Origin of the sequence: Methanobacterium sp. (assembly GCA_016222945.1) — an archaeon.
GTDB lineage: Archaea > Methanobacteriota > Methanobacteria > Methanobacteriales > Methanobacteriaceae > Methanobacterium_D.
The window spans coordinates 145,370-203,040 of the sequence record JACRPY010000003.1 but is presented as its reverse complement, the minus strand read 5'-3'; the positions used below and the strand labels follow the sequence as shown (position 1 = coordinate 203,040).

General features: G+C 33.7%; 63 protein-coding genes and 2 pseudogenes (2 of these 65 running past the window's edge). 28 read left to right on the top strand and 37 right to left on the bottom strand.

Annotated elements, in window-relative coordinates; all coding sequences use genetic code 11:
• Positions 1 to 607, top strand: the 3' portion of a protein-coding gene (locus HZC47_05660) for a hypothetical protein (protein MBI5680358.1). Its footprint begins 122 nt before the window's first position; the window shows 607 of its 729 coding nt (coding positions 123-729); its start codon lies beyond the left edge, outside the window; its stop codon occupies positions 605 to 607.
• Here HZC47_05660 and HZC47_05655 read toward each other — a convergent pair.
• Together HZC47_05655 and HZC47_05650 are read right to left on the bottom strand one after the other, a co-directional pair.
• A complete protein-coding gene (locus tag HZC47_05655) occupies positions 599 to 769 on the bottom strand; it encodes a hypothetical protein (protein MBI5680357.1) in 171 nt (56 codons plus the stop codon). The genes HZC47_05660 and HZC47_05655 overlap by 9 nt on opposite strands.
• A gap of 67 nt (positions 770 to 836) precedes the next feature.
• Positions 837 to 2,804, bottom strand: coding sequence for a hypothetical protein (locus HZC47_05650; protein MBI5680356.1), 1,968 nt, complete (start codon positions 2,802 to 2,804; stop codon positions 837 to 839).
• Positions 2,805 to 3,643: 839 nt separating this feature from the next.
• Between HZC47_05650 and HZC47_05645 the strand changes: the two genes are divergently transcribed.
• Positions 3,644 to 4,132: an adenosine-specific kinase gene (locus tag HZC47_05645; GenBank protein ID MBI5680355.1), complete on the top strand. Its 489-nt coding sequence runs from the start codon at positions 3,644 to 3,646 to the stop codon at positions 4,130 to 4,132.
• A gap of 123 nt (positions 4,133 to 4,255) precedes the next feature.
• Positions 4,256 to 4,594 carry a hypothetical protein gene (locus HZC47_05640; protein MBI5680354.1) on the top strand — a complete coding sequence of 113 codons (339 nt, stop codon included), beginning with the start codon at positions 4,256 to 4,258 and terminating at the stop codon, positions 4,592 to 4,594.
• A gap of 150 nt (positions 4,595 to 4,744) precedes the next feature.
• Here HZC47_05640 and afpA read toward each other — a convergent pair whose 3' ends face one another.
• Positions 4,745 to 5,308 carry an archaeoflavoprotein AfpA gene (gene afpA, locus HZC47_05635; protein MBI5680353.1) on the bottom strand — a complete coding sequence of 188 codons (564 nt, stop codon included), beginning with the start codon at positions 5,306 to 5,308 and terminating at the stop codon, positions 4,745 to 4,747.
• Between the two features lie 216 nt (positions 5,309 to 5,524).
• Here afpA and HZC47_05630 point away from each other — a divergent pair, with 216 nt between their 5' ends.
• Positions 5,525 to 5,701 carry a hypothetical protein gene (locus HZC47_05630; GenBank protein ID MBI5680352.1) on the top strand — a complete coding sequence of 59 codons (177 nt, stop codon included), beginning with the start codon at positions 5,525 to 5,527 and terminating at the stop codon, positions 5,699 to 5,701.
• A gap of 91 nt (positions 5,702 to 5,792) precedes the next feature.
• Here HZC47_05630 and glmM read toward each other — a convergent pair whose 3' ends face one another.
• On the bottom strand, positions 5,793 to 7,142 hold the full coding sequence (gene glmM / locus HZC47_05625) for a phosphoglucosamine mutase (GenBank protein ID MBI5680351.1): 1,350 nt from the start codon (positions 7,140 to 7,142) through the stop codon (positions 5,793 to 5,795).
• Between the two features lie 266 nt (positions 7,143 to 7,408).
• Here glmM and HZC47_05620 point away from each other — a divergent pair, with 266 nt between their 5' ends.
• Both HZC47_05620 and HZC47_05615 read left to right on the top strand, forming a co-directional pair.
• Entirely contained in the window at positions 7,409 to 8,089 is a 681-nt protein-coding gene (locus HZC47_05620; GenBank protein MBI5680350.1) for a glycosyltransferase family 2 protein, read from the top strand.
• 83 nt (positions 8,090 to 8,172) lie between these two features.
• Positions 8,173 to 9,180, top strand: a complete 1,008-nt coding sequence (locus HZC47_05615) for a UPF0104 family protein (GenBank protein MBI5680349.1) — start codon at positions 8,173 to 8,175, stop codon at positions 9,178 to 9,180.
• Positions 9,181 to 9,195: 15 nt separating this feature from the next.
• Here the strand turns inward: HZC47_05615 and HZC47_05610 are convergent, their stop codons facing one another.
• Both HZC47_05610 and HZC47_05605 read right to left on the bottom strand, forming a co-directional pair.
• A complete protein-coding gene (locus HZC47_05610; GenBank protein MBI5680348.1) occupies positions 9,196 to 9,588 on the bottom strand; it encodes a DNA-binding protein in 393 nt (130 codons plus the stop codon).
• A 128-nt stretch (positions 9,589 to 9,716) separates the two neighbouring features.
• On the bottom strand, positions 9,717 to 11,375 hold the full coding sequence (locus tag HZC47_05605) for an ATP-dependent DNA ligase (GenBank protein ID MBI5680347.1): 1,659 nt from the start codon (positions 11,373 to 11,375) through the stop codon (positions 9,717 to 9,719).
• 170 nt (positions 11,376 to 11,545) lie between these two features.
• On the opposite strand from HZC47_05605, the gene HZC47_05600 reads away from it, so the two are divergent.
• Positions 11,546 to 12,337, top strand: coding sequence for an Fpg/Nei family DNA glycosylase (locus HZC47_05600; protein ID MBI5680346.1), 792 nt, complete (start codon positions 11,546 to 11,548; stop codon positions 12,335 to 12,337).
• A 90-nt stretch (positions 12,338 to 12,427) separates the two neighbouring features.
• Positions 12,428 to 12,973 carry a uracil-DNA glycosylase gene (locus tag HZC47_05595; GenBank protein MBI5680345.1) on the top strand — a complete coding sequence of 182 codons (546 nt, stop codon included), beginning with the start codon at positions 12,428 to 12,430 and terminating at the stop codon, positions 12,971 to 12,973.
• A 95-nt stretch (positions 12,974 to 13,068) separates the two neighbouring features.
• Here the strand turns inward: HZC47_05595 and HZC47_05590 are convergent, their stop codons facing one another.
• Genes HZC47_05590 through thiC form a run of 3 tightly spaced genes read right to left on the bottom strand, consistent with a single transcriptional unit; the run spans position 13,069 to position 15,169 of the window.
• The gene (locus HZC47_05590) at positions 13,069 to 13,581 is read right to left on the bottom strand and encodes a ferredoxin:glutaredoxin reductase (protein ID MBI5680344.1); all 513 of its coding nucleotides are present in this window, start codon (positions 13,579 to 13,581) and stop codon (positions 13,069 to 13,071) included.
• The gene (locus HZC47_05585) at positions 13,578 to 13,856 is read right to left on the bottom strand and encodes a glutaredoxin family protein (protein MBI5680343.1); all 279 of its coding nucleotides are present in this window, start codon (positions 13,854 to 13,856) and stop codon (positions 13,578 to 13,580) included. Before HZC47_05585 ends, HZC47_05590 begins: the two co-directional genes overlap by 4 nt.
• Positions 13,857 to 13,894: 38 nt before the next feature.
• Positions 13,895 to 15,169, bottom strand: a complete 1,275-nt coding sequence (gene thiC / locus HZC47_05580; GenBank protein MBI5680342.1) for a phosphomethylpyrimidine synthase — start codon at positions 15,167 to 15,169, stop codon at positions 13,895 to 13,897.
• Positions 15,170 to 15,300: 131 nt separating this feature from the next.
• Here thiC and HZC47_05575 point away from each other — a divergent pair, with 131 nt between their 5' ends.
• Positions 15,301 to 15,678, top strand: coding sequence for a CBS domain-containing protein (locus HZC47_05575; GenBank protein ID MBI5680341.1), 378 nt, complete (start codon positions 15,301 to 15,303; stop codon positions 15,676 to 15,678).
• 1 nt (position 15,679) lies between these two features.
• Here the strand turns inward: HZC47_05575 and HZC47_05570 are convergent, their stop codons facing one another.
• Positions 15,680 to 16,510 (bottom strand): DUF2099 family protein, encoded by an 831-nt coding sequence (locus HZC47_05570; GenBank protein ID MBI5680340.1) that lies wholly within the window; start codon positions 16,508 to 16,510, stop codon positions 15,680 to 15,682.
• Positions 16,511 to 16,642: 132 nt separating this feature from the next.
• Between HZC47_05570 and gatD the strand changes: the two genes are divergently transcribed.
• The 4 genes from gatD (at position 16,643) to pscS (ending at position 22,032) form a co-directional block, all read left to right on the top strand.
• Positions 16,643 to 17,956 carry a Glu-tRNA(Gln) amidotransferase subunit GatD gene (gene gatD / locus HZC47_05565; GenBank protein ID MBI5680339.1) on the top strand — a complete coding sequence of 438 codons (1,314 nt, stop codon included), beginning with the start codon at positions 16,643 to 16,645 and terminating at the stop codon, positions 17,954 to 17,956.
• Between the two features lie 19 nt (positions 17,957 to 17,975).
• Positions 17,976 to 19,844 (top strand): Glu-tRNA(Gln) amidotransferase subunit GatE, encoded by a 1,869-nt coding sequence (gene gatE, locus HZC47_05560; GenBank protein MBI5680338.1) that lies wholly within the window; start codon positions 17,976 to 17,978, stop codon positions 19,842 to 19,844.
• Positions 19,845 to 19,934: 90 nt separating this feature from the next.
• Complete coding sequence (locus HZC47_05555) at positions 19,935 to 20,846, top strand: FAD-dependent oxidoreductase (protein ID MBI5680337.1); 912 nt, start codon at positions 19,935 to 19,937, stop codon at positions 20,844 to 20,846.
• Positions 20,847 to 20,892: 46 nt separating this feature from the next.
• Positions 20,893 to 22,032 carry an O-phospho-L-seryl-tRNA:Cys-tRNA synthase gene (pscS, locus tag HZC47_05550; GenBank protein ID MBI5680336.1) on the top strand — a complete coding sequence of 380 codons (1,140 nt, stop codon included), beginning with the start codon at positions 20,893 to 20,895 and terminating at the stop codon, positions 22,030 to 22,032.
• Positions 22,033 to 22,098: 66 nt separating this feature from the next.
• Here pscS and HZC47_05545 read toward each other — a convergent pair whose 3' ends face one another.
• From HZC47_05545 to HZC47_05495, 11 genes are all read right to left on the bottom strand, one after another.
• Positions 22,099 to 22,557, bottom strand: a complete 459-nt coding sequence (locus HZC47_05545) for a GNAT family N-acetyltransferase (GenBank protein MBI5680335.1) — start codon at positions 22,555 to 22,557, stop codon at positions 22,099 to 22,101.
• Between the two features lie 27 nt (positions 22,558 to 22,584).
• Entirely contained in the window at positions 22,585 to 23,565 is a 981-nt protein-coding gene (locus tag HZC47_05540; GenBank protein MBI5680334.1) for an SDR family oxidoreductase, read from the bottom strand.
• Positions 23,566 to 23,613: 48 nt separating this feature from the next.
• Positions 23,614 to 24,489: a hypothetical protein gene (locus HZC47_05535; protein ID MBI5680333.1), complete on the bottom strand. Its 876-nt coding sequence runs from the start codon at positions 24,487 to 24,489 to the stop codon at positions 23,614 to 23,616.
• A 95-nt stretch (positions 24,490 to 24,584) separates the two neighbouring features.
• A complete protein-coding gene (locus tag HZC47_05530; protein ID MBI5680332.1) occupies positions 24,585 to 25,049 on the bottom strand; it encodes a GyrI-like domain-containing protein in 465 nt (154 codons plus the stop codon).
• 91 nt (positions 25,050 to 25,140) lie between these two features.
• Positions 25,141 to 25,602, bottom strand: a complete 462-nt coding sequence (locus HZC47_05525) for a GyrI-like domain-containing protein (protein ID MBI5680331.1) — start codon at positions 25,600 to 25,602, stop codon at positions 25,141 to 25,143.
• A 171-nt stretch (positions 25,603 to 25,773) separates the two neighbouring features.
• A complete protein-coding gene (locus HZC47_05520; protein ID MBI5680330.1) occupies positions 25,774 to 26,697 on the bottom strand; it encodes a HEAT repeat domain-containing protein in 924 nt (307 codons plus the stop codon).
• Positions 26,698 to 26,910: 213 nt separating this feature from the next.
• Positions 26,911 to 27,174: a HEAT repeat domain-containing protein gene (locus HZC47_05515; protein MBI5680329.1), complete on the bottom strand. Its 264-nt coding sequence runs from the start codon at positions 27,172 to 27,174 to the stop codon at positions 26,911 to 26,913.
• Entirely contained in the window at positions 27,144 to 27,296 is a 153-nt protein-coding gene (locus HZC47_05510; protein ID MBI5680328.1) for a hypothetical protein, read from the bottom strand. The genes HZC47_05515 and HZC47_05510 overlap by 31 nt, the downstream gene beginning before the upstream one ends.
• A gap of 246 nt (positions 27,297 to 27,542) precedes the next feature.
• Positions 27,543 to 27,806, bottom strand: a complete 264-nt coding sequence (locus tag HZC47_05505) for a hypothetical protein (protein MBI5680327.1) — start codon at positions 27,804 to 27,806, stop codon at positions 27,543 to 27,545.
• Between the two features lie 288 nt (positions 27,807 to 28,094).
• Complete coding sequence (locus tag HZC47_05500) at positions 28,095 to 28,589, bottom strand: TIGR00288 family NYN domain-containing protein (GenBank protein MBI5680326.1); 495 nt, start codon at positions 28,587 to 28,589, stop codon at positions 28,095 to 28,097.
• A gap of 167 nt (positions 28,590 to 28,756) precedes the next feature.
• Positions 28,757 to 29,185 (bottom strand): MarR family transcriptional regulator, encoded by a 429-nt coding sequence (locus tag HZC47_05495; GenBank protein MBI5680325.1) that lies wholly within the window; start codon positions 29,183 to 29,185, stop codon positions 28,757 to 28,759.
• Between the two features lie 114 nt (positions 29,186 to 29,299).
• Between HZC47_05495 and HZC47_05490 the strand changes: the two genes are divergently transcribed.
• The 4 genes from HZC47_05490 (at position 29,300) to HZC47_05475 (ending at position 33,819) form a co-directional block, all read left to right on the top strand.
• Positions 29,300 to 30,601, top strand: coding sequence for an MFS transporter (locus tag HZC47_05490; protein MBI5680324.1), 1,302 nt, complete (start codon positions 29,300 to 29,302; stop codon positions 30,599 to 30,601).
• A gap of 110 nt (positions 30,602 to 30,711) precedes the next feature.
• A complete protein-coding gene (locus tag HZC47_05485) occupies positions 30,712 to 31,272 on the top strand; it encodes a TetR/AcrR family transcriptional regulator (GenBank protein MBI5680323.1) in 561 nt (186 codons plus the stop codon).
• A 69-nt stretch (positions 31,273 to 31,341) separates the two neighbouring features.
• Complete coding sequence (locus HZC47_05480) at positions 31,342 to 32,568, top strand: aldo/keto reductase (GenBank protein ID MBI5680322.1); 1,227 nt, start codon at positions 31,342 to 31,344, stop codon at positions 32,566 to 32,568.
• A gap of 9 nt (positions 32,569 to 32,577) precedes the next feature.
• Complete coding sequence (locus tag HZC47_05475) at positions 32,578 to 33,819, top strand: aldo/keto reductase (protein ID MBI5680321.1); 1,242 nt, start codon at positions 32,578 to 32,580, stop codon at positions 33,817 to 33,819.
• Between the two features lie 150 nt (positions 33,820 to 33,969).
• Here the strand turns inward: HZC47_05475 and HZC47_05470 are convergent, their stop codons facing one another.
• From HZC47_05470 to HZC47_05460, 3 genes are all read right to left on the bottom strand, one after another.
• Positions 33,970 to 35,244 carry a hypothetical protein gene (locus HZC47_05470; protein ID MBI5680320.1) on the bottom strand — a complete coding sequence of 425 codons (1,275 nt, stop codon included), beginning with the start codon at positions 35,242 to 35,244 and terminating at the stop codon, positions 33,970 to 33,972.
• A 96-nt stretch (positions 35,245 to 35,340) separates the two neighbouring features.
• Positions 35,341 to 35,829: an ROK family protein gene (locus HZC47_05465; GenBank protein MBI5680319.1), complete on the bottom strand. Its 489-nt coding sequence runs from the start codon at positions 35,827 to 35,829 to the stop codon at positions 35,341 to 35,343.
• Between the two features lie 49 nt (positions 35,830 to 35,878).
• Positions 35,879 to 36,355: a hypothetical protein gene (locus HZC47_05460; protein ID MBI5680318.1), complete on the bottom strand. Its 477-nt coding sequence runs from the start codon at positions 36,353 to 36,355 to the stop codon at positions 35,879 to 35,881.
• Positions 36,356 to 36,954: 599 nt separating this feature from the next.
• Here HZC47_05460 and HZC47_05455 point away from each other — a divergent pair.
• Positions 36,955 to 38,091: a hypothetical protein gene (locus HZC47_05455; protein MBI5680317.1), complete on the top strand. Its 1,137-nt coding sequence runs from the start codon at positions 36,955 to 36,957 to the stop codon at positions 38,089 to 38,091.
• Positions 38,092 to 38,124: 33 nt separating this feature from the next.
• Positions 38,125 to 38,403: a transcriptional regulator gene (locus HZC47_05450; protein ID MBI5680316.1), complete on the top strand. Its 279-nt coding sequence runs from the start codon at positions 38,125 to 38,127 to the stop codon at positions 38,401 to 38,403.
• A gap of 20 nt (positions 38,404 to 38,423) precedes the next feature.
• Here HZC47_05450 and HZC47_05445 read toward each other — a convergent pair whose 3' ends face one another.
• Entirely contained in the window at positions 38,424 to 38,690 is a 267-nt protein-coding gene (locus HZC47_05445) for a hypothetical protein (GenBank protein MBI5680315.1), read from the bottom strand.
• Between the two features lie 96 nt (positions 38,691 to 38,786).
• Here HZC47_05445 and HZC47_05440 point away from each other — a divergent pair, with 96 nt between their 5' ends.
• Entirely contained in the window at positions 38,787 to 39,473 is a 687-nt protein-coding gene (locus HZC47_05440; protein ID MBI5680314.1) for an L-2-amino-thiazoline-4-carboxylic acid hydrolase, read from the top strand.
• A gap of 209 nt (positions 39,474 to 39,682) precedes the next feature.
• Positions 39,683 to 39,976: a DUF3892 domain-containing protein gene (locus HZC47_05435; protein MBI5680313.1), complete on the top strand. Its 294-nt coding sequence runs from the start codon at positions 39,683 to 39,685 to the stop codon at positions 39,974 to 39,976.
• A 25-nt stretch (positions 39,977 to 40,001) separates the two neighbouring features.
• On the opposite strand, the gene HZC47_05430 is transcribed toward HZC47_05435, so the two are convergent.
• Positions 40,002 to 40,703 (bottom strand): methyltransferase domain-containing protein, encoded by a 702-nt coding sequence (locus HZC47_05430; GenBank protein ID MBI5680312.1) that lies wholly within the window; start codon positions 40,701 to 40,703, stop codon positions 40,002 to 40,004.
• Positions 40,704 to 40,993: 290 nt separating this feature from the next.
• Here HZC47_05430 and HZC47_05425 point away from each other — a divergent pair, with 290 nt between their 5' ends.
• On the top strand, positions 40,994 to 42,664 hold the full coding sequence (locus HZC47_05425) for a serine hydrolase (GenBank protein ID MBI5680311.1): 1,671 nt from the start codon (positions 40,994 to 40,996) through the stop codon (positions 42,662 to 42,664).
• Between the two features lie 155 nt (positions 42,665 to 42,819).
• Here the strand turns inward: HZC47_05425 and HZC47_05420 are convergent, their stop codons facing one another.
• The 5 genes and pseudogenes from HZC47_05420 to HZC47_05400 form a co-directional block, all read right to left on the bottom strand.
• Positions 42,820 to 43,665: a carotenoid biosynthesis protein gene (locus HZC47_05420; protein ID MBI5680310.1), complete on the bottom strand. Its 846-nt coding sequence runs from the start codon at positions 43,663 to 43,665 to the stop codon at positions 42,820 to 42,822.
• 72 nt (positions 43,666 to 43,737) lie between these two features.
• The gene (locus HZC47_05415) at positions 43,738 to 44,403 is read right to left on the bottom strand and encodes a DUF998 domain-containing protein (protein MBI5680309.1); all 666 of its coding nucleotides are present in this window, start codon (positions 44,401 to 44,403) and stop codon (positions 43,738 to 43,740) included.
• Positions 44,404 to 44,455: 52 nt separating this feature from the next.
• The gene (locus HZC47_05410; protein ID MBI5680308.1) at positions 44,456 to 45,154 is read right to left on the bottom strand and encodes an MBL fold metallo-hydrolase; all 699 of its coding nucleotides are present in this window, start codon (positions 45,152 to 45,154) and stop codon (positions 44,456 to 44,458) included.
• 39 nt (positions 45,155 to 45,193) lie between these two features.
• Positions 45,194 to 45,838 carry a hypothetical protein gene (locus HZC47_05405; GenBank protein ID MBI5680307.1) on the bottom strand — a complete coding sequence of 215 codons (645 nt, stop codon included), beginning with the start codon at positions 45,836 to 45,838 and terminating at the stop codon, positions 45,194 to 45,196.
• 43 nt (positions 45,839 to 45,881) lie between these two features.
• Positions 45,882 to 46,184 (bottom strand): annotated as a pseudogene (locus HZC47_05400) (helix-turn-helix transcriptional regulator).
• A gap of 496 nt (positions 46,185 to 46,680) precedes the next feature.
• Between HZC47_05400 and HZC47_05395 the strand changes: the two are divergent.
• A pseudogene (locus tag HZC47_05395) lies at positions 46,681 to 47,241 on the top strand (flavodoxin family protein).
• Positions 47,242 to 47,321: 80 nt separating this feature from the next.
• Here the strand turns inward: HZC47_05395 and HZC47_05390 are convergent.
• Positions 47,322 to 47,477, bottom strand: a complete 156-nt coding sequence (locus HZC47_05390) for a hypothetical protein (protein MBI5680306.1) — start codon at positions 47,475 to 47,477, stop codon at positions 47,322 to 47,324.
• A 90-nt stretch (positions 47,478 to 47,567) separates the two neighbouring features.
• Positions 47,568 to 48,644 carry a CPBP family intramembrane metalloprotease gene (locus tag HZC47_05385; protein MBI5680305.1) on the bottom strand — a complete coding sequence of 359 codons (1,077 nt, stop codon included), beginning with the start codon at positions 48,642 to 48,644 and terminating at the stop codon, positions 47,568 to 47,570.
• A gap of 89 nt (positions 48,645 to 48,733) precedes the next feature.
• Here HZC47_05385 and HZC47_05380 point away from each other — a divergent pair, with 89 nt between their 5' ends.
• The 4 genes from HZC47_05380 (at position 48,734) to HZC47_05365 (ending at position 50,826) form a co-directional block, all read left to right on the top strand.
• The gene (locus HZC47_05380) at positions 48,734 to 49,168 is read left to right on the top strand and encodes a MarR family transcriptional regulator (GenBank protein MBI5680304.1); all 435 of its coding nucleotides are present in this window, start codon (positions 48,734 to 48,736) and stop codon (positions 49,166 to 49,168) included.
• 118 nt (positions 49,169 to 49,286) lie between these two features.
• Entirely contained in the window at positions 49,287 to 49,565 is a 279-nt protein-coding gene (locus HZC47_05375; GenBank protein MBI5680303.1) for a hypothetical protein, read from the top strand.
• A gap of 292 nt (positions 49,566 to 49,857) precedes the next feature.
• The gene (locus tag HZC47_05370; protein MBI5680302.1) at positions 49,858 to 50,331 is read left to right on the top strand and encodes a PadR family transcriptional regulator; all 474 of its coding nucleotides are present in this window, start codon (positions 49,858 to 49,860) and stop codon (positions 50,329 to 50,331) included.
• Between the two features lie 162 nt (positions 50,332 to 50,493).
• On the top strand, positions 50,494 to 50,826 hold the full coding sequence (locus HZC47_05365) for a zinc ribbon domain-containing protein (GenBank protein ID MBI5680301.1): 333 nt from the start codon (positions 50,494 to 50,496) through the stop codon (positions 50,824 to 50,826).
• A gap of 60 nt (positions 50,827 to 50,886) precedes the next feature.
• Here HZC47_05365 and HZC47_05360 read toward each other — a convergent pair whose 3' ends face one another.
• The 3 genes from HZC47_05360 to HZC47_05350 are packed head-to-tail and all read right to left on the bottom strand — an operon-like array spanning position 50,887 to position 54,331.
• The gene (locus HZC47_05360) at positions 50,887 to 51,603 is read right to left on the bottom strand and encodes a restriction endonuclease (GenBank protein MBI5680300.1); all 717 of its coding nucleotides are present in this window, start codon (positions 51,601 to 51,603) and stop codon (positions 50,887 to 50,889) included.
• Positions 51,597 to 53,021: a cobalamin B12-binding domain-containing protein gene (locus HZC47_05355; GenBank protein ID MBI5680299.1), complete on the bottom strand. Its 1,425-nt coding sequence runs from the start codon at positions 53,019 to 53,021 to the stop codon at positions 51,597 to 51,599. Before HZC47_05355 ends, HZC47_05360 begins: the two co-directional genes overlap by 7 nt.
• Positions 53,022 to 53,035: 14 nt before the next feature.
• Positions 53,036 to 54,331: a DUF11 domain-containing protein gene (locus HZC47_05350; protein ID MBI5680298.1), complete on the bottom strand. Its 1,296-nt coding sequence runs from the start codon at positions 54,329 to 54,331 to the stop codon at positions 53,036 to 53,038.
• 166 nt (positions 54,332 to 54,497) lie between these two features.
• Between HZC47_05350 and HZC47_05345 the strand changes: the two genes are divergently transcribed.
• Positions 54,498 to 54,770: a hypothetical protein gene (locus HZC47_05345; GenBank protein ID MBI5680297.1), complete on the top strand. Its 273-nt coding sequence runs from the start codon at positions 54,498 to 54,500 to the stop codon at positions 54,768 to 54,770.
• A gap of 381 nt (positions 54,771 to 55,151) precedes the next feature.
• Here HZC47_05345 and HZC47_05340 read toward each other — a convergent pair whose 3' ends face one another.
• Positions 55,152 to 57,671, bottom strand: partial view of an Ig-like domain repeat protein gene (locus HZC47_05340; GenBank protein MBI5680296.1) — the 3' portion only. The gene runs 1,074 nt beyond the window's last position; only the last 2,520 of its 3,594 coding nucleotides appear in the window; its start codon lies off the right edge, out of view; the stop codon is at positions 55,152 to 55,154.

Genomic DNA, 57,671 nt, shown 5'->3' with positions numbered 1-57,671 from the left:
AATTTATGAGAAAGTATATGAAGCTACTAAACTAGAAAGTAAGGAGGTGGAACAACAGGAAACTTTGGATAATCTTCTAAAAGTGCCACAATACCAACACGCGACTAAAATCCTTAAAAAACCTCTTTTATATTTCCCCCCAATCACAGATCTTATAGAAGCTGGACATTTTTTAGGCATAATTAACATGATAGATTTAATAGCATACGCTTATAAACAAAATACGCTAACATCTGAAGATTTAAAAAAGAATTATGCACTTTTAGAACGTTTAATGTCTTCTTTAAATAACTTTGATACGGTTAAAGATTATGATGTGCCTGATGAGGAGTTTTACCAGGAATTAAGACAAATGAAATGGGATAAAAAAGGAAAAAGATTGTTTGGAAAATTGGAGGATGTTAGGGGAAAAATTATGGTGGATCGTGGTTGGGGGTCTGCTTCTTCCACTTTTCAAACTGGTGAGATGTTTATGTTAGGTTTTTTAGCGGCCTGTAATGCCGTAAACCATGAACGTAATGTAATGTTAACTGAAGATGTTATTATGGCTTATAAAACTTATTTTAAATTATTAAATACGGATATTAGTAAATTGGAGTTATACTAATATGAATTTTCGGGTGGTTTTAGGTTTTATATTAGCATTAATTGTTTTTATTATTGTTTTAGTAGTTATTGCTCCTTTTTTATTGTCTTTAGCCGGAAATCCATCTCCAAATGACATGAATTTTTTAATCATACGGGCACTTATCTTACTTATTAGTGTCACAGCTGCTTCTTTGGTTTACTACCTAATAAAAGAATAAAAAAAATAAAAAATAAATATATACGTCTTCCTAAAATGGTAATGAAGCATATATTCCTTTTAATGTGTATGTACCTGTGTTCCAGTTGTTTATTACGCCAAAAGTGTTCCTTGAACTTGTTGCATCTGCTGAGTACCATTGACCGTTCACCCAAACATTAGCCCAGACATGACCGTACCAGTTACCGCTTGTAAATTTACAATAACCATGTACATATCTTGCAGGAATTCCTGCAGCCCTTTCTAAAGCTATTAAAAGGTGTGAAGTGTCAACACAGTTTCCTGTCCTGGCATTCAATGTACCTACAGCACCGTATTTGGTGTTATAGTAGAATGAATAACCAAGGTTGTCTCTTACCCAGTTGAATATTTTCACTGCTTTGTCGTATTGGGATGTTAATCCTGCGGTTATTGATGCAGCCAATGATTGAATACTTGAACTGCCCACCTGACAATTAGACGTTTCTTGAAGATACTGCTGTAGTTCTGCTGGCACTGAATTTGAATCAGGATTTGTTATATATGAATCCACTGTAACGTAGTTAGGTAGTCTGCTGTTTGCACTGTAGAAGTTCAATATTTTGGAATATATATAAACCAAAGATTTATATCCTATATTTCCTAAAGAACTTGTTTGGTAATCTGGTGTTTTGCCACTGGCGTTTATTGATGTGTTTATTCTTTGAGCAATTTCTAAATATTCTGAAAGTCCTAAGTTTCCATTTATTGAATCTGTTGGGGAATTTGTGGGATATTCAACATTTTTGAATGTTACTGGCGCTGTTGATCCATTGTTTAACTGTAATAAACTGTTTGTCATTAGTTGTAAGAATTCTGGCATTGTTACTGATATTGTAGAGATTGTCACATATTCAGGTAGTCTTTTGTTGGTTTCAATGAATGTTTTAACGCTTGCTGCTGCAGCTTGGATTTCATTTAAAGTAAATGTAACTGAACTAGAGCTATCAGATTCTGCTGTTGTACTTAAACCGCTGATTAAACCATATCTGAAAAGCACATAGCCTGCAGATCCATTTCCTGTCGCTGTATTTATGTCATTTTGTAGTTCCTCTTGAGATATTGGTGTTACATTACTGTCTGAAACGTATGTTTGAAGCCCTGCTACAACCGGTTTTTTGTTTCCGTTGGTGTCAACTGCATGATCAACGATATATTTTGTTGTTGTACCGATCCATGCTGTATCTTGACCATAGTTTCCTTTATAAATCATTGGAACCAGGAAATCAAGATAATTTGCAAGCTGTCCATAGTCTTGTCCGTAGTATTGTGCGTTAGCTGCTCCTTCAGGCATTAATGCTGCAGAGACTGCTACTTTAGGTTTAACGCTGTATACTGCTTCTTTTACTTGTTGCACAAATGAAGTTATTGCTGCTGTTCCACCCTCATTTTTATAGGCCGCATTGTCTCCTACACCCGAATATCTAACGTAATCAAGGTGTATTCCGTCAATGTTATAGTTTGTAGTGAGGTTTTTAATGAAACTAATTAATTCATTGTTGAATGTTGTACTGTATCCGTATCTTGTTTCGCTTCGATAATTTGTTCTGTATTCATCTTTGTAAGCTATGTAGTAAGTCCAACCATACACTCTTTTGTATTTGGTCTTGTAAGTCCAGTAGTATCTCCATTTTTTCCCTGATTTGTACCGTTTTTTGACTTTTACTGTGTATGCTTTGTAGTACCAGCCTTTGTACCATTTTTGATAAGGCACTTTTACAACCTCGGTGTATGGAACTGAAACTTGGTAACTGTATTTTCCCTGTGGATCAACCCAATTTCCGGCAGCGTCTTTAAAACAAGTTATCCATGCATGGACACGTATTCCTTTACCATTAAGTAAGGGTAAAAGATAATTTAGAACGCTATCATAAGTTGGGTCTGTAAACCTGTTTGTTTTCACGAATATGTCTGTTATTCCGGATAGTATAAGGTTATCTATGTCAGATGAACTTAATTGTCCTGCGCTTGCAGAGGTCATCCATACTCCATGTATATTATCGTATGTTTCTCCAGCTGCTGCATCTGACGTTCCTGTTGAATTGGTACTGTTTGTTGTATTTTCACTGGTCGTCGTTGAATTTGCTGTATAATTTCCACTTTGTGGTGTGTATGTTGTTTGCTCTTCCAAAGTTATATTGGTAGTATTCTCAATCGGGGTGTCATTGGTGGCGTAAATACCACTTGAACTAAACATTACAATGCTAAATGCAATTAACACTGCTAAAAAAAATTTCTTCGTAATTTTACCGCCTCCGAATCCAAAAACAACACCTACTAGTTTTCATACTTTAAGATTATTATTTCTCAAATTTTGAAATCTTTTTTTAGTTTTTGGACAAGGTAATGTTCACTTATCCGAATTATATAAATGTTTTGTTTTAAATTTGGAAAATACGCCATTTTAAATCTTATTTTTTTATTTAAAACTCATTTAGAAGGTATTAAATGGGCTGATCAAAGTTTAAATCTATGGGTTTGTTTTTTTAATAAATAAGCTCAAATTAAAGCTATTTTAGCAAAAAAAGCATTTATAAATGGTATATCCTTTACTTTTTAAACCTTAAAATACAATTTCAGTGTACATGCGCTCTAAAATATGAAAAAAGAAATATTAAAATGGTTTTAAGTGGATAAACTCTTTTTATGGACTTATTCATGTTAAAAGTTCTCTTTTTAATGTTTTGTTTTCATGATAAACTGATTTGATGAAACAAATCAATGTTTAAATCTCTTCTATTGAGATAAATGCCTAATACTATTTCTTTTTAACCCAAAATATTAATTTAATAAGGCCAATAAAATAATAGGGGAATTATTATGGAATTTGAAACAAAAATTGTTAAATTAGAAGCTCCTGAGGATTGTAATCTCATATTGGGGCAAAGCCATTTCATAAAAACAGTTGAAGATTTACATGAGGCTATAATAAATACTGTGCCTGGCGCTGAATTTGGACTTGCATTTAGTGAAGCTTCTGGGCATTGTCTTGTGAGAAAATCAGGCAATGATGAATTTCTTACTGAAATCGCCGGTGAAAAAATGTTTGAAATTGGATGTGGGCATGCTTTTTTAATATTCATTAAGAATGCATTTCCAATTAACATTATTCAGCGTATAATAAACGTTCCAGAGGTTGTGAATTTATATTGTGCCACTGCAAATCCAGTTCAAATTATAATTGCTGAAACCGAACAGGGAAGAGGAATACTGGGTGTAATTGATGGATTTAAACCCGAAAGAATAGAAAGCGCAGATGATGCAGAATACAGAAGGAAAATGTTAAGGGATTTTGGATATAAATTTTAAGGCCGTTTCAAATTATTCCTTATTTTTTCTAAATTGGCAAATAAGGGGTTTTAACAGGATCTATAGAAAAAAGTTTATACTTTCATGTTCTAATTTATTAATATAACTAAGTGGGGGTATTCTATGGATGAGTCAACTGTTGTATTTATAAGAGATGTTGGGCAGAAATCGGAAAATAAGGCTCAAATAAAAGAAGATCATGTTAAATTTGTAAACAGAACAGGAGGAGTAGTTCAAATCAACTTTAAGGCTCCAAAAGATGAATTAACAGGTATATATGATTTTTTTTTAAGAGTGAATGATAATGAATCTTTAGGAATAAATATTGTAGGCTCTGGAGATCGGTGGAACCATTATTTTAGAGGAGTGTCTCCAATTGTGGAAGATGAAGATAGTCATAACTATAAATTCCACGTCACATTACAAATAAGGGACGCTGCCCCACAATCAAGGGTACGTTAAATACAGAAACTATTTTTTTTATTTTGCAGTGGAATGCTGTCAAATCTTCGATTTTTGAATGCTGTCAAAAACTATGTTTTTGACGCAGCAAAAAAACTATCGAAATCAGAGATTTCGATGCATCGAAAATTCTATAAATTTTCGAATGTTTCATTTTTTGGCATGCTTCTTGAAAACGTCGTAAATTTCTTCTGGAGTTTTTAATATATTAATATCCATATTTGCAAGTTTTTTAACATGTTCTACGTCTTCTTTTCTTATGGTTAGTTCTAAATCTCTGCCATCAGGTAGTTTTGTGACTGTAACTCCTTCTTCAAAGTCTGAAGGAAGTATATAGATGGGGGTCCCTGCTTTTTGACCCATAATAGCTGCATTGGGAAGTAAGGAGTCTGCTATTCTAAGTGAAATTTTAGCAACAGTATTGGAGGTTGCAGGAGCAATTAACATTAATTCAAACTGACCTAACTGTATTTGCCCCGCTAAAAATGGCGCATTAGCGTTAACTTCGACCCATGTCCTGTCAAACTCTACTTCTAACTCTTTAAATAATCCATAATATTTTAAAACTTGATCCCCTGCTTTAGAAACGTATATTCTTATATCAAACTCCTCTTTGTATTTTTCCCTGAGTTCTCGCATTATATTTACTGTTTCTACGATTTTATCGCCGCTACCAGTAATTCCCCATGCAATTTTCTTTTTTTTTACAGTCATAAATCATATTTTTGTTTTAAGAATTAATTAGTTTTTTGATTATTTTCAAACATTTAATCATAAACAAAAATATTTAAGTTTAATTTTAATAGTATAATAAAACATAAACTGATAAAGAAAATTAAATAGTTTGTAAAGTCTAAAAGGAACATTCATACTATTAAATTGAAAATGGAGCTTAAATACAATGTATTTTAAGATATAGGTTGTGATTACATGGAAAAAGATAACAAAAAGCTTATAGAAAACAAAGAAGAAAAACCTGAAAAAATAGAAGAGTGCTTTATATGCCATAAAAAATTCAACATCAATGCAGACGATGACAGTTATTATCGAAATGATAAATATCCCATATGTGCATTTTGTGCTGAATTTTATGGTTTTTACAGGTAAACAGATAGAAATTTAATATTTTTGCATAATACTAGTTAGAATTTATTTTAAAAACGAAAAAAAGTAGATAAAAGAAGTGAAATGGAACAACTTAGGAATTTAAATGCTTTAAAACCAGTGATATTCCCCATTCAGCCATATTTTTAGCTTCTTCTTTTGTTTTAGCTTCAGCAAAACATCTAAATATAGGTTCTGTCCCTGATGGTCTTATAATTGTCCATCCTTTATCTTTAATTATTTTAACACCGTCTGTGGTATCTACTTCAAATTCACGTGTTTCATCAGCAATTTTTGCCATTATTTCCTGTTTAAGATCATCAGGACATTCTATTTTCATTTTTTCAGAATAATAAACAGGTAATTTAGCTATAAGCTCAGAGAGAGGTTTTCCTTCTTTGGCCATAATCTCGATGATTTTAGCAGTAGACAGTGCAGCATCTCTTCCATAGACAAAATCAGGGAAAATAAGTCCACCGTTTTCTTCACCACCAAATAATCCATTTTTATCTTTTAATTCTCTTGCAACGATTAAATCTCCAACTTTTGTTGCTATAACTTCCCCATCATGTTCATTTGCTATATCATATATTGCAGAGGACGTGGCCACAGTAGTTACAATTAAACCGCCATTATTTTCCTTTAACATGTATTTTTCAACAAGGGCAAATGATTTATCACCAAATACGAAACTTCCATTCTCATCAATACAAATGGTACGGTCTGCATCCCCGTCATGAGCAAATCCAATATCTGCACCAGTTGCTTTTACAACTTCAATCAATTCTTTGAGATTGGGTTCAGTGGGTTCAGGGTCTCTACCAGGGAAAAACCCGTCAGGCTGACAGTTCATGGTAATAACTTCACATCCCAGCTCTCTTAATATATAAGGGGTGGTATAACAGGCTGCCCCACTTCCACAGTCTACAATTACCTTTAATTTTGCTTCTTTAATTGCATCTACATCAACTCGAGCTATTACCTCTCGAATGTATTCTTCAATTATTCCAGAGTTCTTTTCTACTTCTCCAATTTCATCCCATGACACTCTGTCTGGTTTATCATCAAAGAAAAGTTCTTCTATCTTTATTTCCATTTCATCAGGAGTTCCTATACCGTCAGAATCCACTAATTTTATTCCATTGTATTTTGGAGGATTGTGGGAAGCAGTTATAATCACACCGCCATCATAATAATTTCTAACGGCATATTGTACTGCAGGAGTTGGTAAAAATCCAAGATCCACAACATCACAACCAGAAGATAACAATCCAGATATTACAGCGTGTTTTATCATTTCTGTGGATGTTCTGGGGTCTCCTCCAACAGCAACTTTACCTTTTACAAGTGTTCCGTAGGATGCAGCAATTTTTGATGCAAATTCAGGGGTTAATTCTGTATTAGCAAGTCTTCTAACTCCAAATGTTCCAAATAGTCTTTTCATAATCTTCACCATATTATTATAAAAATTTAAAAACGTTAATTTGTATCCAATTTAAATTCTTTAATTTAATTATTGTATATTTTTAGATATTAATCAATTGTTAAAAACCACTAATTATAGCTTTTTATAGTGCATGTCCATGAATAAATAAATCACCTAAACTATTTGTATTATTAAGTTATAGGATGAATAATAGATAGATTAATCAGTTTCAAAAAAAATTATTATTCAATAATTAAATGAATCTTTAAAAACAGGACGTTAAAATGAGAATTATTACCATTATCCCTGCATATAATGAAGAAAAAGCTATTTTAGGCGTAATAAAGAAATCACTGGAATATTCAGATGTGCTAGTAGTGGATGATGGTTCAAAGGATGATACCTACAATTTGGCAAAAAAAACAGGTGCACAAGTAATAAAACATGATAAAAATAGGGGTAAAGGGGCTGCAATAAAAACAGGACTAAAAAAAGCCTTAAAAAAGAATTACGAAGCTTATATATTGCTTGATGGGGATGGACAACACGATCCTGACAATATACCTTCATTTATTTCTTCTATTAACGGGTTTGGACTTGTTATAGGCTCAAGATTTATAGAAGGCACTCCAAAAAACATGCCTCTAAGTAGAAGACTTTCAAATAGAATTACAACATCCCTTATCAAATATGTAACGGATTTTGAAATTACAGACAGCCAAAGTGGTTTTAGAGCAATATCTGCCGATGCTGCAGAGTATTTTATAAATATAAAACATGATGATTATGCTTATGAATCTGAAATGCTTTATGTAGCATCAAAAAGCAAAATTAAAGTTAAAGAAGTGGGTATTGATAGTATATATCAACTTGAAAAATCTCATATAACCAAAATACACGTTTTTAAGTATGTTTTTTTTATTATAAAACTTTTAATCCGGAAAACAACTAAAAGTGATAAATAAGCTTAAAATAACAGATAAAATAATTAGTTTTAATAACATATCTATAAAACAAATAATTTAATTCTGAATAAAGAGGAATCTAATTGAAACAATATTATGTATTTATTATCAGTATAGCCTTAATTATTTTACTTATATTATGGATAGGGCCTCAAAATATCATAAATTCATTTAAAACCGCAAATTGGAAATGGCTTTTAGTAGCAGTACTAATTCATCTTTTGGTTGTAGGTATAAGGTCATTAAGATGGGGTTTTATAATAAACAAACCCTTTGACTTTAAAGATAATTATATAGTAAAAACCATAGGGCTTTTTGCAGGGAATTTTTCTCCCATGCGAACAGCTGGAGAGGTTTTTAATGCTGTTGCAGGTAAAAGAATCAATAAAATAACATTACATGAAGGATTATCTGCAGGACTCACTGAACGATTCTTTGATCTGCTTATTGTGGGAATATTACTTGTTTTATCTGCATTATGGGTAGAAAACATCCGTTATTTAGCTATTTTAGGGGCAGGAATATCCTTAACCATAGTTCTATTGATTTATTTCCTAAATTGGAGAGAAGATACCAGTATTTGGATATACCACAAAATCCATCCGATTATCTGTAAATTACCCCTTAAAGGATATGTTCTGGATAATATGTACCTTAAATTTACAGAAGGACTAAAAGGAATGACTAAATACACAAATTCATTCACAACAAGCCGAAATATAAGTATTGTAATTATATTAGCATTTATATCATGGATTTTAGAATGTTTTAGGCTTTACATAGTGTTTTATGCTTTTAATGTTGAAATTAACTTTGTGTCTGTAATTATCATATTTCTCATTGCAAACTTCATAGGAGTGATATCTGCACTTCCAGGAGGGATGGGATCAATAGAAATATCTCTTACAGGATTATTCGTGCTTTTTGGAGTGCCAGATGCACTTGCAGGAAGTATAGCAATTGCAGATAGGCTGGTTTCATTTTGGGTTGTTAGCTTGCTTGGAATAATCTTTTCATCATATTATGCTAAGGATATACTGGGTGAAATTAAAAATTACTCATTAGATATGGGTATTTTAAAGGATAAATAATTAAAATTCCTTTTTTTATGCTATTATTTTTAGAGAATTACCATCTTTTAAAATAAGCTCCATATTTCCATTATATTCTTTAACAGTCCCTGTTAAACTCACGCGGTGATTTAAAAAGGATTGTGGCGTTAAATTATATTTTGCAAGGCTTAAAACTGTATCATCAAAGATTACAACTGTTGTTTTATCAGTATCATCAGCTATTTGCAAGAAATATGTTTCACTTTTTTGAGATTTATCAATGTTTGAAACAACACCTTCAATGGAGACTTCTTCATCCAACATGCCTTTATTTAAGTCTTTTATTTTGATTTCGTGTGGCATTACCTTGTCTGAGAGCAAAATCATTCCAGCTAAACCTAAAATTGTTGTTATTAACGCTATTCGTAGTATTTGATTATCTTCCATAGTATAATACTTCCAGTTAATTTAATAAAGTATTTTATTATTACTATATTTAAATGTTTATTATCAAGAAAGTGAGGGAAGTTTTATCAAAAAATAAATAAAGTTTTAGTTAAATAATAAAAAAAAGGTTAATTTCTCATTTTAAAAATGGATTCAACACGCTCTACAGTGTCAATATCATCAACACTCAAATCTTCTCTTATTCTTTTAACCACAGGGAATCTAAGGGAATAACCGCTTTCATACTCTGGACTTTTAACAATTTCACTGAATGCCACTTCAAGAATGATTTCAGCTTCTGATTTTACTTTTCTTCCCCTTTTTTCTGTAATTAAAGCTTCTACTTTATTTGAAAGCTCTAATAATGTGTCATCATCCAGTCCAGTTGCTGTATGAGCTATTGTATTTAAATTTCCATCCTCATCCTGTACCGCAACTAAGAATGAACCTATTAGATTGGCTCTCCGGCCCTTGCCATATGTTCCACCTGTAACTGCTAAATCAAGTGTTTCAGGTTCTGCTTTAAATTTAAGCATTTTTTTACCCCTTATTCCAGGCATATACGGTGCATAGGGGTCTTTTATCATTATTCCTTCATGTCCCTTTTCAATTGATAACTTAAAAAGGTCCTCTGCATATTCAATGTTTTCTGGTGTTACTTTAACCTGTGTACTCAGCCCGAATTTTCCTTTTTCTCTTTTAGAGATAGATTCAAGCACCTGGCGTCTTTCTTCAAAGGGTGCATCAATAAGAGATTTCTTATAATAAAGCACATCAAAAAGATAAAGAGTTAATGGCACTTCCAACCGTAAACGTTCAATTTCATATTTTCTACGCACTCTCTGGAGGATGTACTGGAATGAAATTGGTTTTCCTTCCTTTGTAGCGATTATTTCACCTTCAACAATAAAATCTTCATGAGGCAAATGTTTATCCACATATTCAACAATTTCTGGAACTGCATCTTTAATGTTATCCAGTCTTCTGGTGAAAACCTTGATTTCATCGCCAATTCTGTGAATTTGAACTCTAAAACCATCATATTTTATTTCACAAAGTGCCCATCCCATTTCAAGGACACTTTCTTTGATGTTTTTAGAAAGTTGGGCAAGCATTGGTTTTACAGGTTTTCCAGGGTTTAAAGTTAGTTTTTTAAGTCCTTCTTCTCCACTTTCTTTAGCTACCTCTGCAACAAGCCCTGGATCATTTGTAAGCATTAAAGCTCTTTCCACAACTTCTTTTTCAATATTAAAAGCTTTAGAAAGGGCATCTTTGATGGTTCCTTCACCTATACCTACTCTTAGTTCTTCAACAACAGTTCTTGATATGTATTTTGCTTCTTGGGGTGAAGCTGAACTTAAAAGCTCAGTTAAAATTCTCATCTTCTTTGTAACAGCATTTTTACCAGATACACTTGCCAGTTTCACCATATTATTGTAAACCTTGATTAAATCAAGTGGTCTTGTAAAAAGAGTTGTTTGAAACTTATTTCCAAAGAGGTATTCTGCTGCTAAGCCAATATCTCCTTTATCTCTCACGCTGTCTTCAACAGTCTCTGGACTTACTCCTACAACTAATGATATGGCTTTCATAATTAGTTTCAGGCCAATTCCTATTTCTTCTTCGCTCCATACTGGAAATACTTTGCCTAATGAGAGTAATGTTACAGTTGGAAGAAGTTCTGCAGGTATATTCTTTAAAAATTCTGCAAGAATGGCTGTTTTTTCAAGACGTTTCGTGGTGGAGGTTAATGCTTCATAGACATCTACAAGCTCTTTATATTTTATTTCACTTGGCATTTTATCACAGCGTAAAAATTAATGGGTAAAAATTTAGTAAATATGTTATACAATTGATTATTGTTTGAAATATATTTACTTATTTATGGGTTTTATATAGAATTTTTAAATTCATAAGTTTAAATATATGCTAAATACCATTTTAAATGAGGAATCTTATGCCCGAATTACCTGAAGTAGAATCATTTGGAAAATATCTGGATAAAACTTCCCTTAATAAAAAAATTGAAAGTGTCGATGTTAAAAGCCCTGAACTTCTTCAAAACATTGATATTAGTGCTTTAAAGGGAAATTTAGAGGGAAATAAGTTTCAGTTTACTAAAAGACATGGTAAATACCTTTTTGTATATTTGGACAATAAAAATTGCTTAATTTTACATTTTGGAATGACAGGAAACCTCAAATATTATAAAAAGTCTGAAGAAGAACCTTCTTATGGTAGATTTCTTGTAAATTTTGAAGATAAAAGCCACCTTGCATTTGTTGACCCTAGAAAATTTGGAAAAATAAATTTAATTTCCAAAATGGAAGATTTCATAAAAGAAAAGAAATTAGGACCAGATGCAGCCCGAATGGATTTTAAATCATTTATTGATATATTTAAAAAAAGAAAAGGCGCTATAAAACCTGCATTGATGAATCAACATATATTTGCTGGTATAGGTAACATTTATTCTGATGAAATACTGTTTCAGACATGTGTACATCCTAAAACACCTGTTAACAAGCTATCAGATGATAAATTAAAAGAAATTTTCATGGTTACAAAAGAAGTGCTTGAAACAGCAATTGACAGAAATTTAAAGCATGAAGAACTCCCTGATTCATATATAATTCCCAATAGAGTTAAAAATGGAAAATGCCCTAATTCTGATGTTAAGTTGGAAACATTAAAAGTTGGTGGGAGAACAGCTTATTTTTGTCCTGAATGCCAAAAAGAGATATTATAGGCACTTTATATGTTTTTTATGAATTTCAATTAATGAATTGAAATGTAAACACAAATTGACATATATGGGATTGATTAAAAAAATATTATTATGACTCTTGAAAATCTATGCAAAATTGCAGATGAATGCACTGAATGCCCTTTACATGAAAACAGGACTAATGGAGTTTTTGGGGAAGGACCTGCAGATTCCAGAATAATGCTTGTAGGGGAAGCGCCAGGAAGGATGGAAGATGAGACTGGAAGGCCATTTATTGGAAGTTCAGGTAAATTATTAAGTGAGATAATTGAAAGTGCAGGAATGGACCGATCTGAATTTTATATCACGTCTATTGTAAAATGCAGACCTCCTGAAAATAGAAAACCAAAAAAACCAGAATATAGTAAATGTATGGAGTTATATTTGCATAAACAGATAGAATTGATTAATCCAGATATTATTGGGCTTCTGGGTAACAGCGCTACCCATGCTTTAATTGGAAAATCAAGCATTAAACAGATTCATGGAAAGACGTATGAACGAGATGGAAGGAAATATATGGCTCTTTTTCATCCAGCAGCTGCTTTATACTCCCGTAAGCTTTTACCTCAATTAAAAGAGGATATGCTGGCATTAAAAATGTTTGTAGAACCTTAATTTATATTTAAATTCTTATTTTAAGCACTATTTGCAAAAATAATTTAATTAAATATTTTAAAAGAAGTTAAAAAAACGAAAAAAGAACAATTTTTTTATATAAATCTTTCAAAACGTTCTTTTCCCACTTTACAGATTGGGCACATCTCTGGAGGTTCTTTCCTTGCACATAAATACCCGCAAACCTTGCACCTGAATACTGGAAGGGGCAAGGAAGAAATCACACCTTTTACAGGTTCTGCTGCTATTTTTTCTCTTTCTTTAATTGGAGGTCTTCTTTCAGGTATTGATTGTAACTCTTTTTTACCTTCCAAAATATCTCCGGAGACATATAAGCCACAGTAACATGCATCATACTCATTTAAGTCAGGATCTCTATAATCACAGGGACATATGATGTCTAAATCTTTTTCTTTTTCTCCAGATGCAAGCCTGCAGGGGCATGCTCCGTATCCATATCGGTTTTCATTTATGATTATGCTTTTTAAAAGCTCTTTAGTAAATTCCACATCAGAATTTAAATGATATCCCCATGATTCAGCATCATTTTTTGTTTTCTGGTAAAATTTGTCCAGTTTTTCGCCGCTGATATCAATATCTTGACTCATTTCAACTTCCCCATTACATCTTCTTTTTTAAAGCCCACAATAACGTCCTTATTGTTGATTACAACTGTAGGGAATGAGAGCTGAGGATTATACTTTTCAACGTCTTTTATTATTTGGGATCGTTCATCACCCTTCAATAAATCAACATAAATATATCTAAATTCAATTCCAAGCTCTTCAAGAAGCATTCGAGTTTTTTTACACCATCCACAAGTACTTAAAGCATAAAGAACCACATCACCTTTATTTTCGCCTTTAACATGTTCCATACCCATAGAAATCACTCCTAATACTATTGTTTTTGATTATAATTCTAACTTAAATTATCTCTAACAATCCTTAAAGCGCAGAATTCACCGCACATAGTACACATATCTCCAGGCGTAGATTTGCTTTCACGATATTTTCGCGGTGTTTCATGGTCAAATGCCAGTTCAAACTGTTTATTCCAGTCAAAACATCTTCTGGCCTTTGCCATCTGCAGTTCACTTTTCCAAGCGCTCTTAATGCCTTTGGCGATATCTGCAGCTTGTGCAGCTATTTTGGATGCTACAACACCCTCTTTTACAGCTTCAATATCTGGAATGGAAAGGTGCTCTCTTGGAGTAACATAACAAAGGAAATCCGCGCCAGAAGAAGCAGCTATGGCTCCTCCAATTGCAGAAGTTATATGATCATAGCCTGGAGCAAGATCAGTTACAATTGGACCTAAAACATAAAATGGAGCTCCTTTACAAATTGTTTTTTGAATTTTCATATTTGCTTCAATTTGATCAAGGGGAACATGCCCTGGTCCTTCTACCATAACTTGAACACCAACATCACGCGCTCTTTCAACAAGCTGGCCTAATGTAATTAATTCCTGAATCTGAGGGACATCAGAAGCGTCTGCAAGACACCCTGGCCTTAAACCATCCCCTAAACTTAATGTTACATCATATTCATGAGCTATTTCAAGTAAATAATCATAATTTTTATAAAGTGGGTTTTCCTCTTCATTTTGAAGTATCCATGCAGCTAAAAAAGCCCCGCCACGACTCACAATGCCCATAATCCTCTGGGAATTTTTCAATTTTTCCACGGTGTCCCGGGTTATTCCAGAATGGATTGTCATAAAATCCACACCTTCTTTGGCTTGATTGATTATGGCTTTAAACATATCATCTTCATCCATGTTGATTACAGCACCTTTCTCTTGGGAAGCTCCTACGGCTGCCTCATAGATAGGTACAGTTCCAATGGGAACGTTGATTGCATCCATTATTTCTGATCTAACTTCTTTTAAATGGGGTCCTGTACTTAGGTCCATAACTGCATCAGCACCGTATTTAACAGCTATTTGGGCCTTATGAACTTCTGTCTCAATATTTTCTATTTCTGAAGATGATCCTACATTTGCATTAATTTTAGTGGTTAATCCTTTTCCAATACCTTTTGCAACAGTTTTACCGTTTATATTCTTTGGAATGGTTATATATCCTTTTGAAACTCTCTTTATGAGTTTTTGAATGTCTATATCTTCTTCTTTGGCCACAATTTCCATTTCATAGGTGATTTGGCCTTTTCTGGCTGATTCTAACTGAGTCACTTTTAATCCCTCGTTTAAAAAAATTTATCAAAATAATTTTATTGAACACATAAAATTGATAACATACTTTTTTTATCATTACTAATTTTCATTCTTTATGTTAATATATAACTTAAAACACAATAAATTCTATGATTAAAAAGCTGCATGCAAGGGATATTATGATAGAAGATGTTCAAATAACTTCTCCAAATGACCTTGTAGCTGCTGCTAAACTGAAAATGATGCGATGCAATGTTGGTGGGCTTCCTGTAGTTGATGAAGAAAGGCTTGTAGGTATTATAACTCACAGAGATGTTCTTTTAGCTGGAGGAGAGGCTTTAGGCCTTAAAGTAGATGATTTAATGAGCAAAGATTTGTATGTAGCTCAGAAAGACACTCCAATTCTTGAGATTACAAAAGTAATGGCAGATAAAGGTTACCAAAGAATTCCCGTTGTAGATGGAGGGAATCTTGTGGGTCTTATAACTCAAAGTTCCCTGATTCGTGCACTTGCAGGATTAGATTAATTTAAATTAAAGGATCAGGTATTTTAGCATTAGGTTTATCTTTTAAACCGCCAATTTTTTCAATTCTTCTTTTTAAAAAGATTTCGCCCTCTTCTGTAACACCATAGATGGGGATGGAAGCACCGGCCTTGAATACTTTTCTCTCATCACCTATTTCTCTTATATATTTAGATGCACAGCCCGTTATGACATCGGCGTTGTCAAATAATGCTTTTGAGTCTTCTTTTGACATTTCACTAACGTGAGCAGCAAATATGTAAATTTTAATGTCTTCATACTCCTTTTCAAGGTCTCTGAGCTTCTTGGCATCTTCAGGGGAGAGTATAGTGACTGCTATGTTTTTATAACCCATATCAATAGCTTTTAATGCTCCTTTAATTTGGTTAATTTCAGCATTTTCTGGATTAAGGACATTTTCAGCCTCTATGGTATTTATTATTTCAATAATTGGAGATGTACTTAAAAAAGCAGATATTCGACCAGCCATTCCCTGAACAAACTCAGGGTCGGTTATTATTGCGGTTCCACAGCCTTCACTTACAATTACTGCACAATCAATAATTTTTTCTTCAAGAAGTGTTCCCAAAGTCTCAGAAACTCCAAATGATAAAAAATCTTTCATACGCAGTTTTCTATGAGGTGTGCACATTCCAAAATCTTTAATTCTAAATTCTATATTTTCACGTGCTGATTCTGGAGTAATTTCTTTAATTCCTCTGTATTTATCAAAAAGAGGGCAATAATTAATTTTGGGTTCACCAACTTCCACTACTTTCCCCTTTTTTACAACAATCCTTGTTTTTCCAAGGGCTTCTATTACATGTTCATCCATATTTTCACCATAAACTGATCTAAAATTGATCTAATTTATAATATTCAAAGTTTAAGATAATATTTATTCATGGTTTAAATTTAATTAAGTACAATTTTTTTAAAGATTTTATAGTATAGTAAGAGTGATTTTATGAGTTACAGAGGAGAATCCCAAATATTTTTAGAATCAGCAGGTGTGTCCATTGGTGACAGTGTTAAAATAATTAAAAAGGATATTTGTTATGAAGGAATGATTTTAGACAGATCCGAAGAATCTGATGATAAACACATTGTATTAAAATTGGATAACGGATATAATATAGGTTTAGAAATACATGATACGAAATTAGAGCTTATAAAAAAGGGAGATAAACCAAAAATTGAGTTAAAACCTCTGGATATAGAAAAAGATCCCACTAAACAGGAAGTATCTATCATATCAACTGGGGGAACTGTGGCTTCAGTGATTGATTATAAAACAGGTGCTGTTCACCCTGCTTTTACTGCTGATGATCTTATCCGGGCAAATCCAGAAATTTTGGAACATGCCAACATCAAAGGAAATGCAGTTTTAAATATTTTAAGCGAAAATATGAAACCTGAATACTGGGTTAAATCTGCAAGGGCTGTAGCCGACGAAATAAATGATGGAGCTTATGGAGTTGTTGTTGCACATGGAACAGACACCATGCATTACACATCTGCAGCTTTAAGCTTTATACTGGATACTCCTGTGCCAGTAGTGCTTACAGGAGCCCAGAGAAGTTCAGACAGACCTTCATCAGATGCTTTTTTAAATCTTTTAAGTTCTGTAACTGCTGCTAAATCAGACATAGCAGAAGTCATGGTTTGTATGCACGCAACAGATAACGACTCATTTTGCAGTTTGCATAGAGGAACTAAAGTAAGAAAGATGCATTCAACAAGAAGAGACGCTTTCAGAAGTATAAATGTTTGTCCTATCGCAAAAGTTCAAAATGGCAATATTTCCATTTTAGATAAGGAAACAGAATATAAAAGGAGAACTGATGGTGAAGTCATTCTTAAAGATTCCATAGAACCTAATGTGGCGTTTATTAAAAGTTATCCTGGAATTTCAGGAGAATTAATTGATTATCATGTGGATAAGGAATATAAAGGAATTCTTTTAGAGGGTACTGGGCTGGGGCATTGTCCTGAAGATATTGTACCCTCAATTGAACGTGCAACAGAAAGCGGAATTCCAGTAGTTATGACTTCCCAGTGTCTTTATGGGGGAGTTAATATGCATGTTTACAGTACTGGAAGAAAACTTATATCTGCTGGTGTGATTTCTGCAGGAGATATGCTGCCTGAAACTGCTTATGTTAAGCTGGCATGGTCTTTGGGACAGACAGACAACTTAAATGAAGTTAGAAACATCATGCAGACAAGTATTGCAGGGGAACTTCAAGATAAACTTTCTTTAAAACATTTTTTAATATAATACGATTCACGGTGATTTAATGCTTGATTATGAAAAAATTGGACTTAAAATGGGGCTTGAAGTACATCAACAGCTTAATACTGATGAAAAACTGTTTTGTGCATGTGAATGTAACCTTACAGATAAAAAACCCGAATTTAAGATTTTAAGAAATTTAAGGCCCACACAAAGTGAGCTTGGAAAGATAGATAGAGCTGCTTTTGAAGAAGCAAAAAGAAAGTTAGGCTTTATTTATGAAGCATATAACAATGAAACATGTCTTGTTGAGGCAGATGAAGAACCTCCACATCCATTAAACATGGAAGCACTTGAATTATCCTTAATACTGGCAACACTCTTAAATATGCATGCGGTAGATGAATTCCATTTAATGAGAAAACAGGTGATAGATGGGAGTAATACTGGGGGCTTCCAAAGGACAGGACTGGTTGCAACAGAAGGATATCTTCAAACAGAATATGGAAAGGTCATAATTGAAAATTTATGTCTTGAAGAAGACGCTGCAAGAAGAATAGGCCACGAGAAAGGCAAAGTTACATTCAGATTAGATAGACTGGGAATTCCACTTGTAGAAATAACCACAGATCCTTCCATGAAACACCCTGAACAAGTGAGGGATGTTGCATACCAGATTGGACAAATACTTAGAAGTACTAAAGTTAAAAGAGGATTAGGAACAATACGCCAGGATTTAAATATATCAATTAGGGATGGGGCTAGAGTTGAGATAAAAGGTGTTCAAGACCTTGATTTAATGCCAAAAATGGTTGAAAATGAAGTTATCAGGCAAATAAATCTTTTAAAAATAAGAGACGAATTAATCAAAAGAAATGCATCAGTTGTTGAGGAGTTATATGACGTTGCTGATGTTTTAAAGGAAACAAAATCTAATATAATAACTAAAGCTGAAAGTGTTCATGCAATTAAACTTAAAGGCTTTAAAGGATTAATTGGAATGGAAATTCAGTCAGGACGAAGATTTGGAACAGAATTAGCAGGATATGCTAAAAAAATGGGAGTTTCTGGTCTTTTCCATACAGATGAACTTCCTGCCTATGGAATAGCTGAAGAGGAAGTTACGGCTTTAAATGAATTTTTAGAACTTGAAGAGGATGATGCATTCATTTTAGTTGCAGATAATAAAGAAAAAGTAATAAATGCCTTGCAAGAAGTTCAAAGAAGAGCTAAAATGGCATTAGAAGGAGTACCTGAAGAAACACGGAAAGTAACGCCTGAGGGAAACACAGAATACTTAAGACCTCTTCCTACAGCGAGTAGAATGTACGTTGAAACAGATATTCCAGCAATAAATGTCTCAAAGGAACTACTTGAAGAAATTAAATCCAATTTACCTGAACTTCCAGAAGAAAAGAAAGAAAGAATAATGAAACAATATAAATTAAGTGAAGACCTTGCAAAACAGCTTGTAAGGACAGATAAAGTCGAAAGCTTTGAATTAATTAAAAAAGAATCTTCTGTGGACTCTACAACAATTGCATCCATACTTGCATATACTTTAAAGGAACTAAAAAGAGATGAATGTGATATAAATGAATTGGATGATGCAGTTCTGCTTGAAACATTTAAACTTCTAAGCGATGGTAAAATATCAAAAGATGCCATCTCTAATATATTATCAAATGTATGTAAAGAAGGTAATTCTCCTGAAAACGCTGCAAAATCTCTTAATTTAATAATGTTGTCAGGAGAAGATGTTGAAGAGATAATAAGTGAAATTGTTTCTTCCAATAAAAAAATGGTTGAAGAACGTGGAATGGCGGCAATGGGCCCTATTATGGGAATGGCCATGAAAAAACTTAAGGGAAAAGCTGATGGTCAGCTTGTAAATAAACTTTTGAAGGATAAAATACAGAATATACTAAGCTAATCAAAAATTTAGATCATACTTAAATAGAAAATAGAACTTATTTGGATATTTAAAAGTTTATAACTTAGTAACGGATGTTCTGGTGATAAAATGGATGAATATGATGTAATCATTGTAGGATCAGGACCTGCAGGATTAACAGCAGGAATTTATGCAGGAAGACAGGGATTAAAAACATTAATTCTTGATAAAGCAGTCATTGGAGGGGCTGCACTTATGGTTCCTAATATGGAGAACTATCCGGGCTATGAATTAATTCCAGGTAGGCAATTAATTGAATACACTAAAAAACAGACACTAAAATATGCCCAAATTAATGAAATAGAGGAAGTCCAAAAAATAAATATTAAAAATGAGGATGAAATAAAAGTATCAACCTCAAAAAAGGATTATAAAGCTAAATCAGTTATATTATGTACTGGAACCACTCATAGAAAGTTAGGAGTAAAGGGAGAATCAGAATTTCTTGGAAAAGGTGTATTTTACTGCGCTGTTTGCGACGGGCCATTATTTACAGGCAAACGAATTTTAGTTGTAGGTGGAGGAAATGCAGCTGCTCAAGGTGCTTTATTCCTTGATGTAATTGGTTCTTATGTTGCAATTGTCCACAGAAGAGATGAGCTCCGTGCAGAAAAATATCTACAGGAAAAATTAGAAGAAAAAAATATTCCAATAATCTGGGATACAGAATTAGATGAAATAAAGGGAGATATGCTTGTAAAAAGCGTGGTACTCCATAATAAAAAGATTGATAAGAAAAATGAATATGATATAGACGGAATTTTTATAGCAGTTGGAGAAGTACCATTTAATAGTTTAGCTACAGATATTGGAGTTGAAATTGGTAGAAGTGGTTATATTGTTACAGATAAAAGTCAAAGAACTAATATGCCACGGATATATGCTGCAGGAGATATTGCTGGCGGAGTTAATCAGTGGATCGTTGCTTGTGGTGAAGGTGCAGTAGCAGCATTATCTGCTTATGAAGACATGCAAAAATGAATAATTGCTTAATTTAATAAATTTAAAACTTAATTTGGTGAATTACATGGAATGCCAGGATTATGGACTTACAAGAAACACAGAAAGAGATAATTTGAATCTGAATCCGCTTCAACGCGGTGGAATGTTGCCACAAGAAGCAAAGAAGGCTTTATTAGAGTATGCAGATGGTTACAGTGTATGTGATTACTGTGCAGGAAGACTTGACCAAATACCTACTCCTTCAATTACAGGGTTTTTAGAGGATTTGGCACAATTTATCAATGTTGATGAAGTAAGAACCACGCATGGGGCAAGAGAAAGTAAATTCGCTGTAATGCATGCTTTATGTGAACCAGGAGATACAATAATTGTGGATGGAAATGCTCATTACACCACCCACCTCGCAGCAGAACGAAATGGGATTAAAATGATTGAAGTTCCAAATAATGAGCATCCGGAATATGCAATAACTCCTGAAAGTTATAAAGAAACTTTAGAAAATGCTATTGACAATAAAATAGATTTGAAATTGGCTTTACTTACTCATGTTGATGGTAATTATGGTAATCTTACAGATGCAAAGAAAATCGGAGAAATAGCACATAAAGCAGGAATACCAATAATTTTAAATTGCGCATACTCTATGGGAAGGCTTCCAATTGATGCAAAAGAATTAAATATGGATTTTGTAGTTGGAAGTGGTCATAAAAGTTTGGCAGCTTCAGGACCAATCGGAGTTCTGGGAATGAAGGAAGAATATGTTGATACGATTCTGAGACATTCTAAAAGGCATGGAGTTAAAGAAGTTGAAATGCTTGGATGTACAAGTAGAGGCGCACCAATAGCAACTTTAATGGCATCACTTCCTCATGTTAAAGATAGGGTCAAGCATTGGGACGAAGAAGTCCGAAAAACAATAAATTTTGTAAGGCAAATGGAAGAAATTGAAGGAGTAAAACAAGTGGGAAAAAGACCAAAAGAACATGATCTCACCCGATTTGAAACTCCAATATTTGACAAAATCGCTGAAAACCATACAAGAAGAGGATTTTTCCTATACGAAGAACTAAAAAAGAGAAATATAGTAGGAATCAAACGTGGGCAAACCAAATGGTTTAAATGCAGCGTCTATGGCTTCAGTGAAGAACAAGTAAATTATATTGCAAATTCATTTAAAGAAATTGTGGATAAGTACATGGAATAACTTTATTTCATATACTTACTTTTTTGTAATTTTAAAAATTTCAAGGAATCGCTTAAATAAAGTTATTTATAAATCAATGCTTAATCTTATCATATCTACACATTCAATTCCATTTTCGATTATTTTTTCTTCATAATGCTTGTTAAAAAAATCGCGATCAACATGTGTAATTCTAAAACCACATTTTTGGTATAAAGCTAGTTGACATATGCCACAGTTACCTGTTCCAACCTCTAATACCTTAAAATTTTCTAATTTAGCCCTATTTATGGCATCTAAAACCATTTTCTTTCCAATTCCTTGATTCTGGTACTCTTTTTTAACAGCAATATTTACAATTTCTATTGTAAAAGATCTTGTTTTTAAAAGAACATAAATTCCAACAATATTTTGATTAATATATGCTCCATAACATCTCCCTCTACTAATATAATCTTCAATAGCGTCTTTAGAATCATCAGCTAAAAGTAACAAATTATAAGGAATACTTTCATAATCTAGTTCTTTAATAGATATATCAACCAATAAAACAACCTCCGAGTAAATATATTATTAAACATACTTATTTTCTTTAAACCATTCAATAGAGTCCTTGATTGATTCTGTTATAGGGCGAGATGAGAATCCAAGTTCATTTTGGGCTTTTTTTGAGCTTATATCACAATTACTATTTAATACTTCAATTGAATAACCTGTAAAAAGAGGTTTATCTTTTATAAATTTATAGTAAATAGGAGTAAACTTAGAAAATATTTTTAATAACCAAAGTGGCGCTTTAAATGATGGGGCTTTAACTCCAGTTATTTTTTCAAGATAATTCATTAATTCAGGAACTTCTATCTTTTCTCCCGACAAAATATAAGTTTCACCACTTTTCCCATGTTTAGAGGCGAGGATTATGCCTTCAGCAACATCTCTAACGTCTACAAAATCATATGCTCCATCTAAATACGCTTTTATGTCTCCATTTATATAGTTAATGAATAAAGTACCCATCTGTGAAATATTGTAGTCATATGGGCCTATTATTCCGCTGGGACATATTATCACGGCTTCAAGACCTCGATCTATGCCTTTAAGCACTTCTAAAGAGGCTGTAGCTTTTGTTTCGTCATAACCTCCCCTTGAATATTGTGGATCAAATCCACAATTTTCATCGATAATTATTCCTTTAGGAGGTTCCTTTAAAGCATGAACAGAACTGATATAAATTAGACGTTTAACACCAGTTTTAAGGCAGGCGTTCACCACATTGCGAGTCCCTTCAACGTTAACTTGGTACAAAAATCCATCCTTATCAGGCATAATGGAAATAATTCCTGCAAGATGGTATACAATTTCAGCTCCCTGAAAAGCATTGACCAGAGAATCAATATCCCTAACATCTCCCTCCACTATTTCAATATCTAATCCTTCTATGGGCTTTAAATCCTCGGATTGAAGTATGAAAGCTCTTATTTCCTCTTCATTTTCCACTAATTTGCGCACAAGTACATTTCCAACGTGTCCAGTTGCTCCAGTAACTACAATCATCTATATCTCCATTATTTGACGTGATCATGCGTTTAATTTTATTAAATCTTATTGGCCTTGTTTCCAGCTATTATATGCGCTGTTTAGGAATGTTATGAACTCTTGTGTTGCTTTTTGATTACCTTCAGAATTTGGATGGTCATCTTCGGTTGGATAGGCAAGTACAGTTCCACCATTGGTTAAAACACTATGGAAATTAAAAACAGCCACATTTTTGAGGGGATAACCTTTAAGCCAATCATTGGTCAACCATGAGCTAAAAGCATTAGCATTATTTGCATAAGTTGGATCAGTAACTGGTGGTGGAGTAATAATTATAAATAACTTGTCCGGCCTTGTTTTAAAGTATTCAAGGAGGTCTATGTATATTCCTTTAGCATTAGCTACTGTATGGAATTCTGATCCGCTATCTTGTTCTTTTAGGGGGTTTTGATCAATTGAAGGTATTGGATCATTTGGATTTCCTTTCAAAGCAGAATTAGGAAAGCATGATTTGAAAACAACGATTGTATTTTCTCCTCCAGGATTATTAGCCATACGTGAATATGCACAGTTTTGGGTGCTTTCAGTGTGCAGTGCATTTAAGTATTTACTGCTTTCAGGTCCTCTAAACCAACTCCACCAATTTCCAATATCTGTTCTATCGCCAATACCATCAGGGCCCCAGCCATAATTAGTGTCGCTTACAAAATAATTATTATCTCGAAGCGCGATTCCTAATTTCCCATTATCATCTGAAAGCCAGTTTTCACCCACAGAATGATGAATAAAAATTAAACGAACAGGACTGGACGGAGGGGAAGAACCAGCGGTTATGTTATTAGATCCCGTTTGATTTTCTTCTTTTGTGCATCCAGATCCAAAAACTACAAGTGCCATAATTGCAATTATAAACCCAATCAAAACTAAATTTTTGTTTTTCATATCAATCAAACCATTTAAGTATATATCTAATTTTTAAACATATATTTACCGATTTCAACTGATTTCCATGTTTTTATAGTATTGGTCGCGTTCAATTATCTATTGATTTTAATTACGGGGAATTCTACTTCGGTGAGTAACTCTTCAGGACTTACTTCGTTTGGATTGTTTAAGTAAACTTCTGTCATAGGTCCTATTATATCATAACCATTTTCAATAGAGTATTTGGCTAAACCGTCAATTACAGGGCCTACCTGGTCATATGGACCTTTATGCATTGTTGCAACTACTGTATGCTCTGGAATTATTTTAACCTGCACATTTCCCTCGTCTGTGGCAGTGCCTTCAAATGAAGCACCTATTTCATAGAACAGCTCTTCAGGGGGTACATCATCTGGACGGTTGAAATAAGCCCCATAAATCATTCCAGTCATATTAAGCCCTTTGTTCATTACCCATCCAACTACTTCTTCTATAAGCTCCGGAATTTTATCATAAGGGCCTCTATATCTTATGAATGCTACCTGTGTGTCGTCCATCCTTTTTTCATCTACTTCCATAATTTTTCCTCCATTAGGATATTATCATTAGAACTAATTATTTTTTTTCTTTTTAAATTATGAAAAGGAAAAATATGGATAATATTTTGTATTAACTCTTTTTAACAACTGGAAACTGTACTTCAGTTAATAATTCATTTTCAGTTACTTCCATTGGATCATTCAAATAGATTTCTTTAACTGGACCTGCTATTTGGTAATTATTTTCCATGGCGTATTCTATTATGGTCTGATAAATTTGTGCTGCTTCGCCGTAGGGTCCTTTATAAACAGTAGAAACTGCTTGATGGTCAGGGATATTTTTAATATTTACTCTGCCATTTCCCGGCGCTTCACCAATGAATGCTATTCCCATTTCGTATTTCAGATTTTCTGGTGATACTTCCATGGGGCTGTTGAAATATATTCCATATGGAGGTTCAATAATCTGAAGGTTTTCTTCCATCACGTAGCTTACAACTTCTCCTAAAACTTCGGGAATTTTATCATAAGGGCCTTTTACTGAAACATAGGCTACTTGGGTTTTTTTTATATTTTTAATTGTTATTTCCATTATAATCACTCCAAAGACAATTTTAGCACCTTTTCAGATGATGCAAACTGCCGCTGTTTAAATTATGATCATAGGGGAATACAATGTTTATGTAAGAGCGTATGAAAACTACTCATTAGAATAATTGTTTATTTAAACTAAAAATCGATAATAAATGGTATGAGAAATGTTTTAAAAGCTATTTTCATTAGTAAGTTTATATTCAATTTTTATAAGTGCATTTTCAGCTTTCATTCGAACATCCCAACTTATATCATCTAATGCTTCTTGCAGCGGCCCGATAGCGCGAGGATCACCAATTCGACCTAAAGCTTCTGCGGCATTTTCTCGAAGAGCGGGGGTTCCTTTTTTTAGTACGTTAATTAAAGGTTCAATGGCACGAGGATCCCCCATCCATCCTAGGGCTTCTGCAGCTTTCACACGGAAATCATAAGCTATTACGTCATATTTATTTTCTTTTAAAGCTTTTATTAAGGGTTCAACTGCTTTTGGATCTCCACTTCTTCCCAAGGACTTAGCTGCTTCTTCTTTTGTATGTGCACTCATGTCATTTAATAATTTTATCCACTCATCAACATCTCTATTCATCCGTATTATGGCATCATCAGCTTTTTTTCTGACATCCCAATGTTTATCATCTAATGCTTCTTGCAGCGGCCCGATAGCGCGAGAATCGCCTATTAAGCCAAGAGCATCTGTTGCATTTTCGCGAACTGGATATTTTTTATCTTTTAAAGCAGTTATTAGGGGCTCAACAGCTTCAGGATCGCCTATTAATCCGAGTGCTTCTGCTGCATTTTCGCGAACATAATATTTTTTATCTTTTAAGGCAATTATTAGAGGTCCAACAGATTTAGAGTCGCCAATTTTCCCTAGAGATTTAGCAGCACATTTGCGGATCTCTGAGTTTTCATTTTCTAATGCTTTTATTAGAGGTCCAACTGTGTTGGGATCTCCTATTACTCCTAAAGCATTAGCTGCTTGCGCACCCACAAATTTATTTCCATTTTTGAGTGTTTTTAATAATCCGTTAATGTCCCTATTTATCTTTAGTTCATCTACATTTGGTCCAAAGATTTTATCTAGAAATCCCATTAATATCACACATTAAATTTTGTCTATAAAATCAATTCATTGTTCTTTAATTTATAGTATATTATATTAAGATGAATTATTTTATTATAACTTCATAACTGACACTTTTTAATTTAATAGTTGTTTATTAAGGTTTTTAGTAGGATTCATGGAATTTTTTAACATTAAATTGATTAAAGGTTAATAAAATCCCCAAAAGTCATAATATGCTATTTAGTAAATAAAAAAAATAAAATATAAATCAATTTTTGGCATTATCTGCATTAAAGCTCTTCTGGCGTTCATTTGAACCTCTATATGGCTGTCTTTTACAGCTCTTTGCAGCGGTTCAACCGCATGTGGATCTTTTATTTTCCCTAGGGCTTTCGCAGCTTCGTCACGTATATATCCATCTTCGCTTAAAGCACATATCAGGGGTTCAACAGCTCTTTCATCTTTGATTTCCCCTAAGCTATAGTAACATATCTTGCTGAATATGTACCTGTTTTTAACTCTTTTATTAAGGGTTCAACTGCTCTTGAGTCACCTATCCATCCTAAAGCTTCAATAACTGCTAATCTACTTTTAACTGCTTCTAATAATCTTAAAAGTTCATCCATATTTCCTTCAATCTTTAAATTATTAATACTTGGTCCAAGAATACTGTCTAACAGTTCAATTTTATCTCCTTAGATATTTATATTGGTAATCCTATTAAACTCATTTAATTTGTAGTATTCTATTTTCTAAGCATTATAATATTTTAATAGGTAAAAAATAGTCATATCCACTGAAATAAGGTGTTATTTCAAAATTTAATGCAATAAAGAATATTAATAAAAAAAGAAAAAATATGGAAAAATAATTTATTCCACGATTCTAACTTCTTGAACTGCAGGTTTAGCTATTGCTCTACCAATTAATATTGTTGCAATAACTGCAATTATAGTAATTAGTACTGCATAAATCAGTAAACCAGTTATATCGTTTCCCTTACCTACATATGCAATAATAATTGCTTTTATCGCGTCATTCCATGCTAATGCTGCAATTAACCCAAATGCAGTTGTCATCAATGTTGCTATGGTTGTTAGCACTTGATTTTTTACTTCTCCAACTTGTTCCTTCATTTTTTTATTCCTCCATTTAATTAACATTTTGTGAATAATTGTTATTTTAAATAGTTAATAAATTTATTTTTATCTATGCAAGTTTAATATCAATTTGGAGGGTATGTATATGTAAAGGGGAATTTTATAGTTATAAATTGTATATTATTTGATTTAATATGCTAAAATTAAAATAAATGGTTAAAAAAGTCATTTAGTACTTATTTTTTAGAAATAAGGTATATTACTTAATATATTTGTAATAAAAATTTAAGAAAAATAAGGAGCTATTAAAAGATAATTAAAGAATTAAGCTGTTCCAGGGGATGCATCAGTATTTAAGACAATAGCGCTGTCTGCAGAGTTCTTTAATGCTATACTGAACCCGGGTTCGGCCCCAATTACAATTGTTTCTTTTCCTTTTTCTTTAGCAATATTTATTAAAGGTAAAAAATCAGCATTACGTGTCATAAGTGCAATAACATCAATATTAGGATTATGAATAAGTTCAAATGCTTCTACAGCCAGCTGGACATCAACATCTCCAGCAACTATTATTGGGGTAAAACCCTGATTTACAACAGCCTCTATAAGTTTATCTGAGGCGTACTGGTTTAAAAGGACTTTTGCAACCTTTATATCTCCACTTTCTGTTATTATTTCTTTTATCATCTCCAGATCAAGATTGAACTCTGCCCGAAGCATATTAGGTCCATCTACTAAGAGTCCAATGTTACGATCATTAGATTTCCTTGTTAAAGGAATGTACTCCTTAAATGAACTTAATTTTTCTAGATTATGCACAATTTCACTCCTATGTTATAGTAATTCAATATTTGATTAAATATTTATCATCTTTGAAAGACAATTGTCTATTTATTAACTGTTTATATTTTGTTTAAACCATATTAAATAGGTATGCCCAAATTTTTCCCAATACTTCTTAAATAATTGTTGATTATAACTATATTTCACTCCATACTATCACGTACTTTAAGCAATATGTTTTTAAAAGCTTCTATTTCCTCATCTTGAAGGTTTATTAACATTTTCTTGATTATTTCCAGCCCTTCTTCATCCATTTCTACGAATAATTTTTTTCCTTTGGGAGTTAATTCAATTAAAACCTGTCTTCGGTCTTTTGTTCCAACTGTCCGATTTGCATATCCTTTTTCTACCAATCTATCTACAGTTCTTGTGGGTGTACTTACTGCAACATCCAATGTTTCTGCGAGTTGTTTCATTGTTTTGGGTTCTTCAATACCTATTGCATAAATTGCATTAGCTTCGGCTATGGTTAATTTTTGATAGATTTTCAGGGTTATTTTGCTCTGTTTTATAAGTTTATCTCCTATTCCATCGAAAAGGCCCATAATTACCCGTATATCTTCTTCATCCATATTTAGTATTCTATTATTTTTTTGATATAAATATTCCGATAAGTATATATTATAGTTCCCAAATAGTTTGAGATACAAATAGTTTGATATGCGTAGTATTAATTGGTGAAAAGTATGGAAAGTGAAAAAACAATAAAACCAGCTAATAAAAAAGAACGAAAAGATTCATTGCCTGAGAAGAAAGGTTTTTTATCATTAAGCTTATTTTTACTTCTACAAGGACAGTTCGTCTCTGTAATGGGAGATATGATTTATGAAATAGCGCTTGGATTCTGGGTTTTGGCTTTAACAGGTTCTCCGGCTCTTATGGGAACCTTAATGGCAACATCTCTTCTTCCTGCAGTTTTATTATCGCCATTTGCAGGGGTGGTGGTAGATCGATACAACAGGAAAAAATTAATGATAGTAATGGACGCGATCAGAGGAATTACCATTATTTTAGTGGCTGCAGTTGCATTTATGGGCTTATTAGAGATATGGATGGTTTTTCTAGCAGGGATCATTCTAGGAATTTGCGGTGCCTTTTTCAGCCCTGCTGCAACTTCAGTGATACCTCAAATGGTTCCTAAAGATAAATTAACTAATGCAAATTCACTTTTTGGCATGGCATACACTGGAGCCGATATTCTAGGAAATTCCATTGGAGGGATCCTTTTTGCGCTTATTGGTGCTCCATTGATGTTTTTAGTTAATGGAATATCTTTTATTGTATCTGGAGCTTCCATAAGCTTTGCTCAAATCCCTAAAAGTAGAGAATCTAAAATTACATTGGATGATTTTAAAAGTGATATCAGGGAGTCATTTTCATTTATCTACAATTTGAAGGGGCTTTTCTATATTTTGCTCATCTTCTCAATTTCCAGTTTCCTTGCTCACATTGCAATAGTGCTGCTTATTCCTCTCTTCCAGTTCACTCCAGGACTTGGAGCGGCTAAATATGGTGTTACAATTGCTAGTTTTACTGTAGGAATATTTCTGGGTATGATTTTCCTATCAATTATAAATGTGCCCTCTCCTAAAAAAGCAGTGGTGATGTTTGTATCGGTCACAATATCTAACTTATGTCTTGTAGCATTTGCATTAATCACAGAATTTTATTTAATGGTAATTATGTTGTTTATTGCAGGTATTTCAGGATCTGTAGTCAATGTTTTTGTTATATCATCAATCCAGTCTATAGTACCGGACAATATGATGGGTAAAGTGATGGCACTGGTGAATACGTTAATAATTGCACTTATACCTCTTGCAATGATAATTGGAGGGGTTTTAGCCCAATTTTTCCCTATACGGGCAATCTTTATGGTATGTTTCCTATTGGGGGTGCTGGTTTTTATCAGCCTGTTTTTCATGCCTTCAGTGCGTAAATTCATTAATTTTGACCCTGAAAACCAAAGTATTGAAGATATGATGTAATTAAAATGAAATGATTTAGAATTATAATCGTAAACTTTAAATATTAAATTGACTAATCAGTCTATAAATATATATTCTTATCACTGAATTAAAAATTATGGGGTTAATCTTTGAAGGAAAAAGAAAAAAAGATACTTGGTGCAGCATTGAAACTTTTTGTTGAAAATGGATTTCATGGAACTTCCACTGCAGAAATTGCAAAAACTGCAGGAGTAGCCACAGGAACATTATTCCATTATTTTAAAAGCAAAGAAGAATTAATCAATCGTTTGTATTTATATTCCAAAAAATCCATGCTCAATGAAATCGATGACCATTACAACATTGAAAAATCATTTAAGGAAAATATAAAATCTCTGTGGACGGCAATGGTTGATTTTGGATTTAATAATTCTGAAATGTTTCAGTTTATACTTAGCTTCCATTGTTCCCCTTATATCACTTCTTTAACTAAAAAAGAGATTGAAACCCGATATGAAAGGTTAATAGAGGCTTATATTGTGGGTTTAGAAAAACAAAAAATCAAAGATGTGCCATATGAATTGATTATGGATTACTTATGGGGTAATGTGGTGACTTCAGTTAGTTATTTTGAAAAGTATCCTGATAAAAGGAACTCTGAGATTAAAGATATGGCATTTGATCTGTTTTGGGATGGAATCTCCCGATAAGATTAGATAAAATTTATTTTTATAAAATTATTCGACTGACAAGTCAATCAAGAAGAATGAGGTGTTTAATTGCAAAAAAGAATCATAAAAAAAACAGGGGATGAAATATCAGCACTTGGGTTTGGTGCAATGAGATTACCAACAAAGAATGGTAGAGCAGATGAAAAGCGGGCTACAGAACAGATTAGATATGCTATAGATCATGGTGTTAACTACATCGATACTGCCATAGCTTACATGAATGAACCATTGGTGGGTAGGGCTCTTGGCGAGGGATACCGAGAAAAGGTTAAAATTGCAACGAAACTTCCACCGTGGAATGTAAATAAGGCAGAAGACATGGAAAATATTTTTAAAGTCCAGCTGGAAAATTTTAATACTCACTATTTTGATTACTACATGTTACATGGCCTTAATCATCCCAGCTGGGAAAAAATGCTGAAGTTGGAGGCACTGGAATTTCTGGATAAATTAAAAACATCGGGGAAAATAATTAATGCAGGATTTTCATTTCATGGCGATAAAGAACTTTTTAAGGAAATTGTGGATGCTTACGATTGGGATTTTTGCATGATTCAGTATAATTATCTGGATGAAGAGAATCAAGCAGGGACTGAAGGTTTAGAATATGCAGCAGAGAAAGGATTGGGAATAATAATTATGGAACCATTTAGAGGGGGCAATTTGACAAAAAATATACCCTCTGAAGTGGAAGATATATGGAATCAGGCGGAAATTAAAAGAACACCTGCAGAATGGGCCTTAAGATGGATATTAAATCATCCAGAAGTTACATGTGTACTTTCAGGGATGAATGAAGAAGAACATATAGAAGAGAATCTTCGAATTGCAGAGGAATCATTACCTAATTCCTTAAAATCAGAAGAATTGGAGTTAGTAGAAAAAGTTAGAGATAAATACAGGGATTTGATGAAAATAGGATGTACTGGATGTCAGTATTGTATGCCCTGCCCTGCAGGAGTAGATATAGCCAGATGTTTTGAATTCTATGATAGCACACACATTTTTGGAAATAAAAGACAGAACCAATTGCAATATGCACTGGGTCTTGGAGTTTTCCATGAAGGTGCTTACGCATCCAAATGCATAAAATGCGGAAAATGTGAAAAGCACTGTCCTCAGGATTTACCTATCATGGATCTTTTAGAAGATGTATCAGGAGATATGGAAGGCATTTTAACAAAAGTCGTGCCTCCATTATTCAAATTTTACTTGGCAATTAATGGAATGATAATGGGAAGAAAAGCAAATAAAATAAATAAAGGAGATAAATAGGCTGATAAAATGCAAATAAGGAGAATTAAAAAAAATAACGATGAAATATCTGCACTTGGATTCGGCGCAATGAGAATGCCGACAAAAAACGGCAGAATTGACAAAGAAAGTGCCAAGGAACAGATTTATTACGCAATAGATAATGGAGTGAACTTTATTGACACGGCGTTTCCTTATCATGGCGGATCAAGCGAATCATTTTTAGGAGAAATACTAAAAGATGGATACAGAGAGAAAGTAAAGCTCTGCACTAAAATGCCATCATGGTCAGTTAAAAAATACGAAGATATGGAAAAATATCTAAATACTCAGCTTGAAAAGCTTCAGACAGATTGCATTGAATATTATCTCATTCATGCTCTGGGTAAAGGAAGTTTTGAAAGGCTTAAAAAACTAGGAGTTTTGGAATTTTTAGAAGATGCTAGATCAAAAGGCAAAATAAAAAATATAGGTTTCTCCTTCCATGACAATGGAGATGCTTTTAAAGGAATTGTAGATGCATATGATTGGGATATGTGTTTAATCCAGTACAATTATTTAGATGAAAAAAATCAGGCAGGTACAGAGGGAGTTAAATATGCAGCATCTAAAGGAGTCGCTGTTTTCATTATGGAACCTTTAAAAGGAGGGCTTCTTGCTGGGGAAGTACCGGAAGCAACAATTCAAATATGGGATAAATCTGATATTAAAAGAAGCCCTGCTGACTGGGCTTTAAGATGGGTTTTAAACCACCCTGAAGTTACATGTGTTGTTTCTGGAATGGGTGAATTGGATCAAATTAAGGAAAATATTAAGGTTGCAGAAGAAGCTCTGCAGGGTTCTCTAACTGAAGGCGAGCTAAAACTTTACGAAGAGGTTAAAGATGTTTATAGAAGCAGTATGAAAATAGATTGCACTACCTGTGGTTATTGTATGCCCTGTCCTTTTGGGGTGGACATTCCTTCTTGTTTTGAACTTTATAACCACAAATACTTGTTTGATGAAGGACAGTCCTTCACTTACCTGACGCGCCTTGGAGGAATTATGAGTGGAGCTGAATCTCATGCAGGGCTTTGTAATGGCTGCGGAAAATGTGTAAAGGCATGCCCTCAAAAATTGGATATTCCTGAATTGTTAGGTGATGTTTCAAAAGAACTGGGAGGAAGAGGCTTTAAATATAAGGTAAAGATCGCAGGAACAGTAATAATGCCTATTTTTGACTTATTCCTATCTTTAAGCTCCAAATTATCAAAAAAATCAAGTAATAAGTAAATGCTAAAATACGTGTTTTATGTTTTAAAACAGAAATAAAATTTAGAAACTTTTTTATAAGTATATTCTTAGGAATATTATGGTATTTCACTTTTAAAGGTATAAACCCGGCATCAGAATGATTAACTCTTAAAAAATATTTTTTTATTACTATTTCTTATTTGCAGGGTCTGTTTTTGAATCTTTGATCTGCCAAACGTGAATAATGGGTTTATCACCATCAACTAATGGTTCTAAAACGTATAGAATACCTCGTCCACGGTCAAAAGCTACTGCACCCACACGATCTTTTTGTTTGGAGGATTTTATGTTGAATAGATATTGGTCAATATTTAGTTTTGCATAGGGTTGGGGGTCATATGGTTGCATAGTTCCCTTAGCAACTTCAGCTAGATCTGCAGGGTCATAGAAGAGTATTTGTGCCTGGAAACTATCACTCCACCAACCTCTTAAATCTTCTCCGTAAAAAGTGGGAGATATTACAGGTACCGGTGGAAATGGACCTTCACCACTTGTTGGCCATACAGTGCCATCAGAGAAACCATACCACGTATTTCCTATTCCCTTTGTACCTACAAATATTACAGCGGATTTATCACGGGAATTTAGCCAGGCACCTCCGTTCCATTCATCTGAATGCTTATAATTGTCCATTACATGGTTTTCTGGATCTGTTATGGAAGAATACTGGAGCAGAGGGATATTTGATAATTCAGTTCCTGAAAGAGGTGGATTTCCTTCATTCCAGGGTCCGTAGGCAAATATACAGGGACCCTGACTACCTTGACCTCCATCTCTGTACCTGCCGGTTACAATGTATTTGCCTGGGGTGTTGATATCTGCCCATTCCTTTGGTATGGAGAAGATGTAATAAGTTGTAAGATAGTTAAGTTGGTTATCTATTTTCCAGTCACCAGCTAATTGTGGGTTTGAAAGATTCAATTCAAAACAACCATGACTGGGATTTCGCTCTTGATCTTGTATGTGCTGCCCAAAACAATAATATAACTTGTCTGATGTTTGATTTCCCTGTTTTGGAAGATATTCCAAACCCACTTTAGGTAATTCCATTCCCTCAATCTTAGTGCCCAAAACATTTTTAAAATCTTGTAATGTTTCTGCTGTATTTAGATCACCTGGATTTTTATTCTGGGAAATTACAGGGACAGGAATGCTGATTTCGGAAATATATTTAAGCTGATCATTACCGGTCCCATAAATAGATCCTGGAAACCCGTCTGAAGTCCCGTTAGAATCACCAGTAGGGTAATAGGTCATAGCACTCATTTCATTTCCTGCCCATTCCCAACCCATGCCTCCAGGAGTGTCAGGCAATTTAAATGCACCAATATATACAAGATCAGAGGGCTGTACCAGTTTTGATGCTGATGTGGACTGTTTTATGTTTAATGCTGTTATTCCCAAAAAAACTGCTAGGATTATTAAAACAATTAACACTAACAAGATTTTCCTTTTAATATTCTCAACCTTCAAATAATTTTGGAATAAAATCTACATAAATCACATGGAATAATCTTCTACATGCTTTTTTTTAGCACGATCTCTTTTGGCAGAAGCCACTTCAATCTCTGTTTTTACCAAACTCAGTAATCCTTTCAGCTCTTTAATATCAGTTTTTACTCCACTTACAGACGGATTTTGATATTCCAATTCTCCCTCTGGAGAAAAATCGTCTTCAGAAACTAAAACCCCGAATGAACGACCTATTTCAGGTTCAATAACATCATCCAATGGATTATCCAGTCTGTCCTTGACATCTATATTTAAAACGGCCTTAAGAGATTCTTCTGATATTTCGGGTCCAAAACCTATTACTATTATCTCTTGAGGATCAAAGGCATTTACAACTGTATAAAGGTGCCCTAATGGAGGTTTTGGCGGCGTATCAGAGTCCATTCCAAAACCAATTGTATGGTACCAGGCCTTACGGAAGTCTTCATAGGTTTTTCCCTTTTTTAATCTACGGGTTATCATAGAAACCATCATCATTTGTTTCACCTCACGTAATTCCATTTATTATAGATAAAACTTAAAGTTTTTAGCTGTAAACAAGTAAAATGTTTTTATTGTTATTGGGATCAATAAAAACAGGTAATTTCGCACCTACATTAATAGAGCCCATATCAAGCATGCTTACAACGTCTTTATACTCCATTTCATAGGTTTCTCCATATGGAGACGTTATTTTAAGGTGGAATTTAACCTGAGGAAGCTCATTGATATATAAACCAGTCTGTTCACGGCTAAGGATTTCTGCTTCACCTTGTAAACCATTTTCCATAAGGTTAGTTTCCCTATCATTGATTCTTTTGTAGTATGAATAGACTCCAACAGTTGCCATAAGAGGAAAACTCACGAATGCTCCGCCCATCATGTAAAGAAAAGTATTAAGGGGGTAACCATCATCAGTTAGAGCATCGGGAGATGCTAGAAACCCGCAAATGATCATTCCTACTCCAACAGCTAAAAGTGGTACTGTTGTAATTATAAATATCCATTTAGATGTTTTCCACATAAAAAACACTTCTTTTTGTTAATTTATCCTTAAATTTGATCCTACAAATTGATTTTATATTGTTTAATTTAGCTACTGAAAATATTATGATTTACTATCATCATCAAAAAGAAAGCCTTAAATATGGATTTAAATATTTTATTTTGAAAAATAATTAAAATAGACATATTTTGGATTTTAAAATGATATGGGATGAATTATTAAAAATTTGAAAAGAAAAAAGAATTATTTTCAGTTTTATGGTACATATTGCAGTTGTGCTATTGATACATATCTTCCGATTTACATAGGGTTTAGGAGCTGCTATAATATGGAATAGCAGTAGCTTGTTTTACTGTGGGGGTTTTTTTGGCAGGATTTCTTTTTATGTTCTATGGTTTGGTCTGCCATAATTTTTCGTTTTAGCTATGATCTTACTGCTTATTTCATTACTATGTTGGATCAGAAAAAAGACAGTGGATACAGAGATTTTTAGTTCATAAGGGACTTATTGCATCGTGGTAAGTGTTTATTTATGCCTGCAAACATATTTTTTTAAATGATTTTTATAAACAAGGGGATATAGAAAATAGAAAAATATATAAACGCAAAATCCAAATTTGCAATTAGACTTGATAGGGACATTTGTGGGGGGTATCGCCATTAAAAAGAGTGATAATTATTCTAATTTTAAAGATTCCATAAAAGGTTTTGGTTTGGTTCGCTTGTGGGTTATAATATTGATACTTGTTTTAGCCATTGTAAGCAGTACGTTGATATGGGTCACTTATAACAACACAGAACAAGATTTAATGAATATTGCCAATCAGATCAATCCAGATAAAGTGGAAAGTGGATTAACTGTTGAGGATTATCAGGATCCAGCCACAGCTATTAAGGTGACTTCAGGTATCTATGTGGATCGAGTTAAATCCCTGTCTATAAAGGACAACTTGTGGACAGTTGATTTTTACATATGGTTTAAATGGAAAGGAGATTTAAATCCTGGTGACAGTTTCCAGGTGATTGATGGAACTGTTGATCCTAAAGACGTTAAACTCATTAAGAATGGCGTTGTAGGCGATGAAACTTATGCTTTATACAAAGTAACTGCAACCATCACCAAAAAATTTGATATGAACAGATTTCCAGTAGATGATCAATTTTTAACCATAAATATCCAGGATACTGCAGATCAAAGGGACAAAATGATTTTTGTACCGGATCAAGAAGGTTCTTCTGTGGGTTCTAACGTTAACACTCCAGGATATGGGATTGTTGGATTTAATATGACTGAAAAGCCATTTAATTTCAATTCAACCATGGGGGATCCTACTGTTTCCAGTGGCACATTCTCCCAGCTAAGAACAGGAATACTGTTGTCGAGGGAAGATAACTCCGTCTTGTTTGTATCACTCATCGGTATATTTGTAGCAGTTTTAGCTGCTTTATCATCTCTCTTTATTATGTCATTCCAAGGACGTTTTTCCATGGAAGGGGCTTCCATGTTCGTGCTTATAACTAACATGATTTTCATTTCAAATTTGGTTCCTACTGGAGTTATAACTGTAGGACATTATGTAGCTGCACTTGGGTTTTTCATAGTGGCCATGTGTTTAGTGGAGTCTTCCATATCCATATATTATCATAAAAAGGGAGATGAAGCATTAGCTAGGAGATTGGATCTTGTAACAGTGCCTATTTTGGCTTTAGGGTTTGTAGTGACAGTTATTGCCATGATATGGGCAGCATGGTGAGATATATTAAAATAATTAAATGGAGGTATTTATTTGACCAAGGTAGTAAAAAGAAAAGGTACAATAGAGCCATTTAAACAGGATAAAATAAAAAATTCTCTCCAAAAAGCAGCTATTGATGCAGGATACAGTTTAGATGAGAAAAAAGATATAGTTGATGAGGTATTTGCTAATATCAATAAAAAATTAGATAAAGAAGATAAAATAGAAAGTGAAACTATCCGGAAATGTCTTTTAACCGAACTGGATAAATGTGAACCATATATAGCTAAATCGTGGAGAAGATTTGACAGTAAATATAAATCAAGATAATTCTTTATTTTTTTCAAACATTATTTGCCTTTTTTTATAAGCTCTATGAACTTATCTATGTCTTTAACATTGAACACAAATTTATAATAGGATTTTCCCTTTGGTCTAATGGGCATCAAACAGCATACAGCAGATTCACTTTGATAATATTGGAAAATATCTTCAAACCAGTCTGCATCTTCTTCTTTTTCAAATTTGATTTCCATTACATTTGAATGCACTTCTATAATGCACTTTTTATCCTTAAAAGCTTTTTTTAGCTCTTCAATTTTTGTATCAGATGGCATCTTTTCTCCTTAAAATTATAATCAGAGTTTAACCTATTCTAAATAAAGTTACATAATATTTTTAACCAAAAACTAATATTAACTTAGGGGTATTTAATGAGCGAAGATAAACAAAATGATTATTATAATTCCAAAAAATCAGAATTTTTCACACAATTTCATGGATTTTGTGAGTGTATCGGCGTGTTAATAGAAGAAAAATACGGTAAAAAATTCAAAGAAGAGATTATTGGAGAAATTAGGCAGGAATATGAGGCTATTTATGAAAAAATCCCATATATAGGTGGGGATGAAAATTCGTTAACATTTACCCTTGTTTCTGGTGCACAGAATCTTGCATTTTACAAAGTGTTAAAAAGGCATGATAAGCCATTAAAAGAGATTGGAGAGTTAGCTTATAAGGCACAAGAAAAAATATTTAAGGATCATCCAGAATTAATCCCTCCAATGACTGACCCTGACATTATTCCGTATATAAAATATGCAGCCGAAGTTTCCAGAGAAAAAAAGTTTTCTGGAGACTGGGTTTATGAATTCATAGATGGAAATGAAGAATTTGATTTCGGCACAGATTTTACCGAGTGCGCCATAAAAAAATTATACCATAAATATGACGCAGATGAATTCACACCTTACTTATGCGCCATGGACATCTTAATGAGTGATATAGGGAATTTAGGCTTGCATAGGAGGGAAACACTTGCTGAAGGTTCAAATAAATGTGATTTTCGTTATAAAGGCGGGCGTGAAACCAAAATTTTTAATACTGTGATTAAGGGCTAAAACGGTTATTACCAGTAAAAAAAGAATTAAAAGCCAAATAACTGGTTCAAATTCTATTTTTATTTTGATTATTATTACAGAAATAACGCAGATTGTTTATACATTGATCTTCAATATTAAATAGTAGTTTGCAACTGATACGAAATTAAATTTAGTTAGAACTTGTATTTAATTCTAATTCAACATTTTAATTTAATAAGGAGGATAATATGGCTGATTACGGAGTTACAGATGTTAAATATAATAGTATAGGGAAATACATTGAATGGGTTAAAGTAGGTAAATTTACAGGTAGTTCATTTGCAATGCGCGAAAACTGGCTTCGAACTAAGGTTATATCAGAAGTAGAGAATGGTAAAACATTTATAACAGTTTTAAAACACGGCGATAAATTAAAAAAAGGCGCAGAAATCAATGTAGTTACTGTGGATGGAAAAAAATATATCCGTACAGACAACGAAAACGAGGCTTCTGATAATTTAGAAGGCCTTCCAGAGTTCTAATTCCTTTTGTAAAAAGCTTGAGAAATTACACTTTGGAGCAAATATAACTTATACAATTTTCAGCTTCAATTTCTTTTAAATCAATGGAAAACCCTGTTTTTTCAAATAATCCTTCCATAATCCAATCATAGGTGCTGAATTCATCTTTTATATGGATCATTGTCTCATCTGCCATGGAATCGCCGCCATCATTTCTCAGGGTTTCTATAAATTCATTAAAACTGTTTTTATAGTCTTCAGGGTTGAATGTGAATATTACATCAAAAAGATAAAATTTTCCTCCTGTTTTTAAGATATCTGCAATTCGAAGGAGTGCTACAGATTTCCAGAAATCTGGAAGATGGTGCAAAGCAAATTTTGAAATTACTTTATCTACTTTGTCACCTTCATGTTTGTAAGTTAAAAATCCTGCACAATGAGTTTCAATATTAGTAATATTCTGTTCTTCTGCTTTAGTTTTTAAAATATCAAGCATTTGTTGGGATATGTCAACACAAATAACTTTTTTACAATATTTTGCAAGATTTAAAGCAATTCCTCCAGTTCCACAACCAAAATCAAGCACAATATCTTCTTCTGTGATTTCTAATTTATCAACAACATCCTGAGCTTCTGCATTGAAATCTCTGAACTTTTGATGCTCGTCATCATATTTCTCAGCAATTTTTGAATCTAGGTAATCTACACCTATTTGTTTTTCTTCGTAGTACCATTTGGGGGTTTTCATAATTAAACCACAGCTAGTTTAAAATAATTTAAAATCTCAATAATTTCAATTTTATGGCTTTTTAGAATTTAATTTTTCATTGATAAACATAATTATTTTTTGTAATCTACTATCATTTTGTATTATTTAAGTTATTCTGTTAATGGCCCACATCAAATTAAGGATTTAAGGCAAGATTATTCTACTTTATGTGTATAATAAGTTTTCGCCTAAAATTAATAAAGAAAACTTTATTTGTTAATTAAGTTAGTAATAAACATTATGATGAAATAGTAAAATTGGGGGTTCCTATGATTAATAGTAAATTGGGGGGAATTTTATTAATTTGTGGGATTGTTGTCGTTAGTGTCTTTGCTTTTTACAATCCCTCTACTAATTTACCTACTACTTTAAATGATAATCAGTTAAACAGTATTAATCAAACTGGGAACAATAATCCTGGCAATAATGCTATTTTTCCTTCAAATACTTTATTAACCTCCATTCCCTTCTCATCAGGGGGTCATAGTCAATCTTCATCTCCAGTGAGTCCTTCACCAGGTCCAGGACCTACTCCAGATCCAATGGATCATATAATTAGTCTTTTTGACGCCTACGTGAACTCAATCTTCCCCGAAACAGGAATACCTGGCTCAGCAGTAGTAATTGTAAAGGGTGATAAGATAGTTTACATGAATTGTCTTGGTGTGAAAAACCTTGATTCTGGAGCTCCTGTTGGCCCTAATACTTTGTTTGAGATAGGTTCATGCAGTAAAGCATTCACCGCTACAAATATAGCTCAGCTGGTAAGTAAAGGTTTAATGAGTTGGGATGACCCCATATCTAAATATTTTAAGGATGATGCTGAATTCCAGATGTACGATCCAGATGTAACTGGTAAAATTACAATACGGGACAGTCTGTGCCACCGTAGCGGACAACCAGCATACAGCCAGGATATGGAATGGATTATTTTCAATGATTCGTATTATAGAATGCTTTATAATCTCCGTTATGTAAAAAATAACACCGCATTTAACACCACTTATAATTATAATAACATAATTTATGCTTTGGCCGGTTATTACGCTGCCAGAGCAACCGAAACAACCTGGAGTGAATTAATTAAAGAGGATCTCCTTAATCCTTTAGGCATGACCACATCAACAACCACTGTAAACGATTTCTTTAATTCTCCAGATCATGCTACACCTTATAAGTATCTTTCAAATGGATCCTTAGTACCATATCATACTGCAAGTATTGATGAGGTGGGGCCTGCAGGAGTTTTGGGCTGTTCAATCAGCCAAATGGCTAACTGGCTCAAATTTCAAATAGCAGATACTGGGGTGTATAATGGAGTTCAAATAGTATCTAAGAAAGAGCTGGATGAAACACGTACTGGGCAAATAGAATATGATGACAATCTGAAATATGCTTTTGGATGGATTGTGAATGATCAATTAATCTCTCATTCTGGTGACACTATTTCTTCACAAACATCAGTTACAGTTTTCACATCAAAAGGTATAGGCATAGTATCATTAACTAATGCAGGACCCCTTGGGCAGAATTTTAATAATGCTTTGCTTCAAAAACTTGGTTTACTATTAAAAGGTGATGAGGTCACTGATCCATTTATAAACCCGAAACCAGCACCGTACCCAGACCCTGTACCCCCATTTGTCGAACCGCTGGGCCTAGGTAATTATACAGGGGTTTATAGTAATGATTTCTATGGAAACATAAGCATAACTGCTGAAAATAATGCACTGAAATGCTTTTATGGCCATAATAGTCAGCCTAATGATTTAAAGCATTGGAATGGCAATGTTTTCATAGATCCGATTTATGATATGCCATTAAACTTTACTGACATCTATGCTGACTCAGCTCACCAATTAGAAGTAGATGGCCTTCAAAATTATAGCACAACTCCTCCTGGTGATTCATCTATATTCAAACGCACAGATACTCCTTAAACCTCTATTTAATTCTTTTTATTTTCTTTTATTACATATTCATTAAATTTCTAGTCAAAATAAACCTCTTATTTAAATTTAAGCTTTAATAATGCTTATAATCATATATAACATTCCAAACTTAACTTTTTTCTAAAGATTTTTCTTAATCCCTATTACTTTAAGTCTTGATTATTCATAATGTTAGTAAAGGCGAGTATCGCCACAAATATCATGGTGAAAACCGTGATTAAAGCCATGGACACAGTAATGTCATTGTACTGGTAAAAAATTGATAGTATAGTGCCCAGGGCCGTGATACCATATATAGCAGCGGATTCAGCCCAATAAGGTTTATTAGAAAGTTTAGATGCTTTTTTAGGTTTTATAGTGTCATATTTGGAAAGATACAACGCGAATATTTGGAAGAACAAATATACCACCAGAAACCAGCCGAAAAAATTGGAAATAGGAACGCCAAAATAAGCTCCAGGATATGTCCATATCCATAGGCCCTGTAAAGTTGAAGAAATTGGATCAACAGATAAATCCCACATTACCATGATAAATGCAGCTATAAATGGCACTATAAAGATTTCTTTTCCCTCAAGTTTCCTCGTGTATTGGCCAGTTAGTACGTGTGATAACATCCAGGATAAGTATCCTATGGCAAAATAGGCAAAAATAATTATAAGTGGAACTGTTAACAATCCTAAAGTGGGTGAATAATGGTAAAACCCAAAGGGGAAACCGGTAGCTATGCTCAAGTTTTCAAAAGAGAAGCTTACAGCCCAGGTAATAAGGAAGAATACTATTATATTCTTTTTGCCATAGCGAGCTGTTCCATGGAAAACTGCAAGAATGAACAGGAGGGCAGTCACCAGGAAAGTATCTATTGCCAGCAGATTGGGGTTTTTATAAGTGAAGATCAAAAGAATGTTAACAATTAAATAAACTCCTATTAGGGACCATCTAAGCTTGTTAAATGTTTTTGTATTGTTTTTATTAATGGTATTAGTCATTTTATCATCTCACTTGATTTCACATTTAATTAGAAATTATTCTAATAATTCACTCCTTTATTTTGAAATATTTCACCAGTATCCATCGGTGAACCTAATTCTAACCCAATCTTCTCCTCTGCTTGTAAGGTAACCTCCAAGTGCGGCAAGATAAAAGAGTGATGGATAGGCAATGAACCGTTCAGTACCTCCAATTCCCAAATATAATATAAGAGGGTTAGTGGTTCCAGGACCTAAAATGAAGAGTGAGAGGAGACTTAAAAGCGATACTAAACCTATTACCATGGATACTATAACTATTGGAATGTTAAGGCCCAACCGGTAACTGAATATGGCTGTTAAGCTTCCGAAGAGGAATGCTAAAGAGGCAAAAAATAAGTGAGGGTTTCCAGTATATGCAGGGAATAATCCAACTCCAAGGGCGCCTACAGCAGAAATTGCAAGGCATGATGAGAAAAGACGACAACCACCACTTTTAAGGATTAGATAAACGGCTGCCAGACTTAAAATTCCAAGTAAAATAACACTGAAGTTAAATATGGCTGCAGATGGCTCTAAAACAGGTATTGATCCTCCAAGATGGCTTAAGGTGTTGTTTCTGACACTATAACCTGGAAATAATGCTTCTGCTAGAGTAACTGATAGAAAAAACTGCACACTGCCTATTAACAATAAAATTCCAGCAATTTTATAATACTCTTTTTCTGGTTTAAATAAACTTCCTCTTTGAAATTTCATCATTTCACCCCTTTAAAGATAGTATTTATCTTTTTTATTAGGTTCTCTATTATTACCTTTTATGTTTCTCATATTGTTTTTCCAACAGTCTACGACTAATTTTTCTCCCATGACCTGGTAAAAAGAGTCTACAATCAGTACTAAGTAGTTTTCCCCAGCTTTTAATCATAGTTTTAGGATCATCAGCAAAAGGAGGATATGTTGACCAGTTAAACACTCCGAACAGTGTATCTCCCACAAGAGCTACTTCACTATCAATAATAATGCTCATAGAGCCGATTGTATGGCCTGGAGTGTGAATGATGTATGCATTAAATCCTAAGGGCCATAAATCATAGTTTTCACATACAAGAATGTCAGGAGTAGCAGTTTCATATTCAGATTGTGGATTCACACGTTTTACAACTGATTTTATTAAAAATCTGGTTAGAATGTTAGTTCCTTTCGGTAAAGGAGTATTTCCATGTTTTAAATAGTCTGCTTCGCTTTCATGGGCAATTATTGGGCATTTATACATTTCTTTTATTCTGGACGCGTTTTCTGCATGGTCAAAATGAGTATGAGTTAATATTAAACATGATAATTTATTTTCGCCTAAAAGTTCGTCAAGTTTGGTTTTTAGTCCTTTATATGAGTTTTTATGGCCTGTATCAACAAGAATGTAATTATTTCCCTGGTTAATTAGGAAGGAATTGCTTCTATCTTTTAGTAGTTGGTAGATTGTGCAATTTTCGGTATTCCAAGTTTTCATACTATCTCTGCCATATTTTTAAAAAAGCCATTAAAAATTTTAAAATTCATACTTCAAAATAAATTCTCTGGCTCTTTTTTTAGTTTTGGGGCTAATACTATCTAATTCAGTTTTCACGAATTCATTTATTCTTTCTTTACTGGTTATTTTGCCATAAAATTCATCAAACACGCCTATAACATCTGATTTTAATAAAGCTTTTTGTTTTTGGGGAAAATTGCATCGATTATCTATATCCAATAGCATATTTATTACGTCATCTTTTAATTCGTGTTTATTTGCAAGAATCTTTGCTGTATTTTGAATGCAATGTCTGGCAGTCATGAATTTTGAATCGTTGATGCATTTAAAATAATCTTCAAATATAGAAGAAAATTTATTTTCTTTATCCACTTCTGTTAAATTGGCAGTTAAAGTTAGGCCAAAATCTCGATGATACGAATTTTCATGATTTAACAGTGAAACAAACTCATCCCAATATTTATAAAACATTTCTGGCTTTAATTCACTGGCTTTAGATATGATATAATAGGAATGATAGTACACCATTATATTTTTGTTATTCAACATCTGATTTACTATTTCATCCCGTATAGATCCGTCATTAATCACAATTTGAACGAATTCATGGATATTAACATTTTTATCAGATATTTTTGAGATTAAATCATTTTTAAGAGTCAAAATAGCACCTTTGAAGAATTATAACTTTAATTATGCATTCCTTTTAGTCATTAATCTGTAATGTTTCCTTAAAATTTTGTTTTATCTGCATACGAGTGGATTCATTGGCATATTCTTCGTCGACACTTTCTTTTAAAGCAAAAACTGCAAGTTCGTATATAACTCGATTTAATGATTTTCCATTTTCAGTTAAATGATATTCAGTAGAAATCGGTTTAGAATTTATTATTTTCTTTTCAATAAGTCCATTGTTCTCCAAATTTTTAAGGCAGTCTGATAAAACTTTATTACTTAAATTAGGGTTTCATTCCTTAAATTCTTTGAAGCGTTTCTTGCCAAAGAACATGTCTCTGATTATTTCAACACTCCATTTTTTACTTATAAACACTAAAGCCTTGCTTACAGGACAAAGGTTGTCACAAGACGTTTCATTGGTCCTATATTCTCACCAGGTTACCATATGGTTACTTAGTCACTTAAAAGTTACAAAATCTACTTAAATAGTTCCAAACAGACAATGGAATGGAATTTATAAAGATAAACCAATGATATCTATCTTTTGGATCAATATAAATTAATAAGATTCTCTTAATAAAGATATAAATATATTGAGATAAAAATTAAGGGGTTTAAAAAAAAGATCAATTAGGGTTTATCTTTTAAATAATTCAATATTTCAAATTAAATTTTGGAGGTTGAGGAAATGAAAGCCTTTAAAATCGAAGATTTTGAGGTCCCGGAAACAAAGCATTCGAAACTTCCAGTTTCGATGCATCGAAATCAAAGATTTCGAAAGTTTCCTAGGGTAATAGGATTTACAGGAAGCCGTCAAAAAATCTACGATTTTTTGGGGTGTCAAAGTCATAGACTTTTACAGCCCAAGAAAAGGTAGTAACACTGAAATACTTGTTGAGGAAGCTCTAAAAGGAGCAAGTGATGCCTGAGCAGAGACAAAAATTTTAAATTTACATAAAATGAACATAGCGCCATGCAACGCATGTCAACATTGTAAGGGTAGTGGGGGAGATTGCGCCACAAATGATGATATGCAGAGTATTTACAGTGAAATAAAAGAGGTAGATGCATTTATATTAGGATCGCCGGTTTACATGTGGCAGATGTCAGCCCAAACAAAACTCTTTACAGACAGACTTTACGCCTTTTTTGGAACTGATTTTGAGGATAAATACGGTAAAAAAGACATGACACTTGTGTTTTCGCAGGGTAACTCTGAAAACATGTTTACAGAGTATTTTGATTACACTAGAAACATGTTCAATTTCCTTGGCTACAATGTCACTGATTTGCTTTCTTCAAAGGGAAATCAAATGCCTGGAGCTGTTAAAGACAAAGAAGACATTAAAAAGGCTCGGGAGATAGGCAAAAAGATGGCAGGTAAATAAAAAAATATAAATTTATCCTTGGATTATGATCAAAAAAAATTTAAGGGATTTTTTTTGTATTCAAGGTTAGATTGATGGAATTACTTTGTCATTAAGGCAACAACGCCTCCAATGAACAACATAAATACCGAAAACCAAGCTAGCCAATATACTAAGAATGGAAATATCAGGATGATGATTCCTATAATAATAGCAAGGGCTATCATCGAACCACCACTCGCTTGTTGTGTTTCCATAATTTCACCTCCATATTATTTTAATTTATAATATATTATCTTTTTTCAAATATAAGTTTTTTATGGAGTCAGTTTTCTTTTTTCCCGTAATTATTCAGTTAATGTAATATTTTCATTTATTTTCCAGACTTTAAACTTTAATAGAATTAGTGCAAATACTGCCATAATCGCAAAACCATAGATTCCTGTTCCAAATGAAAATATGGGATTAATGGATGTAGCAATGAAATATTGGCCCACTGGAAAGATTGTATCTACAAGCATATGTAGCATTACTGCTATCCAAACGCTTCCAGTCTTTAAAACAGCGTAACTAAAAATAATGCCCATTATAATGGTAGAAACAATCATTAAACCAATTCCGAGTACTGGTTGACCTGGAAAATTTAATCCAACCAGTATAAGTGGAGCATGCCATAGACCCCATATGATACCTAGTAATAAAACACCTTTATAACTGCCAAAGAGAGGGAATAATCTGTCCTGGAGGTACGCTCTCCATCCATATTCTTCTCCAAAATAGTTGGGCCATAATAGGAAGAATGACAAAATTAAACTGGGTATTAAAGTGCTAAAGAACAGGTTCAAGTTAAATTCTTTTGTGGGAACGCCTAATCCTGAAATATAATTAAGAATATAATTAAGAATGATTATTAGAGAAAGAATCAGAGGTATAATCAGGTAATTTCTTAAATTTTTTCCAAATACTAATTTTGAAGGTTCCAGACCTTCTCTCCATTTCTTTTTTAAGTTCAGAATAATTACAGTTAAAATTCCCAAAATGGCGACAATCATTGAAATTAGAGGTATATTCATATCAGTTGGATGTAATGCAACGATAGGCATGCCCACAGTCCCTGTAATTGGCTGAAAATAGCTTTCAAAGATGAATAGAACAGTATAAATCAGGAAGAAAGTAAATATAATTTTTGTTTCCGTGGTTAAGGCTTTAGATTTGAAGTAAACCATACAAAATATAGCAACAGTAGCAGGTATTAGCATACAAGCTTGAAATGAAATATACCATAATCTAGATGGTGTAAATGATATAGGGCCTGAAATCAAATAGATAACAAATGAAAGAAGGATGGTCGCTGCAAAAGTAATAATTAAAAATGCAAACAATTCTTTTTTAAGCTGTCCCTTTTCTAAAATTGCTGTATTCAAAGTTGATACCCTCCTTAATATCCAATAGTTATCTGGAATTAGATTTATAACTTGATATTAATATAGACCAAACTGCTAAAAATAGATGAATGTCTGTATATGTTGTTTTTGATGAAAATGATATAGAATGGGCATCTTTTAAATTAAGATACCTGGTTAAAAGAAAACTCCAAAATAAACTTAAAAAACACAATATTTCATTGGATCAATGGATTATTTTAAGTATTATATATCAATCTGAAGGAAGTAATCAAAAGAAACTGGCTGAATTAGCACATAGAGATAGAGCAGCAATTACACGAATTTTAAATATACTTGAGTATAAAGAACTTATTGATAGGAAGAATTCATATCATGACAGGAGAGAGTTTTTAATATATTTAACAGATAAGGGTAAGGATTTATATGAAGAAACATCAAAAATAATGTCCCAGAATGCTCAAGAAATTAAATCTATTTTTAGTAAGAGCGAACTGGAACAATTTAACTCTTTATTGAATAAATTAAGTTCAAATTTAGAATAAATTTTTTAATTCAATTGGATAAATCATAGATCCCTTAAAAATAATTGATAAATCAATAATTGTTAGTATCATTGATATAAATAAAGAGTATTGTGAAACATAAAAAAGGAGAAAAAAAATGAGTAATGAAAATCAAGGTAAAGGGATAGAACGTGCTGATAATGATTTAATAAAAGCGCTTGAGACTACAGAAGAATATAAAGCATGGCAAGAATCATTATTTGCTATCATTGGATATACTACAGATGAAGAACTTAATGATGAAGAATTAGCAATGGAATTAATGGCAGATCATCTTAATTCAAGCTTTGGATTACAAAAAGGATTAGAAAGTGCAAGAGATAAGAAAAGAAAAGAGTTAAATGAAGAGTGGTTATTAGATAACAGCGGACAATAATGGAATAATTATAGTTACTTTAATCATGGACAATTCAGGAGGCTTAAAATTAGGATTATCTCATGAATACTCCTCATTTTAGCATTTGATATATACTAATTTTTCAAATTTATTTTTAAAGTCAAAGTATGATTATTAAACTTTCTTTGAATCCTATTTTCATGATGCTTTTAATATCCTAATTAAATGTGTCATTTTAGATATATCGAAAATAGTTATATAAAATCAAATATATCAAATAACTAAGTATCGAAATTTGATATATCATAGAATTAGTAAAGGAAGTAAGCCGATGGACGATTCAAATGGATATGGCCTAAAAAGTGGTGTAAACACGGAAATAGGACATAAACATATGGAAAAACATACAGAAATCTGTATAAGTTTGTCTAAATTCGAAAAAAAGCTTATTAGAGGTTTAATAAGGAGTTTCAGTAACATCATGATTCTATGGCTTATTAGCAAAAAAAGGCTGCATGGGTATGAAATAATGACTAAACTCCATGAATCTACTCCTTATGAGAGTAAAATGCCCAGTGCCAGTAAGATTTATCCCGTACTACATGATCTAGAAAAAAATGGGTTAATAAAAGGATCATGGGAACACCAAGGAAAAAGGAAAGTAAAATATTATGAAATAACTGATGAAGGTGAAGAATGTCTTCAAAGGTTTAGAAAACTCGCCAAACACGCTAAATATAGTCATGCCAGTATTGGGATAGAATTTATGGAAGATATGAATTCTGTTAAATATCCTAATGAATGATATGATTTAAATTACATTTTTTTTGGAGACAAATAAAAATAAGACCAAAAAATAGTTCATTACATCTATTCGGAGTAGGGAAAAATATTAACGTTAATTTACTCAAAATATAATATAATGGACATTAATTGAAGAAATTATAATGCATATAGGGGGTATTCTATGGTTTATTGTCATAAATGTGGAACTAAAAACGCAGATGACGCAGAGTTTTGCTCTAAATGTGGAGAATCGTTAAAAGAAACTTCGGATTATGGGGGAAGGCATCACCACCGCCACCATGATGACCATTACTATCGTCAAAGACAGGAATGTTTTGGTCTTCCTCATGGGAATATAATTGGGCCACTGATTATAGGTATTATATTTATTTTAATAGGTCTGGCATCATTAACAGGATTCAAAGACATTTGGACCTATATATGGCCAGCAGTTATTGTCATAGTGGGTCTATTGATAATATTTGGTGCAATTTACGGTACACGGAAAAGATAGGACTGTGAATATTCTCCTTTTCTTATTTTACTCTTTTTTCCACACAAATACGGTTTTTTTTTATTCGTAAATACAGATAGATTCTTTCTGGCAATCCCTGCATATATCTTCATGGTACTTTTCAGAGACACTGACACGGGTTAATATCCAGAATATAACCAGAAATAAGAAGTAAATTTCCATTATCCAATTCTCTTTAACTGCCATAATACCTATCAGTATAAGAAAGGATCCCAGAACCAGTGCTATGTTAGAAATGAATTTCAGTTTTTTTTCTGTTTCTAAAAATACAATCAGGAACAAAGCGAGAAAAACCATTACTTCCCCCATCCAAAAAAAGGTTTGTCCATATATACGGGGTAAACCAGCGAAATAATAAAGCAAAGTTCCTACTACTGCAATAATAGCTCCAATAAAAAGTCCTGAACATCCAGGGCAGTATTTTTTCCCTTTGATGCAAAATGTGTGGGATTCAAACTTCCCACAATCAGGGTGGTGGCCTTCAAATAGTATATTATCAACTTTAGAAGTCTTTTTCTCCATTTCTTTTTGAAATTTCATTAGACCTTGGCATAATGAAGGATAAATAGCCGCCATAATTCCTAAAAGACATATTGCAATGAAAATAGATAGAATTAATGGGTTTTGAAAAGAATAATACGTTTTTGAGGGAGGAGACCATAGATACATTGCAATGAGGAAAAAAAGGCCCAAAAAAGAAACTATTATTAAAAAAATGGATTGAAATTCAATATTATTTTTCTTAAAGTTCAATATAAATCCCTCAGTGCATGTAGGAGTCCCTGACCAGCCATATAACGATAAGTTTGCCTTTTAAACTTATTCCGTGATAACACACCACTAATTCTTCTCCTCATGCTCCCATAGAAGCTCCGGTAGCATTGGTACAACTCTTCCTGGACTTCATTACGTGAAAGGTATTCTGTGGGCATAACTGCATGGACCATGTCATAATTAGCCCAGTTATCATCCTCCAACCACCCGTTTTCCCTGGCGGTTTCATAGAGTTTGGTTCCAGGAAAGGGAGTTAGAATCATAAAAATTGCAATGTCAGGATCCACATAATTAACGAAATCTCTTAAACCCTGAATAGATTCATGGGAATCGTTCCTATCACCAGTTATCAATGTAGCCTGGGAAAATATGTCATTTTCTTTTAACAGATCCATGGAAAGCTTGGAATCAGATGGTTTAATTCCTTTATGATAATTATTCAAGATATCATTATCATGGCGCTCCAATCCGGCCATTATCCAGTAATTTCCTGCTTTTCTCATTTTAGGAAGGTTATCTTGATGTCTTATGATATCATCGCTTCTTGATTGAACAAACCAGGATATATCCTCTGAAAGTCCCCTGTTGATTAATTCATCACATAGTTTGCTGGTTGTTTTGCCTAGGCCCAGGTTGTCATCGGTGAGCCATAAAAAACTAATGCCATATTCGGTGTAAAGCTGTTCCATTTCATCGGCAATTCTTTCAGGGGATTTTGGCCTCCATTTGCATCCCCAGTGTTTCCACTGTGAGCAGAAAGTACATTTATGAGGGCACCCACGGGATGCTTCAACCAGTGCATATCCTGAACCAGAATGGGCCATCATTTTGAAGTTATATTTATTCATATGGTCTTCTACAAAATGATAACCAGGGAAAGGTAGGTCATCTAAGTTCTTGATGAATGGTCGTGGAGAGTTATGCACGATTTTCATGCCGTTTCTAAAGGAAAGTCCTTTAACATCCAAAAGGGGTCTGTTTTCATCCAGACTTTTGACCAATTCATGTAGGGTAACTTCTCCCTCTCCACGAATCACGAAATCGATTTCAGGATACATTTTCAGACTTTCATCTGCCAGGGCCGTGAAATGTTGACCACCAACCACTGTTTTAATGTTAGGGCCGATTTTTTTGGCTATTTCCAGTGTTCTGAGGATGGTGAATGTGTTACAGGTTGCCAGTGCACTGGAAACCATTATATCTGGCGCTGCTCTTTCAATATATCTTTGAAGTTTGTCCCAGCCAAAATCTTCAGCCTGGGAATCCAGAACCTCAATATCCCATTTATGATTTTTAGACTCTAAATAGGCAGCTAATTGAAGTATTCCCAAAGGTGGAGGCATGTACTCTCCCATTACAAACCAGAATACCTTTGGTGGTTCCACAAATAAGATTTTCATATTGATCACATAATTTATTTTCTTTTTAATGCTACTAAAACTCCAAAAACAGCTAGAATTGCAATTATTAATCCTGCTATTGTCATATTGTTTGAAACGTAACTCCATCCGCCGTCACCATAATTATTACCTGTTTTAAACCATTCCTGTAAGGTTATGAGGTTTGCTATGGTTTCTCTGGATAATCCATTGTTGATGATTGCAAATGTTTGACTGATTTTGAGGTTATTGCTTAGTGTTTTTTTGATTAATGGGTTTGTTTTTATGACATAGATTATGGTTCTTATGATATTTGATGGTGTAATTGTTGCAGGAGTGCGGGAAGTCACAGTAGCGCTATTTTCTATGATGGTTCCCTGGGTAACGCTTGATGGGACTGTTCCAGTTATAGTAACTGTTTTAGAGGATCCTTCATTTATTGTTCCCAGATTAAACGAGTCATGGACCAAATTCTGTAGAATTGTAGGGATAATATCCTGAATTTGCACGTTATCCGCATGACCCTGACCATTATTGGTAACGGTTATGGTGTATGTGATTGTATTACCTGCATTGACAGTTGTTGGTCCGGTTATTGTGACAATTAAACTGGCAGGAACATACCAATTAATTCCCCAGTTTACTGCACCCCAGCATTGGATATTAGTGTTTCCGAGTATGCGATTGAGATTAAAGTTCGTGACAACTCCAAAAACATTGAAAACGCCTCCGGGAATATCAACTGCATGGTTACCATTGAAAATACAGTTAATCACATCCAAATTAGCACCATTACAGATATCACCACCATATCCATCTAACATGTACATATCGATATAATTAATAAAGTTTACACCAGGCGTTGTAGTAAGATGTGCAGTGTTATCAGTGAAAATACTGTTAGTAACAGAGCAATAACCGTATCTATTGAATATAGCGCCACCATTACCATACTCAGAACCACTTGCACTGTTGCCATTGAAATTACAACCAATAACATACAAGGTACCAGCATCATAATTGCAGATAGCACCACCACTACCCATTTGATCCCCTGCTCTGTTACCATTGAAATTACAGTTAGTTGCAGTTAAAGTACCATCATAATTGCAGATAGCACCGCCACCACCAAAATAGGAAGAATGTGCCGTGTTACCATTGAAATTACAGTCATTAGCAGTTAAAGTACCATAATAATTGTAGATAGCACCACCATCATCATGATTTGCTGTGTTGCCAGTCAAAGTACAGTCATTCAAAGTACAAGTACCCACATTGTAGATAGCACCACCAACATGTTCCGTGTTGCCAGTTAAAGTACAGTCATTCACAGTTAAAGTACCATAATTGTCGATAGCTCTATTTGATGCGGTTATCGTGAGGTTTTTGATTATAACATTGTATCCATATGATATACTGAATATCCGGGTCCCTGCCCCGTTTATAATGGTTCCTGTCTGACTTTGACCTTGTACAGTAATGGAATGATCAATTAAAATGTGGTTGTTGCCTGTTCCAGTGTATGTTCCATCAGCAATAATAACAGTATCACTATCTGCTATACCATCTACTCCCTTCTGTATTGTTTGGAATGGCTTATCAGCACTACCATCACCATTAATATCGTCTCCAGTAGTGTTAACATGTATATTTACTGCAGAAACAGCGCTTATTAATGTTAATGAAGCAATGATAAAGATTATAGGAATGAGAATTTTTTTAGTTGTGCGTTTTCTTATTTTTTCACCTCCTAAAAAATTTATTTTTTAGAGCATTTGAAAATTACATTTTTGATGTTTGCAAAAGCTTGCTTTGCAACCGCAAAAACCAAAGGTTTTTGCAGGCATCAAACACGAAGTGTTTGATAGCCACAAAATTGTAAATTTTGTAGGCTCCTTCATGCTTAGTTAATTAAATTGTTGAGTTTTAAATGGAATTCAGTTTAATGGTGCACTTCAAAAAAGGTAATTGAGGTGAAATGGTTCCATTGATGTTTGGATTAATTAGTTTGTAAGTGTATTCATCCAAAAAATGTTAGTTTTTGCTATTATATAATATTTCCTAAAAACAATCAGAAAACATAAAAAAGTGATGAATATTCAATAAATTTATAGAAAATTTAAAAAAAGTAAAAAATGGGGAAGAATTTACTTATCCCTCAGTTTCTCCTTGTTTAGTTGCTAATAGGAACCATATCAACGCTCCAAAGATTATCAGAAGCAGTAGTAGTATTATCCACCAGTAGGATAATAACCAGTTTCCAGATGTTCCTTCAGGTGTGGTTCCTGGGGAATATGGAGCGGCTCCAGATGTTACAGTCCGCCCGTTTCCTGTTACTGTTGCTGCGTTAACTCTTACAGGAACAGCTTTTGCGTTAATTACTACAGATTGTATGTTGCTGTTTATGTTTGGGTCGTATGTTGCCAGGTTTATGGTTGGTTTGATGTTGAAGTTTCCTGCGTTTAAGAACCTCACATTGGCGTAGAGCCAAGGATCAGTGCCTGCTGGCACTTCATCAATCTTCCAGGTTATGGTTCGAGTCGCTGGGTCGTATGAGTAGTTGTTGTCACCGCTGAGGTTCGCTAATTCCATTTCTGCAGGTAAAACATAAGTAAACACTATATTTTTGGCTGCATCAGGTCCGTTATTTCCTAATTTGAATGTTATGGTTACTGTTTGACCTACTATAGGGTTAGTGTTGCTTACTGTGGTTTTAACGAAAACGCTTGATTGTGGTACTTTAAGTGAGCCAGTTCCAGTAGAACCGATATATTGAGTGTCTGTATCAGCAAATGTCGCTTCTATGTTATAGGTTCCACCCACAAGATTAATGGTATACGGCATTGTAGCCACACCATCAGCACCTGTAATTGCAGAACCCGGAACATCCACACCATTCACTTTAAAGGTAACAGATTTACCAGAAACAGGATTACCATAGTAATCAAGCAAAGTAGCCTTCAAATCTACATTAATACCTTTATCACTGGTTATATCGCTTACAGTTAAAGTAGTAGGAGTCCTATCCACAGTTAGAGTTCCTGAATTAAGTGATCCAAGGTAGACGGGGGATCCAAGGTATTCAGCGTATAATCTATGGTTTCCAGTGTTCCAAGCAGACTGAATTGTCCAAGTGGTGGAAGCTACTCCGCTAGCAACGTTTATGTCTCCTACAGGAACAGAGATATCATCAGGGCCGATTACAGTGAACCTAACCAGTCCCTCGTTAACTGAACCATAAGGACTAGTCACATGAGCAACCAAATTCACATTTTGACCTGCGAAGTTGTGTGTATTATCTACAACAACGTTAGTAGGGGTCTGATCCACAGTCAGAACACCTGTATTGGTTGATGCAGTGTAGTTGGTGTTTCCAAGGTATTCAGCAACTATGTTGTAAGTTCCTGGAAGCCAGTCAGATGGAATAGTCCAACCAGTAACTGTAGCTAAGCCGCCAACAACATTGGCAACTATGGGAGTAGCACTGCCCACAGTGAATCTAACCTGCCCACTGTTTACTGCTTTACTTTCGCTGTCAACTACATGGGCCACTAAATTCACATTTTGACCTGCGAAATTGTGTACATTATCAACAGTAGTTGTTGTAGGGTTTATATTTACAATTAGATTCCCTGTTCCTCCGCTGGGTAAGTATTTGTAGATGTCATCATGGAAGACTGCTGTAATGGCGTGATGGCCGATGCCGAAGTTAAGTGGATAGTTTAGGGTTGCTGTCCCTGTATTATCGGTAGTGCCGTGTCCTATATAACCCAAATCTACCGAGAAATTGACTTCTTCACCAACTACGGGTTGGCCTAAATCATTTTTTAATATGGCGGTAAAAGTTGCAGTGTTACCATAACAACCCACTACATCACCTACTGTTAGGGTTGTTGGGGTGATGTCAGCTTGTATTGAAAATGCAACGGTTTCATCATCAACTTTTGCAGTAAGAGCTGCTGTACCTTGCTGGGTTGATGTGAATATGGATTTAACCTGATCAATACCTAGGTTAGGTATTATTAATGTGGATTCAGGATCCATATTTCCGAGAGTTGCTGTAAAAATTGCAGGTATTGGCGCACAATGCACTACAGGACTATATAGGCCAGAATTTTTGTTGTAAGATTCTATAGTTGCTGTTACGGTTGATGTGTCTCCCACTTGAATTGATAGGGGGTTTGCTATGGCGTTCATCACCAGCCAGGAATCAGGATCTGGTATTTGATATAGTAACTGGCTGAAATCAGGAGTGTTAGTTCCCCACCAATTATTATCTGCATCGACTGTACCGTAGGTGCCTTTACAAATTGTTGTACCATGACCGTATGTAGGGTCTAAGGTATTACCAAAGAACCTGTTGAAATTCACATGGGCAATGGAGGTGCCTAACTCAAGTGCATGGGTAAAGATAGCCCCACCACCATAACTTGCGTAGTTACCTGTGAATGTGCTGTCAGTTATATCCATATTGGCAATACCGCTATAATCAGCTTCATTGCATATTGCTCCACCTAAGCCACCTGCCCCTATAAGGTCAAAAAATGTAACTTTGTTGTCTTTGAACGTGCTTCCAATTACAGTAAGAGGGGCATTTCCACCATCTACACCTGAATTGAATATAGCTCCACCATATAATGCGCTGTATTCTATGGATGTACCGGTGAATGT

Bases quoted from the DNA above. Each gene is read 5' to 3' on its own strand.
- HZC47_05380 (MBI5680304.1), top strand. From the start codon at position 48,734: ATGTCTGTATATGTTGTTTTTGATGAAAATGATATAGAATGGGCATCT.
- HZC47_05490 (MBI5680324.1), top strand. From the start codon at position 29,300: ATGGAAAGTGAAAAAACAATAAAACCAGCTAATAAAAAAGAACGAAAA.
- HZC47_05390 (MBI5680306.1), bottom strand. From the start codon at position 47,477: ATGGAAACACAACAAGCGAGTGGTGGTTCGATGATAGCCCTTGCTATT.
- HZC47_05435 (MBI5680313.1), top strand. From the start codon at position 39,683: ATGGCTGATTACGGAGTTACAGATGTTAAATATAATAGTATAGGGAAA.
- HZC47_05590 (MBI5680344.1), bottom strand. From the start codon at position 13,581: ATGAGTCAAGATATTGATATCAGCGGCGAAAAACTGGACAAATTTTAC.
- HZC47_05370 (MBI5680302.1), top strand. From the start codon at position 49,858: ATGGACGATTCAAATGGATATGGCCTAAAAAGTGGTGTAAACACGGAA.
- HZC47_05630 (MBI5680352.1), top strand. From the start codon at position 5,525: ATGGAAAAAGATAACAAAAAGCTTATAGAAAACAAAGAAGAAAAACCT.
- HZC47_05520 (MBI5680330.1), bottom strand. From the start codon at position 26,697: ATGGGATTTCTAGATAAAATCTTTGGACCAAATGTAGATGAACTAAAG.
- HZC47_05420 (MBI5680310.1), bottom strand. From the start codon at position 43,665: ATGACTAATACCATTAATAAAAACAATACAAAAACATTTAACAAGCTT.
- HZC47_05440 (MBI5680314.1), top strand. From the start codon at position 38,787: ATGAGCGAAGATAAACAAAATGATTATTATAATTCCAAAAAATCAGAA.
- gatE (MBI5680338.1), top strand. From the start codon at position 17,976: ATGCTTGATTATGAAAAAATTGGACTTAAAATGGGGCTTGAAGTACAT.
- HZC47_05525 (MBI5680331.1), bottom strand. From the start codon at position 25,602: ATGGAAATAACAATTAAAAATATAAAAAAAACCCAAGTAGCCTATGTT.
- HZC47_05460 (MBI5680318.1), bottom strand. From the start codon at position 36,355: ATGTGGAAAACATCTAAATGGATATTTATAATTACAACAGTACCACTT.
- HZC47_05535 (MBI5680333.1), bottom strand. From the start codon at position 24,489: ATGAAAAACAAAAATTTAGTTTTGATTGGGTTTATAATTGCAATTATG.
- HZC47_05585 (MBI5680343.1), bottom strand. From the start codon at position 13,856: ATGGGTATGGAACATGTTAAAGGCGAAAATAAAGGTGATGTGGTTCTT.
- HZC47_05355 (MBI5680299.1), bottom strand. From the start codon at position 53,021: ATGAAAATCTTATTTGTGGAACCACCAAAGGTATTCTGGTTTGTAATG.
- pscS (MBI5680336.1), top strand. From the start codon at position 20,893: ATGGAATGCCAGGATTATGGACTTACAAGAAACACAGAAAGAGATAAT.
- HZC47_05510 (MBI5680328.1), bottom strand. From the start codon at position 27,296: ATGGATGAACTTTTAAGATTATTAGAAGCAGTTAAAAGTAGATTAGCA.
- HZC47_05610 (MBI5680348.1), bottom strand. From the start codon at position 9,588: ATGGAAGATAATCAAATACTACGAATAGCGTTAATAACAACAATTTTA.
- HZC47_05425 (MBI5680311.1), top strand. From the start codon at position 40,994: ATGATTAATAGTAAATTGGGGGGAATTTTATTAATTTGTGGGATTGTT.
- HZC47_05415 (MBI5680309.1), bottom strand. From the start codon at position 44,403: ATGAAATTTCAAAGAGGAAGTTTATTTAAACCAGAAAAAGAGTATTAT.
- HZC47_05530 (MBI5680332.1), bottom strand. From the start codon at position 25,049: ATGGAAGTAGATGAAAAAAGGATGGACGACACACAGGTAGCATTCATA.
- HZC47_05410 (MBI5680308.1), bottom strand. From the start codon at position 45,154: ATGAAAACTTGGAATACCGAAAATTGCACAATCTACCAACTACTAAAA.
- HZC47_05595 (MBI5680345.1), top strand. From the start codon at position 12,428: ATGACTCTTGAAAATCTATGCAAAATTGCAGATGAATGCACTGAATGC.
- glmM (MBI5680351.1), bottom strand. From the start codon at position 7,142: ATGAAAAGACTATTTGGAACATTTGGAGTTAGAAGACTTGCTAATACA.
- HZC47_05640 (MBI5680354.1), top strand. From the start codon at position 4,256: ATGGATGAGTCAACTGTTGTATTTATAAGAGATGTTGGGCAGAAATCG.
- HZC47_05540 (MBI5680334.1), bottom strand. From the start codon at position 23,565: ATGATTGTAGTTACTGGAGCAACTGGACACGTTGGAAATGTACTTGTG.
- HZC47_05445 (MBI5680315.1), bottom strand. From the start codon at position 38,690: ATGCCATCTGATACAAAAATTGAAGAGCTAAAAAAAGCTTTTAAGGAT.
- HZC47_05365 (MBI5680301.1), top strand. From the start codon at position 50,494: ATGGTTTATTGTCATAAATGTGGAACTAAAAACGCAGATGACGCAGAG.
- HZC47_05345 (MBI5680297.1), top strand. From the start codon at position 54,498: ATGTGGTTGTTGCCTGTTCCAGTGTATGTTCCATCAGCAATAATAACA.
- HZC47_05645 (MBI5680355.1), top strand. From the start codon at position 3,644: ATGGAATTTGAAACAAAAATTGTTAAATTAGAAGCTCCTGAGGATTGT.
- HZC47_05375 (MBI5680303.1), top strand. From the start codon at position 49,287: ATGAGTAATGAAAATCAAGGTAAAGGGATAGAACGTGCTGATAATGAT.
- HZC47_05465 (MBI5680319.1), bottom strand. From the start codon at position 35,829: ATGATGATGGTTTCTATGATAACCCGTAGATTAAAAAAGGGAAAAACC.
- HZC47_05575 (MBI5680341.1), top strand. From the start codon at position 15,301: ATGATTAAAAAGCTGCATGCAAGGGATATTATGATAGAAGATGTTCAA.
- HZC47_05555 (MBI5680337.1), top strand. From the start codon at position 19,935: ATGGATGAATATGATGTAATCATTGTAGGATCAGGACCTGCAGGATTA.
- HZC47_05600 (MBI5680346.1), top strand. From the start codon at position 11,546: ATGCCCGAATTACCTGAAGTAGAATCATTTGGAAAATATCTGGATAAA.
- HZC47_05620 (MBI5680350.1), top strand. From the start codon at position 7,409: ATGAGAATTATTACCATTATCCCTGCATATAATGAAGAAAAAGCTATT.
- HZC47_05475 (MBI5680321.1), top strand. From the start codon at position 32,578: ATGCAAATAAGGAGAATTAAAAAAAATAACGATGAAATATCTGCACTT.
- gatD (MBI5680339.1), top strand. From the start codon at position 16,643: ATGAGTTACAGAGGAGAATCCCAAATATTTTTAGAATCAGCAGGTGTG.
- HZC47_05570 (MBI5680340.1), bottom strand. From the start codon at position 16,510: ATGGATGAACATGTAATAGAAGCCCTTGGAAAAACAAGGATTGTTGTA.
- afpA (MBI5680353.1), bottom strand. From the start codon at position 5,308: ATGACTGTAAAAAAAAAGAAAATTGCATGGGGAATTACTGGTAGCGGC.
- HZC47_05495 (MBI5680325.1), bottom strand. From the start codon at position 29,185: ATGGATGAAGAAGATATACGGGTAATTATGGGCCTTTTCGATGGAATA.
- HZC47_05430 (MBI5680312.1), bottom strand. From the start codon at position 40,703: ATGAAAACCCCCAAATGGTACTACGAAGAAAAACAAATAGGTGTAGAT.
- HZC47_05650 (MBI5680356.1), bottom strand. From the start codon at position 2,804: ATGACCTCTGCAAGCGCAGGACAATTAAGTTCATCTGACATAGATAAC.
- HZC47_05505 (MBI5680327.1), bottom strand. From the start codon at position 27,806: ATGAAGGAACAAGTTGGAGAAGTAAAAAATCAAGTGCTAACAACCATA.